Annotated in this window: 52 protein-coding genes and 2 pseudogenes (2 of these 54 cut by a window edge); 25 read left to right on the forward strand and 29 right to left on the reverse strand. The window is 65.7% G+C overall.

Annotation, left to right across the window (positions count from 1 at the left end):
- Nucleotides 1-626: the 5' end (the start) of a phosphoenolpyruvate--protein phosphotransferase gene (gene ptsP / locus DAD99_RS09465; RefSeq protein WP_193341318.1), read on the reverse strand. The gene continues 1060 nt to the left of window position 1, outside the view; only the first 626 of its 1686 coding nucleotides appear in the window; it begins with the start codon at nucleotides 624-626; its stop codon lies off the left edge, out of view.
- 160 nt (nucleotides 627-786) lie between these two features.
- Here ptsP and DAD99_RS09470 point away from each other — a divergent pair, with 160 nt between their 5' ends.
- The 3 genes from DAD99_RS09470 to DAD99_RS09480 are packed head-to-tail and all read left to right on the forward strand — an operon-like array spanning nucleotide 787 to nucleotide 4764.
- A complete protein-coding gene (locus tag DAD99_RS09470) occupies nucleotides 787-1515 on the forward strand; it encodes a TetR/AcrR family transcriptional regulator (RefSeq protein ID WP_193341319.1) in 729 nt (242 codons plus the stop codon).
- Nucleotides 1516-1564: 49 nt separating this feature from the next.
- Nucleotides 1565-3601 (forward strand): PTS mannitol transporter subunit IICBA, encoded by a 2037-nt coding sequence (locus DAD99_RS09475; protein ID WP_193341320.1) that lies wholly within the window; start codon nucleotides 1565-1567, stop codon nucleotides 3599-3601.
- Nucleotides 3601-4764 (forward strand): mannitol-1-phosphate 5-dehydrogenase, encoded by a 1164-nt coding sequence (locus tag DAD99_RS09480; RefSeq protein WP_193341321.1) that lies wholly within the window; start codon nucleotides 3601-3603, stop codon nucleotides 4762-4764. Before DAD99_RS09475 ends, DAD99_RS09480 begins: the two co-directional genes overlap by 1 nt.
- Before the next feature lie 109 nt (nucleotides 4765-4873).
- On the opposite strand, the gene DAD99_RS09485 is transcribed toward DAD99_RS09480, so the two are convergent.
- On the reverse strand, nucleotides 4874-5152 hold the full coding sequence (locus DAD99_RS09485) for a hypothetical protein (protein WP_185261938.1): 279 nt from the start codon (nucleotides 5150-5152) through the stop codon (nucleotides 4874-4876).
- 95 nt (nucleotides 5153-5247) lie between these two features.
- On the opposite strand from DAD99_RS09485, the gene DAD99_RS09490 reads away from it, so the two are divergent.
- The gene (locus tag DAD99_RS09490; protein WP_193341322.1) at nucleotides 5248-5769 is read left to right on the forward strand and encodes a GNAT family N-acetyltransferase; all 522 of its coding nucleotides are present in this window, start codon (nucleotides 5248-5250) and stop codon (nucleotides 5767-5769) included.
- A 10-nt stretch (nucleotides 5770-5779) separates the two neighbouring features.
- Here the strand turns inward: DAD99_RS09490 and DAD99_RS09495 are convergent, their stop codons facing one another.
- The 3 genes from DAD99_RS09495 to rraA form a co-directional block, all read right to left on the reverse strand.
- Entirely contained in the window at nucleotides 5780-7219 is a 1440-nt protein-coding gene (locus DAD99_RS09495; RefSeq protein ID WP_193341323.1) for a sugar porter family MFS transporter, read from the reverse strand.
- A 203-nt stretch (nucleotides 7220-7422) separates the two neighbouring features.
- Nucleotides 7423-9072: an MDR family MFS transporter gene (locus tag DAD99_RS09500; protein WP_193341324.1), complete on the reverse strand. Its 1650-nt coding sequence runs from the start codon at nucleotides 9070-9072 to the stop codon at nucleotides 7423-7425.
- A 130-nt stretch (nucleotides 9073-9202) separates the two neighbouring features.
- Nucleotides 9203-9700, reverse strand: coding sequence for a ribonuclease E activity regulator RraA (rraA, locus tag DAD99_RS09505; protein WP_185261934.1), 498 nt, complete (start codon nucleotides 9698-9700; stop codon nucleotides 9203-9205).
- A 140-nt stretch (nucleotides 9701-9840) separates the two neighbouring features.
- Here rraA and DAD99_RS09510 point away from each other — a divergent pair, with 140 nt between their 5' ends.
- The 5 genes from DAD99_RS09510 (at nucleotide 9841) to DAD99_RS09530 (ending at nucleotide 14968) form a co-directional block, all read left to right on the forward strand.
- Entirely contained in the window at nucleotides 9841-11145 is a 1305-nt protein-coding gene (locus DAD99_RS09510; protein WP_193341325.1) for an MFS transporter, read from the forward strand.
- Nucleotides 11146-11246: 101 nt separating this feature from the next.
- The gene (locus tag DAD99_RS09515; protein WP_193341326.1) at nucleotides 11247-11855 is read left to right on the forward strand and encodes a TetR/AcrR family transcriptional regulator; all 609 of its coding nucleotides are present in this window, start codon (nucleotides 11247-11249) and stop codon (nucleotides 11853-11855) included.
- 290 nt (nucleotides 11856-12145) lie between these two features.
- On the forward strand, nucleotides 12146-13345 hold the full coding sequence (locus DAD99_RS09520) for an NADP-dependent malic enzyme (protein WP_193341327.1): 1200 nt from the start codon (nucleotides 12146-12148) through the stop codon (nucleotides 13343-13345).
- A gap of 122 nt (nucleotides 13346-13467) precedes the next feature.
- Entirely contained in the window at nucleotides 13468-13968 is a 501-nt protein-coding gene (locus tag DAD99_RS09525; RefSeq protein WP_193341328.1) for a DUF456 domain-containing protein, read from the forward strand.
- Between the two features lie 34 nt (nucleotides 13969-14002).
- On the forward strand, nucleotides 14003-14968 hold the full coding sequence (locus tag DAD99_RS09530; RefSeq protein WP_193341329.1) for a hypothetical protein: 966 nt from the start codon (nucleotides 14003-14005) through the stop codon (nucleotides 14966-14968).
- Nucleotides 14969-14971: 3 nt separating this feature from the next.
- Here the strand turns inward: DAD99_RS09530 and DAD99_RS09535 are convergent, their stop codons facing one another.
- Nucleotides 14972-15625 carry a LysE family translocator gene (locus tag DAD99_RS09535; RefSeq protein WP_193341330.1) on the reverse strand — a complete coding sequence of 218 codons (654 nt, stop codon included), beginning with the start codon at nucleotides 15623-15625 and terminating at the stop codon, nucleotides 14972-14974.
- Nucleotides 15626-15730: 105 nt separating this feature from the next.
- Here DAD99_RS09535 and DAD99_RS09540 point away from each other — a divergent pair, with 105 nt between their 5' ends.
- Nucleotides 15731-16186 (forward strand): Lrp/AsnC family transcriptional regulator, encoded by a 456-nt coding sequence (locus tag DAD99_RS09540; protein WP_185261927.1) that lies wholly within the window; start codon nucleotides 15731-15733, stop codon nucleotides 16184-16186.
- 40 nt (nucleotides 16187-16226) lie between these two features.
- Here the strand turns inward: DAD99_RS09540 and DAD99_RS21665 are convergent.
- A pseudogene (locus DAD99_RS21665) lies at nucleotides 16227-16445 on the reverse strand (hypothetical protein); the annotation flags it as partial.
- 214 nt (nucleotides 16446-16659) lie between these two features.
- Nucleotides 16660-17118, reverse strand: coding sequence for an Lrp/AsnC family transcriptional regulator (locus DAD99_RS09545; protein ID WP_193341331.1), 459 nt, complete (start codon nucleotides 17116-17118; stop codon nucleotides 16660-16662).
- Between the two features lie 325 nt (nucleotides 17119-17443).
- Between DAD99_RS09545 and gluQRS the strand changes: the two genes are divergently transcribed.
- Nucleotides 17444-18328 carry a tRNA glutamyl-Q(34) synthetase GluQRS gene (gluQRS, locus tag DAD99_RS09550; protein ID WP_193341332.1) on the forward strand — a complete coding sequence of 295 codons (885 nt, stop codon included), beginning with the start codon at nucleotides 17444-17446 and terminating at the stop codon, nucleotides 18326-18328.
- A gap of 43 nt (nucleotides 18329-18371) precedes the next feature.
- Nucleotides 18372-19043, forward strand: a complete 672-nt coding sequence (locus DAD99_RS09555) for a bifunctional (p)ppGpp synthetase/guanosine-3',5'-bis(diphosphate) 3'-pyrophosphohydrolase (RefSeq protein WP_193341333.1) — start codon at nucleotides 18372-18374, stop codon at nucleotides 19041-19043.
- A 9-nt stretch (nucleotides 19044-19052) separates the two neighbouring features.
- Here the strand turns inward: DAD99_RS09555 and DAD99_RS09560 are convergent.
- From DAD99_RS09560 to DAD99_RS09595, 8 genes and pseudogenes are all read right to left on the reverse strand, one after another.
- Nucleotides 19053-20291: pseudogene (locus tag DAD99_RS09560) on the reverse strand (low temperature requirement protein A).
- 125 nt (nucleotides 20292-20416) lie between these two features.
- A complete protein-coding gene (locus DAD99_RS09565) occupies nucleotides 20417-22018 on the reverse strand; it encodes an HNH endonuclease signature motif containing protein (protein ID WP_193341334.1) in 1602 nt (533 codons plus the stop codon).
- Nucleotides 22019-22181: 163 nt separating this feature from the next.
- Nucleotides 22182-23498 carry an ATP-binding protein gene (locus DAD99_RS09570; protein ID WP_193341335.1) on the reverse strand — a complete coding sequence of 439 codons (1317 nt, stop codon included), beginning with the start codon at nucleotides 23496-23498 and terminating at the stop codon, nucleotides 22182-22184.
- Nucleotides 23499-23650: 152 nt separating this feature from the next.
- Complete coding sequence (locus DAD99_RS09575; protein WP_227007842.1) at nucleotides 23651-25222, reverse strand: amino acid permease; 1572 nt, start codon at nucleotides 25220-25222, stop codon at nucleotides 23651-23653.
- Between the two features lie 44 nt (nucleotides 25223-25266).
- Nucleotides 25267-26703, reverse strand: coding sequence for an aspartate ammonia-lyase (locus tag DAD99_RS09580; RefSeq protein ID WP_193341336.1), 1437 nt, complete (start codon nucleotides 26701-26703; stop codon nucleotides 25267-25269).
- Between the two features lie 8 nt (nucleotides 26704-26711).
- Nucleotides 26712-27782, reverse strand: coding sequence for an asparaginase (locus DAD99_RS09585; protein ID WP_193341337.1), 1071 nt, complete (start codon nucleotides 27780-27782; stop codon nucleotides 26712-26714).
- Between the two features lie 29 nt (nucleotides 27783-27811).
- On the reverse strand, nucleotides 27812-28546 hold the full coding sequence (locus DAD99_RS09590; protein WP_193341338.1) for a FadR/GntR family transcriptional regulator: 735 nt from the start codon (nucleotides 28544-28546) through the stop codon (nucleotides 27812-27814).
- A gap of 164 nt (nucleotides 28547-28710) precedes the next feature.
- Entirely contained in the window at nucleotides 28711-30252 is a 1542-nt protein-coding gene (locus tag DAD99_RS09595) for a sodium:alanine symporter family protein (RefSeq protein WP_227007843.1), read from the reverse strand.
- Nucleotides 30253-30557: 305 nt separating this feature from the next.
- Here DAD99_RS09595 and DAD99_RS09600 point away from each other — a divergent pair, with 305 nt between their 5' ends.
- Together DAD99_RS09600 and DAD99_RS09605 are read left to right on the forward strand one after the other, a co-directional pair.
- Nucleotides 30558-30824, forward strand: coding sequence for a type II toxin-antitoxin system Y4mF family antitoxin (locus DAD99_RS09600; protein ID WP_193341340.1), 267 nt, complete (start codon nucleotides 30558-30560; stop codon nucleotides 30822-30824).
- Nucleotides 30821-32065 carry a type II toxin-antitoxin system HipA family toxin gene (locus tag DAD99_RS09605; RefSeq protein ID WP_193341341.1) on the forward strand — a complete coding sequence of 415 codons (1245 nt, stop codon included), beginning with the start codon at nucleotides 30821-30823 and terminating at the stop codon, nucleotides 32063-32065. Before DAD99_RS09600 ends, DAD99_RS09605 begins: the two co-directional genes overlap by 4 nt.
- Before the next feature lie 32 nt (nucleotides 32066-32097).
- Here DAD99_RS09605 and DAD99_RS09610 read toward each other — a convergent pair whose 3' ends face one another.
- Nucleotides 32098-32715: a uracil-DNA glycosylase gene (locus DAD99_RS09610; protein WP_185261915.1), complete on the reverse strand. Its 618-nt coding sequence runs from the start codon at nucleotides 32713-32715 to the stop codon at nucleotides 32098-32100.
- Nucleotides 32716-32836: 121 nt separating this feature from the next.
- On the opposite strand from DAD99_RS09610, the gene DAD99_RS09615 reads away from it, so the two are divergent.
- Entirely contained in the window at nucleotides 32837-33340 is a 504-nt protein-coding gene (locus DAD99_RS09615; RefSeq protein WP_227007844.1) for a hypothetical protein, read from the forward strand.
- On the opposite strand, the gene DAD99_RS09620 is transcribed toward DAD99_RS09615, so the two are convergent.
- From DAD99_RS09620 to DAD99_RS09655, 8 genes are all read right to left on the reverse strand, one after another.
- Nucleotides 33337-34800 (reverse strand): amidohydrolase family protein, encoded by a 1464-nt coding sequence (locus DAD99_RS09620; protein WP_193341342.1) that lies wholly within the window; start codon nucleotides 34798-34800, stop codon nucleotides 33337-33339. The two genes, DAD99_RS09615 and DAD99_RS09620, sit on opposite strands and share 4 nt — an antisense overlap.
- Before the next feature lie 34 nt (nucleotides 34801-34834).
- Entirely contained in the window at nucleotides 34835-35221 is a 387-nt protein-coding gene (locus tag DAD99_RS09625) for an RNA-binding S4 domain-containing protein (protein WP_193341343.1), read from the reverse strand.
- Nucleotides 35222-35250: 29 nt separating this feature from the next.
- Nucleotides 35251-36204 (reverse strand): HAMP domain-containing sensor histidine kinase, encoded by a 954-nt coding sequence (locus DAD99_RS09630; protein WP_193341344.1) that lies wholly within the window; start codon nucleotides 36202-36204, stop codon nucleotides 35251-35253.
- Nucleotides 36197-36871, reverse strand: a complete 675-nt coding sequence (locus DAD99_RS09635) for a response regulator transcription factor (protein WP_193341345.1) — start codon at nucleotides 36869-36871, stop codon at nucleotides 36197-36199. The genes DAD99_RS09630 and DAD99_RS09635 overlap by 8 nt, the downstream gene beginning before the upstream one ends.
- Before the next feature lie 4 nt (nucleotides 36872-36875).
- Nucleotides 36876-37481: a DedA family protein gene (locus DAD99_RS09640; protein WP_193341346.1), complete on the reverse strand. Its 606-nt coding sequence runs from the start codon at nucleotides 37479-37481 to the stop codon at nucleotides 36876-36878.
- Nucleotides 37482-37491: 10 nt separating this feature from the next.
- Nucleotides 37492-38172, reverse strand: a complete 681-nt coding sequence (locus DAD99_RS09645; RefSeq protein ID WP_309233238.1) for a phosphatase PAP2 family protein — start codon at nucleotides 38170-38172, stop codon at nucleotides 37492-37494.
- Nucleotides 38173-38572: 400 nt separating this feature from the next.
- On the reverse strand, nucleotides 38573-39577 hold the full coding sequence (locus DAD99_RS09650) for an aldo/keto reductase family protein (protein ID WP_193341348.1): 1005 nt from the start codon (nucleotides 39575-39577) through the stop codon (nucleotides 38573-38575).
- Nucleotides 39578-39668: 91 nt separating this feature from the next.
- Nucleotides 39669-40433 (reverse strand): hypothetical protein, encoded by a 765-nt coding sequence (locus DAD99_RS09655; protein WP_193341349.1) that lies wholly within the window; start codon nucleotides 40431-40433, stop codon nucleotides 39669-39671.
- 230 nt (nucleotides 40434-40663) lie between these two features.
- Between DAD99_RS09655 and DAD99_RS09660 the strand changes: the two genes are divergently transcribed.
- Nucleotides 40664-41065 (forward strand): YchJ family protein, encoded by a 402-nt coding sequence (locus tag DAD99_RS09660; protein ID WP_193341350.1) that lies wholly within the window; start codon nucleotides 40664-40666, stop codon nucleotides 41063-41065.
- 71 nt (nucleotides 41066-41136) lie between these two features.
- Here the strand turns inward: DAD99_RS09660 and DAD99_RS09665 are convergent, their stop codons facing one another.
- The 4 genes from DAD99_RS09665 to DAD99_RS09680 all read right to left on the reverse strand — a co-directional run bounded on the left by DAD99_RS09665 (nucleotide 41137) and on the right by DAD99_RS09680 (nucleotide 44971).
- The gene (locus DAD99_RS09665) at nucleotides 41137-41946 is read right to left on the reverse strand and encodes a YIP1 family protein (RefSeq protein ID WP_193341351.1); all 810 of its coding nucleotides are present in this window, start codon (nucleotides 41944-41946) and stop codon (nucleotides 41137-41139) included.
- Between the two features lie 51 nt (nucleotides 41947-41997).
- Nucleotides 41998-44028, reverse strand: a complete 2031-nt coding sequence (locus DAD99_RS09670) for an acyl-CoA dehydrogenase family protein (protein WP_193341352.1) — start codon at nucleotides 44026-44028, stop codon at nucleotides 41998-42000.
- Nucleotides 44029-44091: 63 nt separating this feature from the next.
- Nucleotides 44092-44394 carry a hypothetical protein gene (locus DAD99_RS09675; protein WP_193341353.1) on the reverse strand — a complete coding sequence of 101 codons (303 nt, stop codon included), beginning with the start codon at nucleotides 44392-44394 and terminating at the stop codon, nucleotides 44092-44094.
- A gap of 172 nt (nucleotides 44395-44566) precedes the next feature.
- Nucleotides 44567-44971 (reverse strand): PepSY domain-containing protein, encoded by a 405-nt coding sequence (locus DAD99_RS09680; protein ID WP_058930787.1) that lies wholly within the window; start codon nucleotides 44969-44971, stop codon nucleotides 44567-44569.
- 138 nt (nucleotides 44972-45109) lie between these two features.
- Here DAD99_RS09680 and DAD99_RS09685 point away from each other — a divergent pair, with 138 nt between their 5' ends.
- The 9 genes from DAD99_RS09685 to DAD99_RS09725 form a co-directional block, all read left to right on the forward strand.
- The gene (locus DAD99_RS09685; protein WP_193341375.1) at nucleotides 45110-46585 is read left to right on the forward strand and encodes a DUF3375 family protein; all 1476 of its coding nucleotides are present in this window, start codon (nucleotides 45110-45112) and stop codon (nucleotides 46583-46585) included.
- Nucleotides 46586-46587: 2 nt separating this feature from the next.
- On the forward strand, nucleotides 46588-47406 hold the full coding sequence (locus tag DAD99_RS09690; protein WP_193341354.1) for a DUF4194 domain-containing protein: 819 nt from the start codon (nucleotides 46588-46590) through the stop codon (nucleotides 47404-47406).
- A complete protein-coding gene (locus DAD99_RS09695; RefSeq protein ID WP_193341355.1) occupies nucleotides 47403-50882 on the forward strand; it encodes an ATP-binding protein in 3480 nt (1159 codons plus the stop codon). Before DAD99_RS09690 ends, DAD99_RS09695 begins: the two co-directional genes overlap by 4 nt.
- Before the next feature lie 184 nt (nucleotides 50883-51066).
- On the forward strand, nucleotides 51067-52170 hold the full coding sequence (locus DAD99_RS09700; RefSeq protein WP_193341356.1) for an iron-siderophore ABC transporter substrate-binding protein: 1104 nt from the start codon (nucleotides 51067-51069) through the stop codon (nucleotides 52168-52170).
- 10 nt (nucleotides 52171-52180) lie between these two features.
- The gene (locus tag DAD99_RS09705; protein ID WP_193341357.1) at nucleotides 52181-53233 is read left to right on the forward strand and encodes an iron ABC transporter permease; all 1053 of its coding nucleotides are present in this window, start codon (nucleotides 52181-52183) and stop codon (nucleotides 53231-53233) included.
- 140 nt (nucleotides 53234-53373) lie between these two features.
- Nucleotides 53374-54357 (forward strand): iron chelate uptake ABC transporter family permease subunit, encoded by a 984-nt coding sequence (locus DAD99_RS09710; RefSeq protein WP_193341376.1) that lies wholly within the window; start codon nucleotides 53374-53376, stop codon nucleotides 54355-54357.
- A 1-nt stretch (nucleotide 54358) separates the two neighbouring features.
- Entirely contained in the window at nucleotides 54359-55186 is an 828-nt protein-coding gene (locus DAD99_RS09715) for an ABC transporter ATP-binding protein (RefSeq protein ID WP_193341377.1), read from the forward strand.
- Nucleotides 55183-56223, forward strand: a complete 1041-nt coding sequence (locus tag DAD99_RS09720; protein ID WP_193341358.1) for a siderophore-interacting protein — start codon at nucleotides 55183-55185, stop codon at nucleotides 56221-56223. Before DAD99_RS09715 ends, DAD99_RS09720 begins: the two co-directional genes overlap by 4 nt.
- A gap of 123 nt (nucleotides 56224-56346) precedes the next feature.
- Nucleotides 56347-56485: the 5' end (the start) of an SGNH/GDSL hydrolase family protein gene (locus DAD99_RS09725; RefSeq protein WP_375372204.1), read on the forward strand. 692 nt of this gene lie beyond the right edge of the window; the window shows 139 of its 831 coding nt (coding positions 1-139); it begins with the start codon at nucleotides 56347-56349; the stop codon falls past the right edge of the window.

Genomic DNA, 56485 nt, shown 5'->3' on the forward strand with positions numbered 1-56485 from the left:
AGTTCGTCCACGCCTACGGCTGCCACCACGGCTGGCAGGCCAAGGGAACGGGCGATGATGGCGGTGTGGGACTGGGGGCCGCCGCCCGCTGTAACGAGTGCCAGCACTTTATTCGGGTCCAGGGTGGCGGTGTCCGCCGGTGCCAGGTCTTCGGCGACGAGGATGAATGGCGTGCTGGAGGTAGGGATGCCGGGCGCGGGCACCCCGCGCAGCTCGGCGACGATCCGTGCGCGCACATCCAGGACGTCGGTGGCGCGTTCGGCCATGTAACCGCCCAGGTTGTGAAGCATTTCAGCAACGGACGAACCGGATTCCCAGATGGCGCGCTCGCTTGAGAGGCCGCGGGCAACGAGCTTGGCCGCACCCTTTATCAGCATGGTGTCCTTGGCCATCAGCGCCGTGGCTTCCAGGACGGCTTTGCCGTCTCCGGATGCGTGCGCGGCCCTGGCCTTAAGTTCGTCATGGACGGCCTGCGAGGCTGCCTTGAGCGCGGCGGTGGCTTCCTCGGCGGACGTACCGCCGGCCAGCTGCTCGCCTGCGGGGGGTTCGCTGATCGGTTTGGGCATCTGCCGGATTGTCCCGATGATGCGGCCGGGGCTGACGCCAACTCCTGGGAAGTTCTGCACTGAAGGTCCTCATTCTCTGCCGGTAGCCAGGCCCGCCTAGGTTCTCCCGGCGCCATGCCGGGGCCGCCGCGACCACTATGTGCGAGGGCGGAAACGTGCCTGAAAAAATTATATGTGATTCAGTTCATATAGCAATGCTATAGGTGATAGGGTAGCGGCTATGAGTTTGGATGGCCAGCTTCCCCCCAAAATGCGGCTGTTGCATGCAGCCGCCGAGTTGCTTTCAAAATCCGCCGGAGCATCCGTGTCCACCCGCCAGATCACGCAGCTGGCAGGGGTAACGGCGCCCACCCTGTACCACCACTTCGGTGACAAGGAAGGTCTTTTCGACGCCGTCGTCACCGCAGGTTTTGAGGAATATGTCGCGGGCGAAAGAGACTTCGCCCCGTCCGGAAATCCGTTGGAGGATATCCGGAGGATGTGGGACAACCACGTTCAGTTCGGAGTTAAGCAGCCGGAACTGTACCTGGTGATGTTCGGCAATATCCGCCCCGAAAGCCGCCCCGCCATCGTCGCCGATGCCGAGGCGCTGATGGAGGAGATGCTGAACAAGGCTGCGGCAGCGGGCCAGCTGAATGTCCAGCCACGGGAAGCGGCCAGGTCTATCCTGGCCGCCAATGTGGGTGTGACGCTCATGCTGATTGCGGAGCCCGCCGCCGAACGTAACCTCGAACTGTCCACCATGACCCGGGACGCCATGATCTTTGCGGTGTCCGCGGCACAAGCCGAAGGGGCGGCCACGGAAGACTCCGCAAGGTCCTCTGTGGTGGTGGCAGCGATTGCCCTGAATGCCGCGCTTCAGGCATCGCACTCCGACCAGCTCTCCAGCTCGGAACTCAAACTTTTCCTCGAATGGCTTCACCGAATCTCCACCAGCACGTCGTCGTAAGTATCGGATCCATCCTGCATAGCCGCAGGAATGACGGTTAGGAAAGCACATGGCAACACAGACAGTTGCAAAACCCCGCACCAGCCTGCGGGTCGGCGTCCAGAAGTTCGGGACGTTCCTGTCCGGAATGATCATGCCCAACATCGGCGCGTTCATCGCCTGGGGCCTTATTACCGCCCTCTTCATTGAGAAGGGCTGGATTCCCGTACCTGCCCTTGGCGGTTTCGGCACCAATGCCGAGGGAGTTCCCTATGTAGGCCTGGTTGGTCCTATGATCACCTACCTGCTGCCGCTCCTGATCGGCTACACCGGCGGCAAAATGGTCTATGACGTCCGCGGCGGCGTGGTGGGCGCCATCGGTACCATGGGCGTCATTGTGGGCGCCGGCATCCCGATGTTCATCGGCGCCATGATCATGGGTCCCCTCGGCGGCTGGACGATGAAGAAGATCGACCTCCTGTGGGAGGGCAAGATCCGCCCGGGCTTCGAAATGCTCGTGAACAACTTCTCCGCCGGTATCTGGGGCGCGCTGCTGGCGATGCTGGGCTTCTATGGCATCTCGCCGCTGGTCCAGGCTTTCAGCACCGGGGCCGGGAACGTGGTCCAGTTCCTGGTCAACAACGGCCTCCTGCCGCTTACCAGCATTTTCATTGAACCTGCCAAGGTGCTGTTCCTGAACAACGCCATCAACCACGGCGTGCTGACTCCGCTGGGCATCCAGCAATCACTTGAACAGGGCAAGTCCATCCTCTTCCTGCTCGAGGCGAACCCCGGCCCGGGCCTCGGCATCCTGCTGGCGTACATGTTCTTCGGCCGCGGCCTCGCCAAGGGCTCCGCCCCCGGTGCCGCCATCATCCACTTCTTCGGCGGCATCCACGAAATCTACTTCCCGTACGTCCTGATGCGCCCGCTGCTGATCCTGGCCGCCATCGCCGGCGGCATGACGGGTATTGCCACCTTGGCCGTCACCGGCTCCGGGCTGGTAGCGCCGGCTGCGCCTGGCTCGATCATCGCAGTACTCGCCCAGACCTCCCGTGACAGCTACGTCGGAGTGATCCTCGCGGTTCTGCTTGCTACCGCGGTGTCCTTCCTGGTGGCCTCGGTGATCCTGAAGACCACCAAGCACAGCGACGAGACGGACCTGACCGACGCCACATCCAAGATGGAAGCCATGAAGGGCAAAAAGAGCTCCATCTCCTCGGTCCTGACCGGCGCTGGTTCAGGGGTGGGGACGGCCGTCCTGGCCGGCCCGATCAAGAACATCGTCTTCGCGTGCGACGCCGGTATGGGCTCCAGTGCCATGGGAGCATCCGTGCTGCGGAACAAGATCAAGGCGGCCGGGTTCCCGGACGTCAAGGTCACCAACGCCGCTATCGCCAACCTCAGCGACACCTATGACGTTGTGATCACCCACCAGGACCTGACCGAGCGCGCCAAGCCCGTCACCTCCAGTGCTGCGCACTTCTCCGTGGATAACTTCATGAACAGCCCGCGGTATGACGAGATTGTGGAGCTGGTCAAGGAGCACAACACCGAAGGAGCAACGCCCGACGCCGGTGCTGCTGCCGGCCACGGCGCCCACGTCGCCAATGCCCCGTTGGATGGAGAATCCGCCGCTGGCAGCGGTATGGCACCAGCGGAGACGGCGCTGCCGTCGGACATCCTGATGGCCGACAGCGTCATCCTCAACGGCACCGCCACCACCCGCGATGCCGCCATCGACGAAGCCGGCCAGCTCCTCCTGGCCCGAGGCGCCGTGGACGAGGGGTACCTCGCCGCCATGCACGAACGCGAGGAATCCGTATCCACCTACATGGGGAGCTTCCTGGCTATCCCGCATGGCACCAATGCCGCTAAGGACCACATCCTGAAGTCAGCGGTGTCAGTCATCCGCTACCCGAACGGCATCGACTGGGACGGCAAGCAGGTCAAGTTCGTGGTTGGCGTGGCGGGCATCAACAACGAACACCTCCACATCCTGTCCTCCATCGCCAAGGTCTTCACCGACAAGGCGCAGGTGGCGCAGCTGGAAGCAGCCACGTCCGTTGAGGAAGTCCTGGAGCTGTTTGGAAAGGTGAACTCATAGTGAAGGCAGTACATTTCGGGGCCGGGAACATCGGCCGCGGCTTTGTGGGGCTGCTGCTGCACCAGGCCGGTTATGAAGTGGTGTTCGCGGATGTCGCGGACGCGCTCATCGACCAGCTGGCGGCCGCCGACAGCTACAACGTCCACGAGGTGGGGGAGAACCCAACCCTCCGGACGGTGGACAACTTCCGTGCGCTCAACTCCGGCACGCAGGAAGCGGAGCTGGTACGGGAGATCGCGACGGCGGACATCGTCACCACCGCCGTGGGGCCACACATCCTGAAGTTCGTGGCGCCCGCCATTACCAAGGGCATCGCGGCGCGCGCTGCCGGGCTGGCGCCGCTGCAGGTCATGGCCTGCGAGAACGCCATCAACGCCACGGACATCCTGCGGGCCGATGTCGGCGCGCTCTGGGACGACGCCGCAGGCTCCCTGGACGCCGCCGCGGTGTTTGCGAACACCGCGGTCGACCGGATCGTGCCCAACCAGGCGCCGGGCCAGGGCCTGGACGTCACCGTGGAGACGTTCTACGAGTGGGTCATCGACCGGACGGCATTTGGCGATGCTGCACCGGTCATCCCGGGTGCGACGTTTGTGGACGAGCTTTCGCCCTACATCGAGCGGAAGCTCTTCACCGTGAACACCGGCCACGCCTCCGCCGCGTACTTCGGGTTCGAGGCAGGCCTGGAGAAACTTTCCGATGCCATGGCCGACCAGGACGTGGCGGAAGACGTCCGCGCGGTCCTGGCGGAAACCAAGCAGCTTCTCGTGGCCAAGCACGGCTTCAACAATGACGAGCAGGAAGCCTATGTCCAGAAGATCCTGGTCCGGTTCTCCAACCCGCACCTGCCGGACACGGTGAACCGGGTGGGGCGCGCCCCGATGCGGAAGCTCAGCCGGCATGAACGGTTCATCGGACCCGCAGCCGAACTCGCCGAACGGGGGATCGTGCCCGAGGCGCTCCTGGGTGCCATTGCTGCGGCCCTGCGCTTCACCGACCCCGCCGACGCCGAGGCCACCGAGCTTGCGCAGATCCTGGCGTCCTCATCGCCGGCAGACGCCACGGCCAGGATCACGGGGCTCGCCCCGGAGCACCCGCTGTTCGCGGCAGTGTCCGTGCTGGTGGAAGAACGCCAAGCAGAAGGGGCCAAGGCCCCCGCCTAAACGCTCTCTCACTTCCTGCGGGTTTTTCCGAAACCCTCTCGCAATCACGACGCCGGCACTCACCTGAGTGCCGGCGTCGTGCATTACCTGTTTTGGTGACCCGCGCGCATCAGGAGTCCGTCTTCGTCGTCAGGGCAAGCACACCGTCCAGATAGCGCATGACCAGTGAGGCGGCTATCAAGGCGGCGGAAAACGGCAGGAAAAACAGCGTCACCAGCTGGAAGACTATTTGCAGGACCATGCTTAGCGCCTGTGAGTAGGCCGGCCCGAACAGCAGGGTCTGCATGATCTGCGGTGCAAGGATGATCGAGACGGCGCCGACGGCGCCCACAATAATTCCTGTCCGCAGAGTTATCGCCGGTAAGCGTGAGACCGTGTGCTGATCCATTCCAGACCCTCCCCATATGACTGTTGTTCCGTGTTGGCCAGCCAAGCACGGGCCCGCGTGGATCACAAGGAACGTGGCTGTGGAATGCTGGGGAGATGACCACAAACCCCGGCGCTCTGACCCCCTTGCTGACTGCCGACGTCGACGGCGGGACCTTCCGCCTCAGGCACGCCGTATCCGCGGACCTGCCCGGGATCGTTGCACTGCTGGCCGACGGTTCCCTGGGCGCCGTCCGCGAAGGAGGCCACGAAATGGCGCCCTACGAGCGGGCTTTTGAAGCGATCGACGCCGACCCTTGCCACTTGCTCGTGGTGGGGGAGTACGTACCGGTTGGGGCAGCGAACCGCCCCGTGGCAGCCACCTTCCAGCTGAGTTTCCTGCCCGGCATCTCGCGGCAGGGCTCCTGGCGCTCGCAGATTGAAGCGGTCCGCGTGGCGGGCAGCCTCCGTGGCCAGGGCCTGGGAAACCTGATGGTGGGGTGGGCGATTGACGAATCCAGGCGCCGCGGTTGCACGCTGATGCAGCTGACCACCCACAAGACGCGGACGGCCGCCCACCGCTTCTACGAGCGGCTTGGCTTTGATGCCAGCCATGAGGGCATGAAGCTCACTCTCTGACCCCCGGGCGTTATGCCTTCTTTGAACCCTTGGGCACAAACAGCGTCTCGGCCTGTTCCAGGGACATGCCGTTGGTCTCCGGCACCTTGAACATGACAAAGAAGAACGACGCCGCCGCGAACAGCGCGTACATGGCGTAGGTCAGCGGCAGGGACGCAGCGGCCATCACCGGGAAGCTGAGCGTGATGGCAAAGTTGGCCACCCACTGCGCGGCCGCGGCCAGGCCCAGGGCGCGGGCACGGATCCGGGACGGGAAGATCTCGCCAAGGAGGACCCAGACCAGCGGGCCCCAGGAGGCGCCGAAACTGACCACAAAGATGTTGGCCGCCACGAGGGCCACCGGACCCCAGGCGCCCGGCAGGGAGATCCCGGACCCTGAACCCACGGCGGCGGAGAACGCCAGCGCCATGGTGCCCAGTGAAATGGCCATGCCTATGGACCCGGCCAGGAGAATGGGCCGGCGTCCGATCCTGTCCACCAGGGCGATGGCCACCAGCGTGACCAGGATGTTGGTGATGGAGGTTGCCACCGAGATGGTGAGCGAGTCCTTCTCCTGGAAACCGACGGCCTTCCACAGCGTGGTGGAGTAGTAGAAGATCACGTTGATGCCAACGAACTGCTGCAGGACGGAGAGGACGATGCCCACCCAGACCACTGCCTGCAGGCCGAACGTCTTCCCGCGGAGCGAACCCTTCTGACCGGACAGCTTGTCCTCTTCGATGGCGTCCTGGATTTCGCGGATGTGCCGGTCGGTGTCCTCGGACGGGGCGATGGAGTCGAAGACCTTCCGGGCTTCGTCTTCCTTGCCCTGGAACACGAGGAACCGCGGGGATTCCGGGAGCGTGTAGGCGATCCAGCCGTAGACGACGGCGGGAACCGCTGCGGCGAGGAACATCCAGCGCCAGGCTTCCAGGCCCAGCCAGAACGGCTGGTCCGCGCCGCCGGCGGTGGTGGCGAAGAGTGCGTCGGACAGGAGCGCGGCGAAAATACCGGTGGTGATGGCCAGCTGCTGCAGCGATGCCAGCCGGCCACGGACCTGGCGAGGGGAAATCTCGGAAATGTACGCCGGCGCGATCACCGATGCCAGGCCGATGCCCAGGCCACCCACCAGGCGCCAGAAAATCAGGTCCCAGACGCCGAAGGCGAAGCCGGTTCCGATGGCGCTGACCAGGAACAGCAGCGCACCGAGCTTCATGGCGGGAATGCGGCCGTAGCGGTCGGCGACCTTGCCGGCGAGGAACGCACCTGCCGCGCAGCCCAGCAGGGCGATGGCCACGGCGAAGCCGGTCACAGCCTCGGAGAGCGCGAACTCGTCCTTGATGGCATCCACCGCGCCGTTCACCACGGAGGAGTCGAAGCCGAACAGGAAGCCGCCTACCGCGCCTGCGAGTGCCAGCCAGATCACCCGCTGCGGGATCTTGGCGGTTGTCTGCTCCTTGGCGGTGGGCATGCTGCTCCCTGGGTGTGGGGGTCGGGTGGATGCGCGTGCGGACGTCGTCGGCTGCGGTACCGGCTCAGAGGCCGGGGCACACGCGCTACACAGTGTGGCACGTCACCGCCCGCCGTTCCACTTGGTGGACTCCTCACGGGAAAGGCACGATGACGACGGCGGGCCGCCCCGCCGTCGTCGTTTTCAGTTCCGGAACAGGGGAGTCAGTGCGCCGGGACGGACTCCTTGGCCACCTTCGGGTCCGTCAGTTTCTTGTTCGGCAGGGCGAAGCTGATCAGGAACGCGATCCCGGTGAGAACGGCCGCGGTGATCATCACGGTGTCGATCGCGTACGCGAAGCCTTCCGTAATGGGCCGCGTGAGCACGCTGTTGGCCGAGTGCAGCCAGCTGGTGTCATTGAGTGATTCGTTCGATGCCCCGTTCTGGAAGAACTCGTAGAGCTTGGCGTTGGCCGGGTCCGCCGCGACGGCCGGGTCGCGCAGCACGGCCTGGTAGTCGGAGCTGGCCACGGCTGACTTCATGGTCTCGGCGATCCGGCTTGCGGCCAGGCTGAACAGCATGGAGATGAACACGGCCGTTCCCACCGCACCGCCCATGGAGCGGAAGAACGCGGCGGAGGACGTGCCCACGCCCATGTCTTTCGGGGGGACGGAGACCTGCATGGCCAGGGTGAGCGGCTGCATGCAGAAACCCAGGCCCATGCCGAAGAACACGGCGATCACGCCGGGAACCCACAAGCCCGTGTCCACGCCCAGGGACAGGCCCATGGTCAGGGCGGCGGCGGTGAGGATGCCCGTACCCACGATCGGGAAGATCCGGTACGTGCCCGACGCCGAAATGGTGCGGCCAGCCGTGATGGAACCGGTCAGGATGCCCAGGGTGAAGGTGATCATCATCAGGCCGGCTTCGGTGGGTGTGAGCCCCTTGACCAGCTGCAGGTACATGGGCAGCATGGCGATGGCGCCGAACATGCCGATGCCGATGATGAAGTTCAGCAGCGAGGACAGGCCGAAGGTAGCGTTCCTGAAGAGCCGGAGGGGGATCAGGGCGTAGTCCCCGGCGCGCTTTTCAGCCAGCAGGAACCAGATGATGCCCACAGCGCCGAGGCCGTAGCAGAGGAAGGAGTTCAGCGACATAAAGCCCCAGCTGCGGCCCTGTTCCGCCACCAGCAGCAGCGGGACGATGGCGAGCGTGATGGCGGCTGCACCGAAGTAGTCGATCTTCTGCTTCACGTGCTTGGCCGGCAGGTGCAGGAACAAAAACACCACTGTTAGGGCTGCCAGGCCGATGGGCAGGTTGATGAAGAACACCCAGCGCCAGCCGTCAAAGCCCAGGATGTTGGCGGACCCTGCGAACGCGCCGCCCACTACCGGGCCGAGCACGGACGAGATGCCGAACACCGACATAAAGTAGCCCTGGTACTTGGCCCGGTCCTTGAGGGACACGATGTCCCCGATGATGGTCAGCGCGAGGGCCAGCAGGCCGCCGGCGCCCAGGCCCTGGACGCCGCGGGCGATGGCCAGTTCCGTCATGGAATGCACTGAACCGGCGTAGAGCGAGCCGGCCAGGAAAATGACGATGGCGATCAGGTACAGCGGACGGCGGCCGAAAATATCGCTCAGCTTGCCGTACAGCGGCGTGCTGACGGTAGACGTGATGAGGTAGGCGGTGGTGGCCCACGCCTGCAGGGACAGCCCGTCGAGGTCGTTGGCGATGGTGTAGATGGAAGTGGACACAATGGTCTGGTCCAGCGATGCCAGGAACATGCCCAGCATCAGCCCCACCATCACGGTGACGATCTGACGCTGTGTCAGGGTTTCGCCGGCGGCACGCACAGCGGTTGTTTTGGACATGGCTTCTCCAGGAAAGAATAAGGGATCACGCTTGATAGTTGCTTCCAGTAACTATATAAGTTCCCGCTTCATTCCCGCTGCCAGATATTTTTTTCAAGCCCGCCCCACCCCCGCAGCCGGGGGACCCCAATCAGCGCTCCACGAGGATGCCGTCCGGATCGCACCAGACGGTGACGCCGGGACGGAAGGTCACGCCGTCGAGCACTACATCCACGTCAACCTCACCGGCGCCGGCCTTCGCGCTCTTGCGCGGGTTGCTGCCCAGCGCCTTGACGCCAAGATCCAGTTGGGCGATCGCCTCGCGATCGCGGATGGCGCCGTTGATCACGACGCCGGCCCAGCCATTCGCGACGGCGCTCTCGGCGATCATGTCCCCCATCAGTGCGGTGCCCAGCGAACCGCTGCCGTCCACCACCAGCACGGCGCCGTTGCCGGGGGTGGCCAGTGTGGACTTGACCAGGGCGTTGTCCTGGAAGCAGCGGATGGTCCGCACCGGGCCGCTGAAGTGTGAACGGCCGCCGCAGGACTGGAACTGGAGTGATACGGACGCCAGTTCCTCGCCGCGTTCGTCGTACAGGTCTGCGGTGTTGACGGGGCTGGTGGTGTTGCCTGCAGCAGATGCGGTCATTGGATCTCCAGATGTTCAATGTCGTGGTGGACTGCCCGCTGTGCATAGCCGCACAAGGCAGGCGCCGTATAACAAGCGGGGCGATGCAGCCCACGATAGTCTGATTTTCAGAATCACCAACCGTTCCAGGGGGAACCAGCATGAGCCTGTCCGACACACCCGCAGCGCCGGATCCCAGCGCTTCGTCGGTTCCCGGGACGGTCCCGGAAAGCTCGACGGCGGCGCTCGCCGAGCCGACGCAGAAGGTCACCGCGCGCTGGGTGACCGGGCTGGTGCTGGTCAACGTGGGCATTAACGCCGCCTTCTTTGGTCCCATTAACATTTTTATCGGCCAGCAGGCCATCGGCATCGACGAAGCCAACAAGGAAGCCATCCTGTCCCTCGTGACAGGGTGCGGCGCCGCCGTGTCGCTGGTGGCGAATCCGCTGTTCGGTGCACTGTCGGACCGGACGGTCTCAGGCTTCGGCCGGCGTGCGCCCTGGGTCCTGGCGGGCGCCATCCTGGCCACCGCCGCCCTACTGGCGATGTCCGGCGCCACTGCTGTAGCCCTGATGGTCCTGTTCTGGTGCCTGGTCCAGCTGGGCGCCAACGCTGCGTACGCCGCCATCACCGCCGCCGTCCCGGACCGGGTGCCGGTGCTGCAGCGCGGTGGCGTGGGCGGCCTGGCGGCGATGGGCCAGACCGTGGGCATCCTCCTCGGCGCGGTCTTCGGTGCGGTGGTCTCGGGAAACTACATGGTGGGGTACACCATGTGTGCTGCCGCCCTGCTGTTCTCCGTGCTGCCCTACTTGTTCCACCGGAATGACCCGCCACTGCCCAGGGAGCTCCGGCCGCCGTTCTCGTGGGGCAGTTTCCTGCGCGGCTTCTGGATCAGCCCGGCCCGCTACCCGGACTTCGCCTGGGCCTGGCTCACCCGCTTCCTGGTCAACGTCTGCAACCAGATGACCATCGTCTACCTGCTCTTTTTTCTCCGGGACGTCCTCAAGCACGAGGACCCGGCCCTGGGGGTCCTGACACTGACCGGCATTTACGCGGTGATGGTGATGATCACTGCGGTAATAGCGGGGCCGTGGAGCGACCGGCTGGGCCGGCGGAAACCGTTTGTGATCGGGTCCTCCGCCATCATTGCCGTCGCGGGCCTGACAATGGCCTTCTTCCCCGTGTGGACCGGCGCCCTTATTGGAGCCGGGATCCTGGGCGTGGGGTTCGGCGCCTACCTTGCCGTCGACTTTGCGCTGCTGACGCAGGTGCTGCCGCAGGCTGCCGATCGTGGCAAGGATATGGGCGTCATCAACGTCGCCAACTCGCTGCCCCAGGTGTTCGCGCCCGTCCTCGCATTCCTTGCCGTGACGTACTTCGGAGGGTACCTCACGCTGTTTATCACGGCGGCCGTCATCGGCCTGCTGGGAGCCGTATTCGTGGTCAAAATCAAGGGGGTCGCCTGATTTCGGCATTGGCCCGTGCCGTATAGTTGAGGCGGACTGCAGTCCGGGGGATGAGGACTCTCCCTGCCGCTGCACCATAAGAACACAACCCCGGAATCCTGATGCCCGAGACACTTTCAGCCCATCCGTCCATGGCCGCCCGGCCCTCCACGCCGCGCCAGCGGCTGCGCTATACGCGCGTCCTGGAATCAGCCGCAGGGTTTGCCCGCAAGGGGCTGGAGTCCGTGGACCTCGCGGAAATTTCGGAAAAGTCCGGCGTGCCGCTGGGAACCGTCTACCGGTATTTCCCCACCGCCAACCACCTGATGCTGTCCCTATACCGCCAGCAGCTGGACGAGCTTCAGGGCCGGGCCCGCACATCAGCGGCCAGCTTCGGTGGCAAGGCCCTCGCCGGTGTGGTCATGGAAATTTTCCATATGCGGGTGATGCAGCCCGCAGTCGAGCAGTGCCTGAGCCGCTGCGTCTACCTTAAGGACAAGGACACCACGGCACTCCTGCATGAAATCGATGCGTTGAGCGAAACGGCGGTGGCCATCGCCTCAGACGACGCCGTAGCGGCCCGGGTGCTCCTGCTGACCGTCACTGGTCTGGTCCAGTCCGTCCGAAACCGCCGGCTTTCGCTTTTTGAGGCCGAAGAGGACCTCAAAAAGGCCTGCACGCTGCTTGCTCCGGTGGCTGCCGGGGCCAGGGCTGCCCACCGATCGGCGTAACTGGTCTAGACCAATAGGCCAATAAATACGTCTTTATGCGGTGTCGTGGGTCACAAAAGTGCCTGATTAAACGATTTGGCATGCCTTGGCAACGCCGAATGCGCTTTCCGGGGCGTGAGCGCTGTTTAGTATTGCAGGACCGGAGTGGCTGGCAACCCGCATCTGCAAGGGCTTCACACCGGGCCCGCCACCATTGGGTCCACGAAGCGCCGAACATGACCACCTTGAGCCTCCCTGCGCTTGAGCCCTTCCGCGCCGTGCGCCCACGGCTAGCACCAGGAGACAACGACGTGTCCATTGACGTAATCGCACCTACAGACAATTCCGCTGCAACTGCCCTCACCGAGGCCGAGATCTTCGAGGCCCACCAGGGCGGCAAACTCTCGGTGACCAGCACGGTCCCGCTGTCCAACAAGCGCGACCTGTCTATCGCCTACACCCCCGGTGTGGCCGAGGTCAGCCGAGCCATCCACAACAACCCGGAACTCGCCAAGACCCTCACTTGGGCGCAGCGCCTGGTGGTTGTGGTCAGCGACGGCACCGCGGTGCTGGGCCTGGGCAACATCGGCGCCGCCGCCTCACTGCCCGTGATGGAAGGCAAGTCCGCCCTGTTCAAGACCTTCGGCGAGCTGGATTCCATTCCCCTGGTCCTGAACACCACGGACGTTGACGAGATCGTGGAAACCCTGGTCCGTCTGCGCCCCAGCTTCGGCGCGGTCAACCTCGAGGACATCTCGGCCCCGCGATGCTTCGAACTCGAAGAAAAGCTCATCGAAGCCCTGGACTGCCCGGTCATGCACGATGACCAGCACGGCACCGCCGTAGTGGCCCTCGCCGCCCTGACAAACGCCGCCAAGGTCACCGGCCGCGAACTCGCAGACCTCCGCGTAGTGGTTTCCGGCGCCGGAGCCGCCGGCATCGCCGTCGCCGAAATCCTGCTCGCTGCCGGCATCACGGATGTTGTCCTGCTCGATTCCAAGGGCGTCATCAACCGGGAGCGGGCCGACATCGCCGCCGAGCCGCAGAGCAAGAAGTCCCAGATGGCAGAGCGCAGCAACCCCCGCAGTGTCACGGGCGGCCCCCGCGAAGCGCTGCTCGGTGCTGATGTGTTCATCGGGGTTTCCTCCTCGAAGCTGGACGAGGCGCACCTTAAGCTGATGAACGCCGATTCCATCGTGTTCGCCCTCTCCAACCCGGACCCCGAAGTCCTGCCCGAGGTGGCCGCCAAGTACGCTGCCGTGGTGGCCACCGGCCGTAGCGACTTCCCCAACCAGATCAACAACGTCCTGGCCTTCCCCGGAATCTTCCGCGGTGCGCTGGACGCCGGTGCCCGCCGGATCACGCCCGCCATGAAGCTTGCCGCAGCCCGCGCCATTGCCGAGCTCGCGGAAGCTGACCTCTCGGTGGACTACATCGTGCCCAGCCCGCTGGATCCGCGCGTTGCCCCGGCAGTGACGGCGGCCGTCGCCGCTGCCGTGAAAGCCGAGTAACCATCGCAGTATCACGCTGACACAACGCCCGACGGCGGTGCCTCCCGCGCAAGGGGGACGCGCCGCCGCCGTCGGGCCTTAAGCGGCGAAGCTGACCGCCGTGCCGCCCTAAACTGGGGCTCATGAACTCCGAAACCGTGGTGAGCATCCTGTGCGGCCTGGCGATCCTGGTCGGGGTGGCGGGCACCATCATCCCCGTCCTGCCCGGCAGCTTCCTGATCGGGCTCAGCCTGCTGGCGTGGGCCATCTGGGGCGGCGCCGGGACCACGGGCTGGGTGGTCTTCGCGGTGGGAATGGTGTTTGTGCTGGCTGGCATGGCAGCCAGCGCCGTACTGACCGGACGGAAGCTCAGACAGCACAGCATCCCAAACCGCAGCGTGGCAGTCGGCCTGGCCGCGGGTGTGGCCGGCATGTTCATCATCCCGGTGGTGGGGCTCTTTGTGGGCTTCGCCGCCGGCCTGCTGCTCAGTGAATTCCTCCGCACCCGGAACCTCGGCACGGCAACGTCCACCAGCTGGGCCGCCCTCAAAGCGACCGGGCTGGGCATGCTGGTGGAGTTCGGGCTGGCGTGCCTTGCGGCCAGCACCTGGGTGATCGGGCTCTGGGTCGCCGCGGCCACATAGCTCGGGCACATAGTCTGCCACGTAGCATGGAGAGATGACCGCGGGGGATACCAGAGGACCGATCTACCGGGACACCCGTGACCTGACGCCCTTCGGGAATGTTCACATGCAGACCCCCGTCCGGGACCTCGCCGGCAGCGTGGGCGGGCTGATCCACGGAGTGCTGGGCGGCCGGGACGCCGCGCTGATCGCCGTGGACGGCGAGGTCCCCAGACTCAAGCTGATGCCCGGAAAAGCGGCCAAGGCCGTGCACGATGCCATCTTCAGCAGTAAGGAACCGGAGCGGCTCATCGCCGTGGGCCGCGCCTATCCGGGCTGGGCCGGACTATGCTCCGTGATGGCCGGCCTCCTGGCGTACCAGCACGGCGGCTACCTGCGCGCGTCCGAACTCCTCCAGCGGGGCCTGTCGATCAGGAACGACGACGACGCCAACCAGTATGCGGCCACCTACCTCACGCGGGTGGTCACCCGGGTGGAAGTTGCCGAGCGCATCGAGGTCCCCGTGCTGTTCAGCCAGGAATCGGTCTTCCTGGCCCTGTCGCACTCCCTGCGGGAGACGGGGCAGCTGGAAGCGGCGCTGCAGACGGTGGCCGGGCTGCCGCCGTCGTTGCCTACAGCGCTGGCGCGCTGCGCGCTGGCGTTCGCGCTGGGACGCGACAAGGAAGTGGTGATCTGGACCGAGGGGCTGCTGAACTCCGACGACCTCTCGGCGGCCCTGCTGTTGCTCCGCGGGCGCGCGTTGCGGCGGCTCGGCGCCCACGCACAAGCGCACGACGCCCTGAAGGAGGTCCTTCGCCGCCGGAAAACGGACGCGGTGCTCCGCAACGACGCCCTCACCGACCGCGCCCTGCTGGTGCTGGACAACGGCCGCAAGTCACTCAATCCGCGGGACTGGCTCCGCGGCCGGCCAGCAGCGCTGGAGACGTTCGAAGTCATCCGCAAGGACGTTGACGAGCGCCGGTTGTGGGAGCAGGAATGGGACAACCTGGACGGGAAATAGGCGTTACGCCTGAGCGGTGAGCCCGGCAACCAGCGGAACCAGCTGCTCTGAGAGGAGCACGACCCCCAGCGCAACCATGATGATACCGCTGGCAAGAGTGACTGTCCGCGCGGCACCGGGCCGGGACTGCAGGAGTTTGCGGGCCAACAGTGCCACAAAGGTGTAGACGGTTCCGGCCAGCAGGACAAAGGTCAGGCCCAGCAGGCCGGACTGGACAGGGACCGGGAGGGAGGCCTCCGGGCTGACGAACTGCGGCACCAGCGCCACATAGAACAGCAGCCCCTTGGGGTTGATGCCACTGGTGCCCATGCCCTGAAGGAAAGTGCGGAGCTGGTTGGCGGGCTTCCCGGCGGCGTCTGCTGCACTGAAGGAGGCACCTCGCCAGGAGCGAAGGGTGCTGATGCCCAGCCACAGCAGGTAGCACGCGCCGGCCACCGTAAGCCAGCCCAGAACGCCCGGCAGGCCGGACAGCAGGGCCGCGAGACCTGCCACCATCAGCAGCGTATGCAGGACGTAGCCGCCGCAAAGTCCGGCTACGGCCGGGATAAAGCTGCGCTGCCGCAGACCGGCCGTGATGGAGTACGCCCAGTCCACGCCGGGGGTACAGGCGAGGGCGACCGCCACCAGTATGAAGGCGAAAAACAACTGGGGATTCATGGCGGGCTCCTGTCCGATTTAGGTACAGGACAAACCTATGAAGTTTTCGGCCATAAGTGCTTACCCTTTTCGCTCGACTCGAGCCTGAATTGGTAAGATATTTGCGTGATTGACCATATAGATAGGAATATTTTGCGCCACCTCAAGGAGGATGGCCGAATGACTGCCACGGCACTGGCCGCGAAGGTCGGGCTCACGGTGGCGCCGTGCCACCGGAGGCTCCGGGACCTCGAGACGTCGGGGGTGATCCGCGGCTACAAAGCGGACATCGACCCCGCCGCCGTCGGGCTGGGTTTCGAGGCCATTGTGTTTGTCACTTTGCGCCAGGTGGACCGCTCCACCATGGAGATCTTTGAGAACCGCGTGGCGGAGAATCCGAACATCGTGGAGGCGCAGCGGCTGTTCGGCTCCCCGGACTACCTGCTGAAGGTCATCGCCGAGGACCTGCCCGGCTACCAGCGCTTCTACGACGCAGAGCTCACGTCACTGCCCGGGGTTGAGCGACTGACATCCACGCTGGTGATGAAGAACCTGAAGTCCAACGCAGGTCCGCCGGTGTAGCGCGCGTGCTCATCGCGCCGGCCGTCCCACGCCATCCCGCCTACGCCGCCGGACTGACATGGACAATGATCACTTGGGTGTCCTTGGTGCCGTCGTAGCGGAGGTCGTAGTTCACTTCCAGCCCCGTGGAGGTGCCGGAGGTTATGGAAAAGTCGCTCTTTCGTTCCGGGTCCCGCTCGGCACCGGCGATCCAGCGTTCTGCGGAGTCGGCGTCGACCCCGTACCCCTCCCCGCCGTCCCGGATGAGCTCAAAATACTCGTGCTGAGCTGCTGGCTGAGCAGGCTTAGCCCGTTGGCGCCGCCTGCAAGTTCTTTGGCGAGCTGCCGCAACTGGGCCACGTCGCGGCCGTAAAAGTTCCCCGCCATGTCTCTCCCTGAATGGATTCCCGTGCCAGCCTAGCTGCGATGCGTCCTCGCGGGCGATGGGGAGAGCTCCCCGTGCGGGGTTGAATGCGGGCTCGGAATGACGGAATTCAGTCCTGCAGCAGCCCGGTGGTCCGGTACGGGATGACTTCGCGCAGGAACATGCTGGTGGAGGTGCGGACGATTCCGGGGCAGAGCCGGATCTCCTCGGACACGCGGTAGAGGTCGTCCGGGCTGGTGGCCACTACGCGGATCAGCAGGTCGGTGTCGCCGGCAGGCGCATGGCATTCCAGGACTTCGGGGATTTTGCGGAGCGCGGCGATCGCTTCGTTGAGGTGGCTCTGATCCAGTTCGGCGCTGACGGCCGCCGCCACACCCCGGCCCAAGGCGGAGGGGAGTACGCGGCTGCTGTTGGGACGAAGGGCACCCGACGCCGTCATCCGCTCCAGGCGCGACTGGACGGTCCCGCGCGCCAGGCCCAGCCGCTGGGCCAGCACCATGATGGGGACGCGTGGGTCCTCGTCCAGGGCGTGGAGGATGCGTTTGTCCGTGGCGTCCAATTGCTGCAAACTGATCAGTTCCTGTCGTGGTTTGCGGATATTATTGGTCAGACTGACCAACAAAATGCATCCCCATTGTGCCAACTGTATGTCGTCTGCTCAAATTGTGGCAACAAGGGCTAAGGCTACCGCCGACTCCCGCAGGCTACAGGAATACCGGCACACCCCCCGGCAACTGGACACCGCCTCCCGCAAGGAGGACGCCGCTGATTGACACTTGTTCACACCACGGTCATTCTGCACATACGGCAAGAGCCCCTGAGCCACCGACGTCGGATCCCCGAAGTCATCGGTAGCTGAGGGGCTCTTGTGCTGTCCGGACTAGGGTTGACACATGACCCCAGCCGGCCGCTTTGCCCCCAGCCCGTCCGGTGAACTCCACGTGGGGAACCTCCGCACCGCGATGCTCGCCTGGTTGTTTGCCCGGTCCACTGGCCGCGACTTCCTGCTGCGCGTCGAGGACCTTGACCGGGCGCGGGCGGGCGCGGAGGCAGTGCAGCTCCGCGATCTGGAGGCCGTGGGCGTGACGTGGGACGGCGCCGTCGTGCGCCAGGCGGACCGGGCTGCCATCTACGCCGAGGCGATCGGTCGGCTGACTGCTGCAGGACTCACCTATGAATGCTTCTGCACGCGCCGTGAAATCCAGGAGGCGCCGTCAGCGCCGCACGCGCCGCAGGGCGCCTATCCGGGCACCTGCCGTGACCTCGATCCTGCCGAGCTGGACTTCAAGCGGTCCACGCGGCCGGCCGCCATCCGGCTTCGCGCCGGAACAACGGAGTACTCCGTGCAGGATCTGCTGCATGGGGAGTTCACTGGCGTGGTGGATGATTTTGTCCTCCGCCGCAACGACGGTGTTACCGCCTACAACCTGGCTGTCGTGGTGGACGACGCCGCGCAGGGTATCGACCAGGTGGTGCGGGGCGATGACCTGCTGCCGTCCACGCCCAGGCAGGCGTATCTAGCAATGCTGTTGAATATTCCTATTCCGGAATATGCGCACGTGCCCTTGGTGGTGAATTCCGACGGCGCCCGGCTGGCCAAGCGCGACGGCGCCGTGACGTTGGGCGACCTCGCCCGCGCGGGCGTTTCCGCCGCTGACGTGCGGAAGCTCATCCTGCAGTCCCTGGGGCTTGCGGGCGGGACGCTGGAGCAAGCCCTCGCAACGTTCAGGCCGTCAGGGCTGCCGCGGGAACCGTGGGTCTGGAGCGGCCCCCAGTAGGCCCGCGGACAGACACTCGCAGCCCGGCGCGTAGGCTTAAGCCATGTCGGAACCCGAATTCACTGAAGCCAAACTCCCTCAACCGGGATTCACTGTCGAGACCGCGAAGGTCCTGGCCGAGGTGGCCCACAACCGGCAGAAGGACAAGCTCAAGCGCCCTTACCGTGACCATGTGATAGCGGTAGGGGACGCCCTGGCAGATTTCGACGACGATATCCGGATCGCCGGTTACCTTCATGACATTGCCGAGGACACTCCCATCACGCGGCAAGCGCTGCTGGACATGGGCGTTTCCGAGCGGGCAGCGGACATCATCGAGCGGGTCACCAACCGGCTGCATGATAATCCCGATGATTACCAGGCCGGAATGCACTTCATCGCCGAGGACCACGACGCGGCCCTGGTGAAGATCGCGGACAACGCCCACAATTCCCTGCCCGAACGCGTCAGGGCTCTCGCCGCGAAGTGGCCGGACAAGCCGCCGGTCACCAAGTACCGGGATGCCCGTCCGGTGCTGTATGCCGCCGTCGACGTCGAGGAAGTCCGGAAGATACTTGCACGGGTTAATCCCTGGCTGCTGAAGGAGCTGGACGACAGGCTCGACGACGAAGACGACACGGATTACGAGAACCTGACGTACGACGACGCTCCGGCCGCGGAGCCGGCCTCGGTGGTCGAGCCTCGAGACCTTGGAAACGGCCCACAGCCGGCCTGACGGAGCTTCTTAGGCTCCTGCTTTCATCTGCTCCAGGGCTGCGTTCATTCCTTCGGTACCGCGCTTCTCATCAATGACAATCGACGCGCCCAGTGCCAGCACAACCACCAGCAGGCAGACCGGAACCGAGCCCCCGGCGGCGGCAAGTCCCACGCCGCCCGCCAGCGCGACCACGACGCCGGCCGCCACGGCAAGGACGGTCCGGTCCACGCAGATCATGACGCTGAAGAGCCAGGTCAAAGAGAGTTTGAACAACGCTACAGGTACCGCGATGCAGGCCACGGCCACGGCGGCGCTGATGTGGGCCTCATGGCCGACATAGTAGGCCGCCATATGCAACCCGGCGCCAGTTGCCGCGATGGCAGCGAAGATGAGCATGTGCGCGTAGCCGAAGAAGAATGAGCGGTGGCGCTGGAGATGTAAGGCTGGGCCGGCAGGCAGGATGAAATAGATTCACCACATGCTGAACGCTAGTGTCGTTCCGCCGAATCCCACCAGCGCCGCGTCCACGCTCCGGCCATGGTTCCACAATCGCACGGAGGGTTTCGATCGCCCCGATCAGGCATTCGCCAAGGGCAATGATGGCGAGTAGCCCGTAGCGCTCGGCGATGTGGTGCGCGTGCCACGGCGTCCGCATGCCGCGCTCCGCGGCGTAGGGTGTGGCCATTTCCAGGATGAACAGCGGCGCAGCCACGAGGAACGTGGTCAGGATATCCGCCTCAATGACGAGCACGGCGATCCAGCCGACTGAACCACGCCAAGGTACGTGGCGTACCGCAGGCAGGTCTGCCGCCGTGCTGGATCCTGCCGTGCCGCGCGCAGCCACTGGAAGACCAGGGCCAGGCGCATGATCACGTAGCCGCCCACCATCACGGCGTTGTCCACGTGGTCGCCCTCCACGAGCGAGTGGAACATCGGCTCAATGCCCATGGCCAGAATCAGGACCCCGAGAAGCTGGACCATCGTGACCACGCGGAACACCCAGTCGTCGGTGTCATAGGCGCTGGCAAACCACGTGAAGTTGATCCAGGCCCAGATCACGGCGAACATCGCGAAGGAGAATCCCAGCAGTCCGGCGCCGAAGTGGGCTTCGGCGATTTCGTGTGCGAACTGGCTCCCGGCCACACCGAAGGCAATGACAAACGTCAGGTCGAAGAACAGCTCCAGCGGTGTGGCCGCTCGATGCTTCTCATGCGGATCCCGGCCACCCATGCGGGCCATGGCATGCCTGAGGGGGTTTGTGGACATGGGACAAAGAGTACCGCCAGGGCCAAGGCCAGCTGCAGAGCAGTGACGGCTGTGTGACACGGTGCCGCCCGAGAGGGACTAACTACGTTGTCAAAAAGCTGCCTAACCGACGCTCCATGACGGGGTCAAGGTGCGGCGCCGTTGCGGAGCGGCTGCGCAGTAAACCAGAGAAAGTCAGCTACGGACAAGGAAGGCTGCGGCTCTTCAAGGACTGACCACAGCTCGGCCCACCCCGGCGACGGGTTTGCAGGGTGCTGGCATCCGGGCAGAGTGCTTGAGGACAGCGCGTGTGAGGGCAGGATGCCTTTGGGCAAGGCGTCCTCGGACGGCGGACAATCAGGTTCTTGGTGACCTGGCACTTCAAGCATCCCGGATGGCCAGGCTGGTGGTTCCCAGTCGGGGTGTTCGCTGGTGTAGTGGCGTCCGGTGGGTGATGTCCAGCCGGGTGGTTCGTTCTTGGTGGCCGGGGTGGGGGTCCATCCGGTGATGTGTCTGAGTCTGTGGTGTTTGTGGCAGGGCTGGCTGAGGTTTGAGATGCCGGTGGTGCCGCCGTGGGCCCAGGCGAGGAGGTGGTCTGCTTCGTTGTCGAGGGAGTGGTTGCTGCAGCCGGGGAACGGGCATTTGCCGTCGCGCAGTCGGAGCCATTGGCGTTGGGCTTTGGTGACCCGGTAGCTGCTCCGCCCGATTTCCAGTGGTGCACCGTCGCGGGGGTCGGTGAGGACGCGGTGGAAGGAGTCCGCACCGTCGGCGACGAGCTGCCGGGCCATCGACGGCGGGATCGGCCCGTATCCGTTGAGCATGGCGGGTTCATCGGTGAGGCCCAGCAGCGAGAAGACGGGGACCGTGATGAGGACCTGTGCCCGCGGCGAGGGAACACCACCATTCCCCTCCACCGCCCCAGCCGAATCGCCGATTCGGTCAAGGAGCCAGGTGGCAACGGTGTCGGCGCGGAGCTGGGTGAGGGTCCGGGATTCGTCCGGTCCTTGGAGGGCCCTCGCGGCGGCTGTGGTGCGGTCCCAGATCCCGGCTGCCTGGTCGGCGGGGAGGTAGGCCGAAAGCCAGGCCATGCCGTCCCGGTCCGGGGCGTACTCCACCCGCCGATCCTGGAGACCGCGTGCGTGGCGTTTTTCGATGCTGACCGGGTGATGGCGTTCCCGCCAGGTCCGGGCTTTGTGCCGGAACCGGCCCGGGATCAGTTCCCCGGCCGGGCCACGTGCCGGATTCACGACCTCGGGGTCCAGGAAATGCGCCTCCAGCGCCTGCGCCCCGGCGGGATCCAGGTTCATGGTTTCCTCGACCATGATCCTCGCGTGCTGCCACAAAATCGTCCCCGCCTGCAACGCCGAGAACGTCAGCGGCAGGTCCGTCGTCAGGACGTGGGCTTCGCCGAGCAGCGCACCGGCACTGCGTTCACTGACCGTCATGGCGCAGGCGACCTCGGCAACCACTGCCATCTCCTGACCCCTATGGTCCTGCGGCGACTCAGCAGGGCCCGCCAGAGCCACGGCAGCGGCGCTGTAACCGGCAGCCAACCAGACCTTCAGGGCGGCACTTTTCGCGTCCAGCCGCGAAATCGCGGCCAGCCCGTCCAGGAAATCATCCGCCGCCCGCCGCAGCGGATCAGCCCCGGAACCCTCGCGGTCTGCCCCGCCGCGGAGCCGTGCAGCAAGCTCAGCGAAAGAAACCGAAAGGGCCTCCGCCGTCACCACAGCTCCTCTGCTATCCATACTCAAATCATCCCGTGGGGGTCTGACAAAAAGCATGAGGGTGAACGCCTATGTGCATATCTTTCCTGCCTTCACGGGCGTCGCGGCAGGCCAGGGCCCCAAGTGTACGTTCGCGCCAACGGCCAGGGCCCCAAGTGTACGTTCGCGCCGTGGGCGCGGAGGTTTAGACCCGCCCCAACGCGTCGATGTCCTCAAGGAACAGTTCGTGGACTTCCTGGCTCACAGTGGTCCGGGTATCGCCGATCGCGTCGAGGTAGTCCTGGGTGCAGGGCCCCTTTCGGACCGCCTCGCGGACTGAAACGTTGCCGCCCGAAGCCGCGCCGCCGTCGTCGTACACGGCCTTTTCCAGCGCACGCTGGGAGGCGCTGCGTGCGGCATACTCAATGTCCGCGGGGGAGAAGCCCTCGGTCCGTTCCACCAGGAGCTCCACGTCCACATCGTCCACCACGGTGGCCGGGATGAAGCGCTGCCACATGGCTTCGCGGGCCTGGCGGTCCGGGAGGCCGATGGGGATGACATAGTCGAACCGGCCGTGCCGCAGGAAGGCGGTGTCCAGTGCGCGGATGAAATTGGTGGCGCACACCAGCAGGCGGCCGGGCTGTTCGCGGAACGCCGGGATGATCTTCAGGAGCTCGTTCGTGACGCCCTGCAGGGGAGACGGCGGTTCACCGGAACGCTGGGACGCGATCTCTTCCACCTCGTCGATGAACACCACACAGTGTTCCAGCTCCGCGATCTCTAGGAACGTTTCGCGCAGGGCCCCGGCGAGGCCCTTGGGATCGGAGGCCAGCCGGGACGGGAAAACCTCCACGAACGGCCACTCGAGCCGGGACGCGATGGCCTTCGCAAACGTGGTTTTACCGGTCCCGGGAGGACCAAACAGCACCACGGCGCGCGGCGGCACCACGCCGTATTCATCGGCGAGGTCGGCCTCCGCGAGGGGCAGGACCAGTCGGCGCTCCAGGAGCTCCTTTTCCTTCCGCATGCCGGCCACGTTCTCCCACAGGTCCCGGGCCAGGATCCGGCCGCCCAGCTGGCCCAGCGCCCCCAGTTCCTGCCGCTGGACGGGGATGGTCCGCTCGAAGTAGCGCAGGTTCTTCTTGAGCGCGAATCCGCGGCTGAGGAACGCCTCCACACGGGTTTCCGCTTCCGGCATCAGCGCGGAGAGTTTGTTAAGGCCGTGCGGGGCCATCCGGTTTTCGACGGCGGCGAGCAGCGAGGTGCCGATCCCGCGCCCGCGGTATTCCGGCAGTGTAGCCAGGAAGACGATCCAGCCCTGGTCATGCGCGGCGCGGCCGACGGCGGCGCCCACAACCTGATCACCCTGCACCGCAACCACCGCGTGGTCCTTCTCGCAGGATGCCAGCACCTCGGAGAGGGCATAGACGGGTTCCACATTTGAGTCCTTGAGCGACTCCCAGAGGTGCAGGATCCCGTCCAGGTCTGCTGAATGGAAATCCCTGATGCGCCAGTTGGTCATGCCATGTCTCCCGGGTGGTTCGTCGTTGAGCCAGATTGAGCCAAGATAAGGTTGTCTGCTCGAGCATATGCGAACCACCGCGGCCAGGGGTTGCGGGGACGTTGCGTTACGCCCCCGCAACCCGCACCCCGCCCCGCGGACCCTGCGGGACCTCAGTCCCGGTCTGCCGGGGCGCCCGGTGACGGACGGTTGGCCACCAGCGGGAACGGGCCGGTGTAGCCGTCGCGGATGGCGGCGATCTCCAGGACGCGCTCCCGGCACAGGCGCCAGCCGAGCATCAGGGCAGGGATGACAATTACCAGGGAAGCGATGGTCCAGGTGCCGACGGGGGAGTCGAAGGCCATCAGGATCAGGACCGCCAGCAGGAATGCGAGCGTGACCCAGCCGGTGACCGGGGAACCGGGCATCCGGAAGGCCGGGCGGAGCAGTTCGCCGCGGGCTGCCAGCTGGGCCAGCCTCATCTGGCAGAGCACAATCATGGCCCAGCTGCTGATGATGCCGAGCGAGGCGATGTTCAGCACGATCTCGAACGCTTCGGCCGGAACCAGCGCGTTGAGGATCACGCCCAGGACGGCCACGGCGGCAGTCATGGCGATGCCGCCGTAAGGGACGCCGGCTTTGTTCATGAGACCGGCGAACTTCGGAGCGGAGCCTGACAAGGACATGGAGCGCATGATGCGGCCGGTGGAGTAGAGGCCGGCGTTGAGCGAGGACAAGGCTGCGGTGAGGACCACAAGGTTCATGATGGCGTCCACGCCCTCCACACCGATGGAGCCGAAGAAGGTGACAAACGGACTTTCGCCGGCCTTGTAGGACGTGAAGGGCAGCAGGAGGGACAGCAGGATCAGGGATCCGACGTAGAACACCGCGATGCGGACGATGACCGTGTTGATGGCCTTTGGCATGATCTTTTCCGGGTTTTCGGTTTCGCCGGCGGCGGTGCCAATGAGCTCGATCGAGGCGTAGGCGAACACCACGCCCTGCATCACCACGACCGCGGGCAGCAGGCCGTTGGGGAACATGCCGCCGTTGTCGGCGATCAGGGTAAAACCGACCTCCTGGCCGTCCACCGGGGTGCCGAAGATAACGAAGTAGATGCCCACAACCAGGAAGGTCACCAGTGCCACCACCTTGATGAGCGCAAACCAGAACTCCATCTCACCGAAGACCTTGACGGAAACCAGGTTCAGGCCGAGGACCAGGACCAGGGCACCCAAAGCCCAGGTCCACTGCGGCACCTCCGCGATCGGCGCCCAGTACTTCTTGAAGAAGTTCATGTAGAGCGCGACGGCGGTAATGTCCACGATTGCCGTCATCGCCCAGTTGAGCCAGTAGAGCCAGCCGGTGACGAACGCGGCCTTCTCTCCGAAAAACTCCCGGGCGTAGGACACGAAGGAGCCGGAGGACGGGCGGTGCATCACGAGTTCCCCGAGCGCACGCAGGATCAGGAAGGCGAAGAAGCCGCAGACGGCGTAGCTGAGGATGAGGGCCGGTCCGGCGGCGGCCAGCCGCCCTCCGGCACCCATAAAGAGCCCGGTGCCGATAGCACCGCCGATTGCGATCATCTGGACCTGGCGGGGTTTCAGTCCTTTGTGGTAGCCCGCGTCCTCGATATGGAGTGCGGCCTCGGAGGCCCTGGCGTGCGCCGGAATGGTGTGGTCGCTGATGGCCGCTGGCTGGCTGCCGGCAGGTTTTTGGGCAGACGTTTGCTGGGACGGTGTCATGGGGGTCCTTTGGGTTCCTGGAGAGCGCGGGGGTGAAGCAGGGGTTACTTGCTGAGGTTGGCCAGGCGTTGCGGGCTGAGGAGGTCCGTGAGCTGCTCGGCGGTGAGCAGCCCGTGTTCCAATACGAGCTCGGCAACGCCCTTGCCGGTGGCGAGTGCCTCCCGGGCGATTGCGGTGGCCGTGGCGTAGCCAAGGTGGGGGTTAAGCGCGGTGACCAGGCCGATTGACTGTTCCACGGTGAGCCGCAGGTGCTCGGTGTTTGCGGTGATGCCCCGGACGCAGCGTGCCGTGAGGGTGCGGCAGGCTGCCTCCAGGTGGGAGATGCTCTTGTGGAGGCTGTGGACAATGATGGGTTCGAACGCGTTGAGCTGGAGCTGCCCGGCTTCGGCGGCCATAGTGATGGTGACGTCGTTGCCGATGACTTCGTAGGCCACCTGGCTGACCACTTCCGGGATCACCGGGTTGATCTTGCCGGGCATGATGGATGAGCCGGACTGGACGGCCGGCAGGTTGATCTCGCCGAAGCCGGCGCGCGGGCCGGAGGAGAGCAGGCGGAGGTCGTTGCAGATCTTCGAGAGTTTCACGGCCACGCGCTTGAGCACGCCGGACAGGTGCACAAAGGCGCCCACATCCTGGGTAGCTTCGATGAGGTCGACGGCGGTGACCAGAGGGAGCCCGGTGACCTCGGCCAGGTGCCTGCAGGCGGCCTCGGTGTAACCGGCAGGGGCGTTCAGTCCGGTGCCGATTGCTGTGGCGCCGAGGTTGATTTCGTGGATGAGCAGTTCCGCCTCGGCCAGGCGCAGCCGATCCTCGCCGATGGTGATGGCATAGGTGCCGAACTCCTGGCCCAGCGTCATGGGGACGGCGTCCTGCAGTTGCGTGCGGCCCATCTTCACCACGGTACGGAATTCGAGTGCCTTGGCGGCGAAAGCCTCTTCGAGTTCGGCCAGTGCGTCCAGCAGTTCCCGGCCGGCGAAGATGGTGCCCAGTTTCACGGCGGTGGGGTAGACGTCGTTGGTGGACTGGCTGAGGTTTACATGGTCGTTGGGGTGCAGGCGGGCGTAGTCGCCTTTGGGGTGGCCGAGGATTTCGAGGGCGCGGTTCGCGATGACCTCGTTCGTGTTCATGTTCGACGACGTCCCGGCGCAGCCCTGGATGACGTCCACCACAAACTGGTCGCTGAGCCGGCCGTTCATCACGTCAGCGCACGCCTGCTCGATCGCCTGGCCGCGTTCGGCGTCCAGCAGTCCCAGTTCGCGGTTGGTGCGGGCGGCGGCAAGCTTCACGGCGGCGAGTCCCCGCACCAGGTGCATGTTGGAGGACAGCGGTTGTCCGGTGATGGGGAAGTTTTCCACGGCGCGGAGTGTGTGGACGCCCCAGTACGCGTCGAACGGTACGTCCCGGTCACCTAGGAGGTCGTGTTCGGACCGGCTTTCCGGGACGGTGCCCACGGTGCTTAGGCTGGTGGTCAGGTTGGTCATGGAGGTCCTCACAGGGCTTCGTGGACGGGCGTGAACAGGAAGTTCGTGGGCTGCAGCAGGCCCACCTTGTGGCCGCCACCCAGGACAGCGGCGGTGCCGATGCCGGCGAGCGGTGCGGTGTCCACGCCGAGGGATCCAAGCACGTGGACGGTGGCCGGCATCCGGGCGCGGTCGCCGCCGTCGGAAATCTTCACGGCAACTGCGCGGCCATCCGGCAGGCCTACCAGCTGCACACCTTCAAAGCCGTCCTTCGCCACGGCCCCCGGCAGTAGGCGCATCAGCTCTGTGACGTCCCGGCGCTCGCCCGCTACCATGTCAGGGTGTTGCCGCATGGCGAGTCCGACGGCGGCTTCCGCAAGCAGCGGGGCGGTGCCCCTGTTGTCGGAGGTGCTGGCTGCGGCAAGCGCTGTGGCAGCCGCTGCGGCGGCCGCGATGGTGCCGAAAGCGCGGGCCATGCCGCGGAGGGTGAGCGCGAAGAGCGGCGTCCCACAGCCGTCCGTGCTGCGGGACAAGGGCGTCTCGCCGGTCAGTTCGGTGACGGTGGCAGCGATCAGCTGCTGCAGCGGGTGGGCCGGGTTGAGATAACCCTCGACGGGCCAGCCGTTGATGACGCACGTGGCGGCCATCGCAGCGTGCTTGCCGGAGCAGTTCTGGGTCAGGCGCGTGGCGAGGAAGCCGTTGCGCAGCCAGTCCTCGCGCTCGCTGGCGCCATAGGGCAGGTCAGTGCTGTTCTCGAGGTCGCCTACGGCAAGCCCGTGCATGGCGAGAACCCGCTGGGTGCCGCCGCGGTGTTTGGCTCCGCCGGAGTGGCTCGCCGCGGTCAGGGCCAGGAGGTCGGCCGGGAGCTCCAGGCCCGCACGGACCATGGCCACCGCCTGCAGCGGCTTGAGCGCGGAGCGCGGGTAGAACGGTGCCAGGGGGTCGCCTGCCGCCGCCAGGATCGAGCCGTCAGGTGCGGTGGCGATGGCCGAGCCGTAGTGGACGCTTTCCACCAGTCCGTCACGGGTGGCCACCACCAGCGGGGCGTGCTGCGGGAGCAGTGGAGCAGTGTGGGCGTCAGAAAGCACAGGGGAGAGCATGGGTTCCTTGGCGGGTTACTTGGGCGGAGCTATTTGTTCAGGATGGAATCGAGCGCGGCACCCACGGCGTGCAGGTGCTCTGCCATGGCATGGCTGGCGCCGTCCGCGGAGCCTGCCTCGATGGCTGCCAGTATCTTTTCGTGTTCGGCATCTGAGGCGTGTTGCCGGTCGGCCACCATGTTGAGGGTTTCGGACTGGTGGGCCAAAGCTCCGCGGATCTCTCCGACGACGCTGGCGAACACCTTGTTGCCGCTGGCGCGTGCGATGAGGGCATGGAAACTGGAGTCGAGGGCAACCCAGGATTCAGGGTCCGTTTCCGTGCTCATGGCTGCGACGATGTGGCGGAGCGTCTCCAGTTCTTCACCGGTCCGGCGCTGGGCGGCGAGGCCGGCCGCGGGGACTTCGATATGGGGGCGCGCCTCGGTGAGGTCACGGGCGGAGTACTGTCCGAGCGTGAGGTCGCTGGCAACCTTGTCGGCCACCACGAAGGTGCCTTTGCCTGTCTTTGTCACGGTGAGCCCCAGGGCAGTACAGGACCGGAGGGCTTCCCGGATCACCGAACGGCTGACCCCGTACTGCTGCGCGAGGGACGCTTCGGAGCTAAGCTTCCCGCCCACGGCTGCAGTGCCGGACTCGATGTCGGAGCGGATGGCGTTAAAGACCGCCTCGGCAGCGCTGAGCCGGGCAAGCGGCTGGGCTCCGGGGAGCGATGCGCTGGCAGGAGGTGCAGGCTGTCCTGCTGTCGGGCTGTCTGACAGGTTCACACTTAAAATATGGCACGGGTCACACAGGGTGTCAATTCCCGCCGGTTCGGACAAAACGCGGCAGGCCCCGAAGCTCTGTAGAGAGCTTCAGGGCCTGCCGGGCATTCCGGTGTAGGTGCATTCAGTTCGTGCCGGCGTCTGAACTCAGCTGCCCGGCCGCGGATTCAGCCGCGGGGCGCAGAGGTGTCGTCCAGCTCCACCCCGAGCTTATGGAGGTCTCCGCTCTTGCGTTCCGCGAGGTATGCCTTCATTTCGCGCTTGATCACCGGCAGCAGCATGTATACGCCAAGCAGGTTGATGAACGCGCAGATGAACAGGGCGGCATCGGCGAAGTTCAGCACCTGGGTGAAGGTCAGCACAGTACCAACGACGGTGAAGAACAGGAAGACGCACTTATAAATGACTTCTGAGGCCTTGCTGCGCCCGAAGAGGTACTCCCAGGCTTTCAACCCGTAGTAAGACCAGGTGATGAGCGTGGAAAACGCGAACAAGGACACTGCGACGGCCAGGACCAGCGGGAACCAGGGGAGGACCGTGGCGAACGCATCGGAGGTGAGGATGACGCCGTCGGGCGCGCCGTCCCCGGCCTGCACCTGATCAATGCCTGCCTGGAGGCTCGGTGCTCCGGCAATGACAATGGCGAGGGCGGTCATGGTGCAGATGATGACGGTGTCCACGAGTGGCTCGAACATCGCAACGAACCCTTCGCTCACGGGACGGCGCGTCTTGACGGTGGAGTGGGCGATCGCCGCCGATCCCAGGCCGGCTTCATTGGAGAATGCCGCGCGCTGGAAGCCGACGATCATGACACCCACCAGGCCGCCTGCCATTCCGGAGGGGTTGAAGGCGCCCGTTATAATGGCGCTGAAGGCCGCCGGAACCTGGCCCAAATTCACGAAGATGACGAACAGGCAGGCCAGTACGTAAATAAATGCCATGGCCGGAACCAGCTTGCTGGTGGTGGCCCCGATGGACTTCATGCCACCCAGGATCACCGCGGCAACGAGGGATGCGAGGATGACTCCGAAGATGAGGGCAGCTCCGGCACCCCCAAGGAAGCCTTCATCGCCACCGGTGACGTTTCGCATCTGGGCGAACGTCTGGTTGGCCTGGAACATGTTTCCGCCGGCGATGCCGAAGATCAGGATGGAGACCGCAAAAATTCCGGTGAGGATCTTCCCGGGAACGGTGCCAAACTTTTGGAAAGCGACGGGGAGGTATTTGAACGGGCCGCCCGTTACGGTGCCGTCCTCATGCACTTGGCGGTACTTGACGCCGAGGGTGCACTCCGCGAATTTCGTTGCCATGCCCAGCAGGCCGGCCAGGATCATCCAGAACGTGGCGCCGGGACCGCCGAGTGCCATGGCCGCACCCACTCCGGCAATGTTTCCGAGGCCCACGGTCCCGGAGAGTGCAGAGGTAAGAGCCTGGAAATGGGGCACTTCTCCGGGATCGTGCTTGGACGAATAGCGGCCGCGGACCACTTCGTAGGAGACTTTCAGGCCGCGGAACTGGACGAGCCCCAGGTAGATGCTGATGATGATGCCGGCGGCGATCAGCCAGGCTACCACCGCCGGAAAGCTGATCTCGCCAATGGTGATCGGGAAGAAAACGATGGTGGAAAAAACCTCAGCCGCCGGGCGGAACACTGCATCTGTGGTTTCTTCAATGGAGGCCAGCCAGCCGGCCTCATCGGTAACGGTCATGGGCGCTGCTTGCATTAATTCAAGACTTCCTGGTTGGGGCTGGATTCTTGCCCGTTTCCCCTTGCGGCAGTTCTGCTGCCTAAGTCCCCGTGGGTTTGAGCAACAACTTGTGCGAACCAATCTATGTTAAGTACGTCACATTCTCGAATTCGGGCCCGCTCTAGAGCCTGCGCATAAGCTCCTCCCGCCCAGCTCCCTGAACCGGGCGGTACGATCGTGCCGGTGGATGCCTGTTCAGGGAGGCGAAGACGACGTAAGCTGCAGTTCCGGCAAGAAAACGGCACGATCGTACCTATTGGAGCGCCATGACTGAATCAATCACCGACAGATTGGCCAGGGAAGTCCGGGCCCGGCGCGCTGCTCTGGGCCTTTCCCAGCAGGACCTCTCGGCACTGGCCGGTGTCTCGGAACGCTTCGTCAGGTTTGTTGAGCAGGGCAAGCCAAGCATCCAGCTCAATTCCCTGCTTGCCGTACTGGACACGCTGGGCCTGGAGCTCCGGATTACCACCAGAACCGGTAAATCCGCCGGCTCGCTGGCAGGCCACGCCAGCGGCGAGGAAACACAACGATGAAGCACCGTATCGCCGATATCTACAAGGCGGGCGCCCTGGCCGCGCGGCTTGAAAGGCACGACGGCGGCACCCGGTTCAGCTACCTTCCGGCCTACCTCGCATCCGGGGGACCCGCCGTCGCCAGTTCCCTGCCGCTCACCGGGGCACCCGTCGATTCAGCGGCGGGGGCGGCGCCCCCCTATTTCACCGGCCTCCTGCCGGAAGGCCGACGGCTCAACGCACTGCGGCGGTCCATCAAGACCAGCGCCGACGACGACCTGTCCCTGCTGATCGCCGCCGGCGGGAACCCGGTGGGCGACGTCCAGATCGTAGGCCACGGCGAGGTGCTGGATCCAGACGAGCACGCTGTCCAGCTGGATCCCAAACTGCCGGTTGACTTCGACAAGTTGCTCGGCGACCCGGACCTGATCGACCCCGTGGCGCTGGCCGGGGTGCAGGACAAGTTGTCTGCCGGCATGATCTCGCTCCCTGTGGCAAGCGCCGGCAGGCGGTTCATCCTTAAACTCAACGCCCCCGAATTCCCGCATGTAGTGGAGAACGAGCTGGTGATGTTCCGCTACGCGGCCAGGCTGCGGATTCCGCTGAGCAGGGTCCGGCTGATCCGGGATATCGCGGGCAGGCCCGGGCTTCTGGTGGAACGCTTCGACAGGGTGCCCGTCTCCGGGGGCGGCCCCGACGACGTCCGGCGGCTGGCGGTGGAGGACGGGGCCCAGGTCCTGAAGCTTTACCCGGCGGACAAGTACAACGTGGCTTATGCGCAGGTTTGCCATGCACTCGCCGGCTACTGCTCGGCGCCTCTCCCGGCACTCCGGAACCTCGCCATCCAGGGGGCGTTTGCCTGGCTGAGCGGCAACGGGGACCTGCATGCCAAGAACGTTTCCATGGTCCAGCAGCCGCACGGGGAGTGGACCATCGCCCCGGTGTACGACATCCCCTCCACGGTGGTCTACGGGGACAAGACCCTTGCGCTGACCCTGAACGGGAAGCGGAGCGGGATCTCCCGACGCCACTTTCTGGGCTGGGCCACGGACTTGGGACTCACAGACCGTACGGCTGCGCAGGTGCTCGAGCTCGCCCTGAAAGCGTCAGGGCCCTTGATCACCGATCTGGAGGCCAGCACAGCGTTCGCGAGGCTCGGTGGGCCGGAGAGGAACGACGGCGGCGGACCACCGTTCCCTGACATGGTCACCAGGGCGTGGGTGAAGGAGCTCAAGCACCGCAGGCGCTTACTGGAAGGCTGAGGCACCGCGGTGACTGCCGCCCGCGTACGTGGCTAAAGGTGCTGGATGCCCGCCCGCTGCATGGCGTCCTTATAGACGTCGACGCTCTTCGCGAGGAGATCATCCTGTTTTGCTTCGGATACAGCAAAGGCCCGCCCGCCGAGCGCGCTGGCCTTGTAGATCTTGATGCCGCTGTTCTTCAGGGAAGAATGGTAGGTCTTCTCGAAGAGGGTGAGGAACGTGGAGGCGTCCGTGCCGTGTGCGATGACTGCGGAGACCCGGCGGTTGATCTTGAGGAACTGCCGGAAGGGTCGCAGGCCGTCAGTCTTCTCCTGGACGTTCAGCGCCGACGGAAGCTCCGGATCCCGCACCCAGGGGTACGCATTCCACGGCATCACGTAACGCGGATCAAGCTCGGCAAGTTCGTAAATCTGGGTGGCCCGGCGGGCGGCTTCGTCGTCATTGAAATGGGAGACGAACCCCGATTCGGTGCCCTTGCCCGGACTGACGTGCAGGCTGACGATCCGGCATTCGTCCTCGTCATGCACGGGGTCGATGTAGGGGACGACGGACCCTGGCTTCTTTTCCATCAGTTCATCGCAGAGTTGCGTTACCGCCGCGATGTTTGGTTCCTGTAGCAGGGCCTTTTTTTCGTCCCAGTCAATCGTCACGATCTCTCCCTCAGCAGCACGGCGTCCAGAAACAGGCGTCTGAACCCACTCTACGCTTTTGGACGTATAGGTGCGCAGTGCAAGTTTTCCTCGGACCGGCGCCGGTCCGGGTAACGTCATCATGATGAACAGGAAAACGCTCAAGTCCGACGGCTTTGCCGGCTTCCGGGCCTTCGACAGCCTCGAGATCATAAGGATTCCGCAGGGCACCGGGGTGTTCGCCGTTCTTCGGCCGAATGAGTTCGAGCCTCACTTCCTCAAGATCAGCACCGCCGGGACCTTCAAGAAAAAGAATCCCACCCTGCCTGCGGCAGCCATTCTGGCGGAATGGGTGGACGGCGCGGACATTCTCTACGTTGGCAAAGCCGGGCCGGGAAGCAAGGGCAACCGCGGCCTCCGGAACCAGATCAAGGAGTTCCTGGATTTTGGGCGGGGAAGGCCGCCGGGCCATTGGGACGGCCGGCTCATCTGGCAACTGACCCACACGGATGAACTCATCATGGCGTGGAAAGAGGTGCCCGCCGAAGAAGTCAACCAAGCCGAGGCCGCGTATCACGCAGCTTTTGTTGCGGACCATGGCCGGCTGCCGTTCGCGAATCTCGTGCAGGCCAAGGTGCGGAACTAGGCCAGGCCGCCGTCGTGCGTGAAGCGGCCAGCCAAGAGTGTTGCCGCAACCGGCATGGCGGCGAATTCGGCGTCCGGCGAGGCCAGCGGATCGGCGTCGAGCACCACCAGGTCCGCCCGGTCCCCAACCCCGATCCGGCTCCGGCCCCTTGCTGAAGCGGCAAGTGCTTGCCCCCGGCTGATGCATTCCTGGGGATGCCACGGCCCGCGGCCGTCCTGCCGGGACCTGGTACTGGCCGCCGACATCCCAGCCCACGGATCCAATGGCGCAACCGGGGCATCCGAACCCAGCGCCAGCGTGGCTCCGGCGTCGAGGAGCGATCTCAGCGGAAACGCCCGCCGGGTGCGGCCGCCCCAGTTGGACTCCGCGGCGTCGCGGTCATCCAGTGCATGCACCGGCTGCACGCTGGCCGTAACGCCCAGAGGCCCAAAACGGGCCAAATCCTCCGTCCGGACAAACTGCGCGTGTTCAATCCGGCCGCCGATCCCTGTGTGTTCGAAAGCATCCAGCGCCATCTGGTTGGCGCCATCCCCAATCGCATGGACCGCCGGGACAAAGCCGTATTCGTGTGCCCGCCGAAGCAGGGACACCAAGTCGTCAAAGCTGACAGTCAGGAGCCCGTGGCCGCCGTCGGGATACGGGTCCACGCAGAACGCCGTCCGGGTGTTCAGCGAACCGTCAATGAGCACCTTCAGCGGGCCGGCGCGCAGGCGCCCCAGGCCGCCGTCGAGCTCCATGCCTGTACGCATGCCGTCGCGGTGGGCCCGCTCCAGGTCCTCGGGGTAAACGCCGACGTCCACCCTCAGTGCGTTGAATCCATCGGCGATGCGTCGCAGCCAGACGTCGCGGTTCCAGGTCATCTCGAAATCAACGATGCCCACTATGCCCCGGGCTGCAGCCGCCCGAGCGGCATCGCGGACCCAGCCGTCCACCACTGAGTCCGGGAGCTTGCCCAACTCACGGGTCAGCGCAAAGGCAGGTTCCTCCCGGAGCAGGCCGCCGGTGTCAACCGCTACCCCATACCGCCGGGAGGCAGCGCTGTTCAGCCAGACACAATGAAGGTCGTGGCTGATCAGGGCGGTGGGCTGGTTGCCGGTGGCGGCGTCGAGCATTTCCAGAGTGGGGACGTCCGGCCACAAAGCGTCGCGGAAGCCCACCCCCACGGTGGTGACCGAAAGATCGGCGTCGTGAACATGAAGTCCGACGGCGGCCGCCGCTTCTTGCGCGGACGCGGCGGCGGAAAGGTCCGGCCTGTTTGAGTGCAGCGCCCACTGGGTCATGTGGACGTGTTCGTCCCAGAGCCCTGGAATGACGTAGCGCCCGTCCAGGCTGACCACGCGGGCGTCGCCCGGGATCCTGCCGCCGGCACTGATCCGGGATACGACACCATCAACGATGTGCAGGTCCGAGACGGTATCCTCGCCGGGCTGTCGGACGGAGGCCAGGATGAAGTTGTTCACGGTTCCAATTCTGATGGCTCGGCGGGCGGACAGCCTAAGTTGTGGAGCCCTTGAGCCGTTCCATCTCGCGGCGGTCCTTCTTGGTGGGACGCCCGGCACCGCGGTCCCGCTGCGGGAGGCCCAGCGCAGGTGCCACCGGCCGTGGCGGCGTGTGGTCGGTAAAACAATGCGACGCGGCCTCTGCCCCCACGCGTTTTGCGATCAGGCGGCGGACTTCGAGGGTGCGTTCGAAGCCGGACATCCGCACCGTGACGGTGTCTCCCGTGACCAGGGTGGCCGAGGCTTTGGCCGGGCTTCCGTTCAGCCGCACGTGCCCGGCCCGGCACGAAGCGGTGGCGGATGAGCGTGTCTTGTAGGCGCGGATGGCCCACAGCCACGCATCAATGCGGACGCTGGCGGGGGAGGACGGAAGGATGGTCATGGCTGGCACCGAGTATACGGCTTCGCGGGTCAGTCGCTGGTCAGCGGAAGGCTGATTTTCATGGTGGTTCCCTGGGGGCCCGTGCCGGCGATCTCAACGGTCCCACCTGCACGGGTCACCACATCGCGTACCAGGGCCAGTCCGATGCCGAAACTCCTGTGCCCAGGGGCCCCGTCCAGGCGGGGCGTCCGCACAAACCGTTCAAAGATTCTGTCCCGCTCGACGCCGGTGATCCCGTTCCCGGTATCGGTCACGGTGATCACGGCGCTGCGTGGGGTCCGTGCCGTAACAAGGGCGATCGTCCCTCCCGGCGGCGTATGTGCGAGGGCGTTATCCACCAGGGCAAGGATGGCCCGGCGGAGGCTGTTCGGATCGATTCGGGCCAGCGCCCGGTCCCCGCTGGTGACTTTCAGGCCGACGCCCGCTTCGTGGGCGATTTGGCGGAGGCTATCGGCAACCGATGCCGTAACCTCGGCGACGTCCACGGGTTCTGTGGGACTCTCGGCCGCGCTGCCCGTTGCGGCCAGGAGCAACTCGTTGACGATCGCTGTCAACGTTGAGGTGTCGTCCCGGATCCGTGCCAAGGCCTGGCCCGGTTTCGAATCAGGTGGCGCATCACGCTGGGCAAGCTGGATGCGTGCGTCCAGTATTGCCAATGGCGTGCGCAGTTCGTGGCTCGCGTCCTGCACGAACCGGCGCTGCAGGGCCATTGCCTCGCCTAAGGGGCGGATGGCGCTGCGGGCACTGAGCCAGCCGATCACGCCGGCAAGGACGATGCCCGCTGCCCCGACGATGACAAGGGCCTTGAGGAGATCTTTGTAGTCGAGGTAGGCGAGCTGGTTCATCAGGTATACAGCAGCGCCTGCAAGGAGGCAGAGGACCATCACCGCACAGGCCAGGGTGATCCGCACCGCGATCCTGAGCGACGCCTTGCGCAGAGTGGCCCGGTCCGGATCCGCGGCAACCGCAGTTTTCTCATTCATGGCCGTCCCCGATCTGGTAGCCCACGCCGTGGACCGTGCGGATCACGTTCTTTGAAATCTTGCGTCGAAGGTGGTGGACGTATGTATCGATAACGCTTGGCTGGTCGCTGGGAGGGAAAACGGCCCGGATGAGGTCGTCGCGGCTGAACACCCGGTCCGGCTCCGTAGCCAGGGCGGCCAGCAGGTCACACTCCTTCGTGGTCAGCGTTACCAGCGGTCCGTAGACGGATCGGACTGAGCGGGCGACGGCGTTCAGTTCCCAGTCGCCGATACCGACCGTTTGCGGCGCAGGGGTGTAGGTCCGGGTCAGGGCACGCAGGCGTGCGGCAAGCTCCCCGGCGTCGAAGGGTTTGGTCATGTAGTCGTTGGCGCCGGCGTCGAGGCCGCGGACTTTCTCATCCGTTCCCCCGAGTGCTGTAAGGATCAGGACCGGCGTCGAAATTCCCTTGTCCCGCAGCGCGGCAATGAGGGCAATGCCATCGAGGTCCGGCAGGCCGCGGTCGATCACGAGCACGTCCCAGGGTTCTCCGAGGCCTACGCTCAGGCCGGATTTCCCGTTGGTAACCAGCCTGATTCGGTAGTCGCCTTCCAGGAGCTCGGCGATAAGCGGCCCCAGGACCGGATCATCCTCGACCAGGAGCACGGACGGCCGGGCATCTGTTGTCATGGGGCTATTCTTCCGTGGCCAGCTCTTTCACGGGGTCTTCGCCCGCGCGTTCGCCGTCGGCGCTCCCCCGGTTCCGTCGGCGCTTGAGGAACTCGATGCCCCAGGGGATGACCGAGACCAGGACCATGGTGACGGCGATGAGGTCGATGTTGTTGGCGATGATGTCAAAGTGCCCCAGCCAAGACCCCAACAGGATCACGGACACAGACCAGGCCAGCACCACCGCGGAGCCGCCGTGCCGACGGAAGAACTCCTCCGTTTGGGCCAGGTGCGAGGACTTGAAGATCCGGGCGTCGTCTTTGAACCACCGGCACCCAAACTTCCGGCCAAGCGTGTACCCCACCTGGTCCCCGGCCACCGAGGCTGCTGCGACGACGCCGATCAGCACAGGAAGCGACACGTTCAGCTGCTGGTGGAGGAGGAGGCCGGCCGTGAACAGCAGCGAGTCTCCAGGCAGGAACGGGAACAGGACGCCGGATTCGATGAAGACCATCCCGGCGATGACGGCCAGGGCGGCCGGTCCGAGGCCGTGGAGCAGTCCCGCAGGATCGAGCGGTGAGGAAGCCGCGGCCGACGCCGCAACTGTGGCCAGTGCATGAAATGTCTGCATGACGCCCTTCTTAGGTCAGGAACCGCCGGGTTGCCGCGCTGCCTTGCAGCCGCCGCCAGGCGATGGGTGCGAGCCTGTTCCACAGCCCCGCCGTAAGGATCACGGCCATGCTGCCGGCAAGCAGCGAACCCACGACATCGGAGGGGTAGTGGACGCCGATGTACAGCCTGGACCACGCCACGACCACGGTCACCACAACACCACCAACGGCGGCGAATTTTGACCAGCGCGTCCCCCTGGCCAGGAAATACACTGCAAAGGCAAGAGTCACGGCGAAAGTAACGTGGCCGCTGGGGAAACTGTCGGGACCGATTTCCGGGGCCAACGGGTCGAACAGCAGGGTGGGATCGGGACGTTGTCTCTCGATCAGAAGCTTGAAAAGTTCGCTCGCCACCCACCCTGAGGACGCCATCAGACTGAACGCGACTGCGTTCACGGGCGCCCCGCGGGCCACCAACAGGAACAACGCGACGGCGCCGATCGCCAGCACCCCGGCCGCGGGACCGAAGAGCAGGTTCAGGGCCATGGCCGCACCGGTGAGCAGGGCCACGTGGTGCCGGCTGATGTCCTGATCTACGCCCAATTCGCCGGTGCTGGCACCGGGAATGAGCTGCACCGTCAGGCCAAGTGCGACGACGGCGGTGGCCAGGAGCAGCGCCGTCGCCAACCAATGCGGTGCTTGGGGCAGCACCAGGAGCCGGGTTTGGCGCTCCCGCCGACTGGCGTTTCCCTGATCCGCTGAAGGAGGACCCGCTGCTAACGCTCGGGTATGGATGGCGTCTGGCATCAAGGACTCCCGTTAGGCATCTGCAGGTGGCCAGTTAGCCGCCCGCAGACAACTCTGCCCCGCCTTCTTTAAGGAATCCTTAAGAACCCAGGACAGCGGGTGACTTCCGTGCAGTGTGGCGTCGCCGGCTTCGATCGCGGTGAGGGCGTCGTAGTGCCGGTGCACGCGAGAGGGCCTGCGGAGCTACAGCTGCCGAGGTTGCCGCAGCTCACCCCGCCCAGCCCGGAGTTTTTGTCCAGATAATGGGGCCGTTCGTGTGTTCTCCGGCCATTATCTGGACAAAAACTCCAGGGGAGCGGCGCTCCTAGGCTTCGCGGGTGGCGGGGGACTTGGTGTGCGCCGGATCGCGTTCGGCGAGTGAGCCGATGGCGTCGTCGATCTTCTTCATGGTCTCGGGCTCCAGGACCACACCCGCGGCGGCAACGCTGTCAGCGATCTGCTCAGGGCGGGACGCGCCCACAATGGCCGAGGCAACGTTCGGGTTCTGCAGCACCCAGGCCACCGCGAGCTGGGGCATGGAGAGGCCGGCTTCGGCGGCGATCGGCTTGAGGTCCTGGACACCGGCCAGGACGTCGTCACGCATCCAGCGCTCGATCATCCTGGCGCCGCCCTTGTCATCCGTGGCACGGCTGCCCGCCGGTGCAGGCTGGCCTGGCAGGTATTTGCCGCTCAGCACGCCCTGCCCCATCGGGGACCAGACAATCTGGGAGACACCTAACTCTTCGGATGCCGGCACCACCTCCGCCTCGATGACGCGCCACAGCATGTTGTACTGCGGCTGGTTGGAGATCAGCTGGAAGCCCAGTTCCTTGGACAGTGCGTGGCCGGCGCGGAGCTGCTCCGCCGTCCACTCGCTGACGCCGATGTACAACGCTTTGCCCTGCCGCACGATGTCTGCGAACGCCTGCATGGTCTCTTCCAGCGGCGTCTCGAAGTCGTACCGGTGGGCCTGGTAGAGGTCCACGTAGTCCGTCTGCAGCCTGCTGAGCGAGCCGTTGATGGACTCCATGATGTGCTTACGGGACAGGCCCAGATCATTTTTGCCCTTGGGCCCGGTGGGGCCGAAGACCTTCGTGAAGATCTCCAGGGACTCCCGGCGCTCGCCCTTCAGCGCCTCGCCGAGGACGGTTTCTGCGGCGGTATTGGCGTAGACGTCCGCGGTGTCAAAGGTGCTGATGCCGGCGTCGAGCGCGGCCCGCACGCACTGGGTGGCGACATCATTCTCCACCTGTGAGCCGTGCGTCAGCCAGTTGCCGAACGTGATTTCCGAGACTTTGAAGCCGCTGTTTCCGAGGTATCTGAATTCCATGGTTTCCACGTTAGCCGAGATAGTTGCTCAGGGTAAGGGCTTTCCGGATTGTGAGCAGTGACGGTTCGTGACGCCTTGGCTCCGCGCGGTCCTAGCGTCGGTCGGCAGGCAGTTTGGCCTTGAGGACCTTCGCATGGCCGGACAGCGACACCAGCGATCCGGTATCCAGCAGGGACAGCGGTGCGGGGACGGGCGGCTTCGTGAACGAGCGGGCGGCCCCAATGACGGCGGCCTCACGGGTGAGGTGGTCGCGGTTGGCGTTGTCGGGTCCAGGGTTGTCCTGATGCAGCGCCGACTCCACCAGCGGAGCCACCGCCTCCACCTTCGCTGCGGGAACGGAGGGGCCGGGAAGATCACGCACCGAGATCTTGATTTCGGGGACGGCCGCACGGGCGCGCGCCATGGCCCGGGCATCCGCCTCGGCCACCGCCGCGGCCCAGTCCTCGGCAAGAACCGGCGGCTCCTTGCGGGCCGCGGTAAGCATCGGGTGGTGCACCACCGCATGGTGGAAGCGGGGCCGGAATTCGGAGGGTTTCAGCAAATTGCGCCCGTCCCGAAGGGCCTTGCGCCACTCGCGCGGTGTGCTCGCTACGGCCACGGCAGCGCCGTCGTCGTGCGTTGCAAGAGGGGTGTCCGACGGCGGCCCGGGCTCGCCGGTCAGCCGGACCAGGGGGAGGGTTTCGTTATTCGGGAGCCTCCCGAAAAAGGCCATCGCGGTCAGGACAAACAGCCGCCCGACGCCGGCAAGCAGCAAGGTGATGACAACCAGCAGGAACAGGCCCAGGAACATCAGGAACGCCAGGCCGAGCGTGCCGAAAAAAGTCAGGTTGAGAGCGATCGTCGTTGAATCTCCCATGTCATCTCTCCTCTCTGCCGGCGGCGGAGTCCGTCCCGGCACTCATCACCACGGGCAACAGCCCCCTACCACCTTACGGACTATTTTTCCGTCCTGCGGGCTCCGGGCGGGGTTCGTCCGAGGTTGTTTCGAAGCTGTTACCGGAAATGACAACACCGGCTGAGCCCTATAGTCGAAAGGAATCCACGAGGCCGCCGGAAAGCGGTCCGGACACCCGAGACAGGAGCGTCATGCCCGAGAACCCGATCAACGACGGCCCGTGCGTTTGCCTGTCCGGCGAGTCTTACGCGGACTGCTGCGGGCGGTTCCATGGTGGCGGGGCCTACGCGGCCACGGCGGAGCAGTTGATGCGCTCCCGCTACAGCGCGTTTGTCCTGCTGGACACCGAATACCTCCGAAAAACCTGGCACCCGGATACCGCGCCTTCGGATCTGGAGCTGGACCCGGCCATGGAGTGGCGCCGCCTGGACATCCTGTCCACAAGCCGCGGCGGCCCGTTGGATACTGAGGGAACCGTGGAGTTCAAGGCTCACTACCGGCACGACGGCGAACGTGGAGTCCACCACGAAACCAGCCGTTTTGTCCGGCAAAACCGCCACTGGTACTACGTCGACGCCGTGATGCTCGCCTGACTGCCCTGTAGCGTCGCGCCAGGGGAGAACCCCCCATGCTCACCACCCGCGAGCGGTCGGCCTCCTAAGGCTCAGTCGCTGTACGTTTCGTCCGGGGTAAAGCCGGCCCGGTCCACCTTGCGGTGGAAGTGCATGCCCGCCAGACCGCCGAGCACGGCACCCACCAGCGCGACCAGCGCCACCACGACGGCGGCAATGATGCTGGTGAGGGTCAGTTCGCCTTCGTTGATGGGGATTCGCGGGAAGCTGTTCAGGTTGGCCAGGACATTGAACTGCTGGCCCGCGATGATGCCCAGCAGCGCAATCACAACCGCAGCAATCAGTGCCCAGATCCACACCATAAAACCCTGCCGGGCGCCGTTAAACCGGGCCATCCGGCCGGCCACGTAGCCGCCGGAGTAATAGGAGACGAACAGGATCACCAGCAGGACAATGATGCCCGCCAGCCCGACGGCGCCGTTCGTCGTTACCTGGTTAACGGCGTCGTTTACGTCGGTGTTGTTCGCCAGTCCTACGGCCGTTCCGGCTGCGGCCACAAATGCTGTGAGCAGGACAGCCATGCCGGTGGCTGCAAGCCAGCCAAAAAAGGCCGAGCCCACCTTGATGCCGCCGAACTGTTCCTTTTCCCTGGCCACGGCCGTCTGCTGATCGGTCAGGCGCGGGTCAGTCAGGCGCGGATCCAGCACTGAAGAGTCGGTCACCGGCGCTTGGGCTTCAGGGGCAGGGGCGGGGTCCGGCTCGGCATAGGGCGCCGGCGACTGATCGAAGGCGCGCGTGGGCTCACCACCGGCGAAGGCTTGGTCACGAGCAGTTTCATTCCGTAGATTCTCGTTCCGCGTCGTCGGCAGAAATCTGTCCTCTGGGTCCGTTTGGTTGCTCATGCGTCAACTCAACCACTGGTGACCAGCGATAACAAGGATGCTTATGAGTTGCTAGCGGTACTTCCGGTGCAGGTTTTCCTTGGTTGACGCACCCGGCGTGGCATCGGCGATCCACGGACCGGTGCCTTCCGACGGATCCAGTACTCCCGCCTCAAGCCAGGTGTAATCCCCGGCCAGGACCTTGCGCGAAAGGATATGGTCGCCGTCGTCGGTGTTCCGCCAGAGCTGGTCAAAGTACTCGTCAACCCGGACTCGGGCCTGCTCGCAGTATGCCTCGGCCAGTTCGTAGGCAGCGGCGGCATGGTCCGGCGTGGTGCGAAGGATCATCTCGGCCCGTGAACAGCAGGCGGCCATGGCGAACAACTCGGCGCCGATGTCCACCACCCGGCCCAGGAATGCCTGCTTGTACTCCAGCTTCGCCTGCCAGCGACCCATGCCGTAGAACGTCTGGCGGGCCAGCCGGCGCGAGGACCGCTCCACAAAGCGCAGCTGCTTGGCCAGCCTGCCGAAGTCGCTGTAGGACCGGGGGTCCATTCCGGCGCCGGCAACGAGTTTGGGCAGCCACCGGGCATAAAAGCCTGAAGCCCCGACGGCGGCCCTCGCTTTGTCCTGGAGGCTGGCATCCACGGCCGCAAGGTCGCCGGCGGCGGCAAGGTGGGCGTCCACGGCTTCCCGGGCGATGAGGAGTTTCATGATCTCCGAGGAGCCCTCAAAGATCCGGTTGATCCGGAGGTCGCGCAGCTGCTGCTCGGCCGGAACCGCGCGTTCGCCCCGGGCTTCCAGGGAGTCCGCCGTCTCGAAGCCACGGCCGCCGCGGATCTGGACCAGTTCATCGGCGATCCGGTAGCTGATCTCGGAGGACCACAGCTTGGCCAGGGCAGCCTCGATCCGCACGTCCTTCTGCCCGGCGTCGGCGAGTTCCGCGGACAGCTCGAAGACGGCGTCCAGGGCGAAGGCGGAAGCGGCGATGAAGGCGATTTTCTTGCCGACGGCCTCGTGCTTGCCCACCGGCTGGCCCCACTGGGTGCGGGCGTTGGACCATTCACGGGCGATCTTCAGGCTCCAGCGGCCGGACGCCACGCACAACGCAGGCAGGGAAAGCCGGCCCGTGTTCAGCGTGGTGAGCGCGATCTTCAGGCCCTGGCCCTCGCGGCCCAGCCTGTTGGCCGCGGGCACCCGCACCTGGTGGAACCGGGTGACGCCGTTTTCGATCCCGCGCAGTCCCATAAAGGTGTTGCGGTTCTCCACGGTGATGCCGGGGGCGTCCATTTCCACCACAAAGGCGCTGATGCCGCCCTTGTGTTCGGTGCCCTCCGCATCGGTGTGGGCCGGCACCACGGCCATCACCACCACCAGCTCGGCGATCACGCCGTTGGTGGTCCAAAGCTTCACGCCGTCCAGGACATAACTCCCGCCGTCGTCCGTGGGAACGGCGGTGCTGCCCATCCGGGCGGGATCGCTGCCAACGTCCGGTTCGGTCAGGAGGAATGCGGTGATGGCCCCGGCGGCGCAGCGCGGCAGGTACTCGCGTTTCTGGTCCGGCGTGCCGAAGACTTTCACGGGCTCGGGGACACCGATGGACTGGTGCGCGGAGATCAGGGCGCCGATGCTCGGGTGGACACTTCCGAGCAGCGCCAGGGCCCTGCCGTAGTAGACCAGGGACAGGCCGAGCCCGCCGTACTCCTGCGGGATCTTCATGCCAAAGACGCCTAGGCCCGCCAGGCCCTGGAGGTACTCGTCCGGGATCCTGGCCTCGCGTTCAATCATGCGGCCGGACATGGTGCGGGCGTATGCGGTGAGGCGTTCCATAAAGGCTTCGCCGCGTTCCACGTCATCGGCATTTGCCTTCGGCCAGGGGTGGATGAGGCTGAGGTCGAAATTCCCCAGGTACAGTCCCTTGGCGAAGCTGGGCCGGTCCCAGTCGAGCTCGCGGGAGGCTTCAGCAAGGGCGCGGGCATCCGCCGCGGTGGCTTCGGACCCGATATTGGCCGCCGCGACGGGGACGTCGTCGTCCGGGGCGTCGGTGGCAGGAATATGGGTGGCGGGCGGGTTCGTGGCGGGACTGTCAGTGGCGGAGCTCATGGGGTATCTCCTCTGCCCGGGATGGCCGGTTCAAGCCATGGATCCGCCGGGTTGGAGAACCCCTCAGCTGTCTCTCAACATTACCCGCGGGTAGCTTCCAGTGCTAGGGGCTGGCTGGCCCTGAAAGTCCCCGGGGACCTCCACGGAGGAGGCGTGGTGGACCAGCCTGTCCCAGCCATGGTTGATCCCGTGGACCACCGTCAGCAGCGTGGTGGAGGCGAGGAACCAGGCGAACTTGCCCACCCCCACAAGGACCAGGGCCAGGAAGCCTGCTGTCAGGACGAAGCCCACCAGGACCAGGCCAAACACCAGGGTTCCAATGAACACCATGGTGGCCGTCTCCACTGCACTTAAGTCGAACTGCATTGTTCCCCCTGCTGCGCCGTTGCTTCGGTTGAGATCAGTAGCATGAGCGTAGGGGGTGCTTGGGCGCCCGAGCCAGAGTTGCCCCGCCGTCAGGCCCGGTTGATACGGGATCGCAATGCTACCGGGACGTAGGTCACGGAGCGGTCGCGGAAGTCACTGTCCGCGCTTGCCTTTAATCGTCGTCGAACTCCGGGGCGGCCTGGTTCAGGACCGCGAAGTCGGCGCCGAGCCCCACTTCAACCTGGGAACCGTTGTCCAGCCTGACTTCAACCTCGTACGCGACGTTCCCGTCATTTTCCCGTTCCACCTCGATGACACTGCCCTGGCCCACCCTGGCCAATGCGGCGTTCGCGGCCTGGTCATGGTCCGCAGTGTTAAGTGGTGCCAGATTGGAATCGTCGTCCCGCTCGGGCCCCGGGACGGTGGACACCGGCACTGACCGGTCGACGTTGACCCCGATCTTGCTCAAGGGCTGATCTCCGCTGGTCCGGGTGCTCGCGGCGACCGCCACTGTCGCGCCACCCAGAATGACAGCCGCAGCCGCCAGCCCGGTGATCAGTACAGCTTTTTCACGCATGACAAACTCCTCTCAGGTGATCTAAATAGTGTGCTCCCGCGGCCAGCAAGGTACAACGATTATTCGGTCGCGGGGCCTGCGTTAACCTTGTAGTTGGCAGTTTTCGCGATCCGCGCTGCCCAAACCATTCCCCAGCAGCTGAAGGAGAGCGCGTGCCCCCCCTCCGCCAGGTCATCCGCTGACGCGATCAGTGCCCGGCTCCGGGACCTCGAACTCCTTACCAAGGGACCCGCCTGGGCCCTGACACGCTCGGCGCCCTGGGTGATTGCGGTGCTCCAGGCATCCTTTACCCGCACACGTCCGCAGCTTCCGCTCGAGGAGTTCCACGCCGACGTCGACTCCTTCCTTGAGCAGCTCCGGCGCCAGGAGCCCGGGCCGGGTGGTATCGCCATCGGCACGTCGTCCGGCAGGAACTATGCGGACGAGTGGACGCGCAAGCATTTCCTGACCCGCCGCAACCAGTCGGGGCAGATCGTTTATGAGGTCACGGAACCGGCCGCCCGCGTGCTCGCTTTCCTGGACAGCCTCTCCAGCGAGCGTTCCACGCTGAACGGTTCCCGGCTGGGTACGCTCCTGGGTGACGTGGAGAAGCTGGCCAATGAGACCAACCCGGACCAGAGTGCCCGGCTGGAATCCCTCGAGGACGAGATCGGGGAACGGCAGCAGCTGATCCAGGACATCAGCTCCGGCGACTTTGACGGCTTGCTGGACGACGACGACGCCGTGGAAGCCGCCGGGAACATCCTGGACCTCGCCGCCAGCCTGCCCGCCGACTACAAAAAGATGCGCGACCGCATCGAGGAACTCGTGGGCGAGCTGCGCAACCAGATCATCGAGGAGTCTCTCAGCAAGGGTGCCACCATGGCGCAGGTGCTCGACGCGGATAAGCGGCTGCGGCAGAGCCCCGAGGGCAGGACCTTCCGCTCCTTCACCGCGTTCCTGGAAGACCCGCAACAGCAGGTCCGGTTCCGTTCGGCCATCGGCGAAGTCCTCAGCCGGCAGTTCGCCGACGACCTTTCGCCGGAGGACCGCGAGACGCTGAAGAACCTGGTGGCCGAGCTCCGCCACCAGCACAGCCAGATCCAGCGGATCTACGGCAAGCTCAGCGAAAGCCTGAACACCTATGTCCAGAGTGACGACTTCCGCCAGTCCGTCCGTCTCCGCAAGGTGCTGCGCGAGGCCGAGCAGGCCATCAGGTCCCTGCCGTATGAACGCGAACGGCCGGGCCTGGTCCGCGGTCCGGTGCTGTTCAACGCAGGGTTCGAATCGCTGGCCATGGTCAAGCTGTACGACCCGGACGAGTTCGCCGTCCCGCCCAGGCTGGCCGACCCCATCGCCTTCAGCGACTCCGACCGCGTGCGCTCGCCGAGAACAGGCAAAGCCCGTCCGGAGGCCATCCGGGCCGCCGTGGCCGGCGCGTCCACCCTGGCCGAGGCCTGGGGACAGCTCCCGCCGGAGGAACGGCACATCAACTCCATCCGGGAACTCCTCTCGCACGCCCTCCAAGAAGGCGCGGCCTTTGACCGCGACGGCTGGGATGGCCTGGACTACGAACAGATCGACGGCACCACCCGCACGGCGTACCTGCCGGTGGTCACCCTCAAGAAGGATTGACGATGACTGAAGAAATTACGACGGCGGCACCCCCCGTTGAGGAGGCTGCACCCCTCGCCGAGGCACCGGCGCACGCTACATCACCCTTCAGCGTCACGCCCCGGGACACGTTTGTGGACGGCGCGGCACTGTTTGCCGGCGATACCGGCGTTCTCTCGATGAAGGTGCGCCAGGCGCTGGTCAAGCTGCTCAAGGGTCCGTACGTTGACGGCGGCCGCGACGAGAAGCTGTGGACCACGCTGCTGGACAACCAGATCATTCTGCGCAGCCGCCTGTCCGAGCTGTTCCTGAGCCTGCAGCTGGACCACGAACGCAAGATCGCCGTCCTGCGCCCGGTGGATCCCGAGGCCATCGGCGGCAGCAGCCGCTCCAGCATCCTGCGCCAACAGCGTGCCCTGAGCCGCGTGGAGACCATCGTGCTGCTCCGCCTGCGGATGCTGTTGGACCGCCACGTCACGGCCCAGACCGACGCCACCATCACCCGCGAGGAAATCGCTGACCTTGTGGCCCACTATCAGCCCGCCGGACAGCAGGACGCGCTGCGGGATTCGGACGTGGTCACCCGCGCTATCACCAAGCTCCTGGCCCGCCAACTGCTCCTCACCACCGGCCTGGACGACGTCTACACCATCTCCAACGCCCTCCCGCTTGCCCTCCCCTTCGAAAACATCGGCGACATCCCCGCCCAAATCGAAGCCCTGGTAGCAGCCACCACAGACCCCACAGGCACAGAAGCGCTGATAGAGCTCGACAACGACCCGGGTGCCGAGGACGATGATGCCGCGACTGCCTCGACCCCCGAAGGGGAGGAAGCCAAGTGAGCATCGCAACCATGCTGCCGATGGGCGACCTCACGAACCCCGGCCAGATGCGCCTGGCGTTGGTGCAGGTGGTCAACTGGGGTACGTTCCATGGGGCTCACACGATGCATGTGGACCGCAACGGAACCCTGCTGACGGGCAACTCGGGCGTGGGCAAGTCCACGCTGTTTGACGCCATGCTGCGGGTGTTTGACGCCCGGCCGCGCTCCAACGAGGCCGCGGCCCAGCGTGCCGGCGGTGCTGTGGAGGACAAGCGGACCACGTTCACCTACATGCGCGGCAAGGTGGGCGACAAGGCCGTGGGCGAAGGTTCGGCCAGTGCGTTCCAGCGCCCCGGCGCCACCTGGTCCGCCGTCGCCCTGACGTTCGATAACGCCGCGGGCACGCGCCTCACCGTGTCCGCCCTGTTCGACCTGCCCAAAAACGGCACGGAGTCCAGCGTCGGGCGTTTCTACGTGATCGACAGCAAGCCGCTGGACCTGCCGGCCATCGAGGACATCGCGGAAAAGCGATTCACCAAAGCTGCGCTGGAGACCATCTTCCCGGACGCCCAGATCTTCGATGTACACAAGGCCTTCGCCGAGCGTTTCCGCCGCCTCCTGGGCATCAGTTCGGACCAGGCGTTGCCCCTGCTGCGGGTAATCCAGGCCGGCAAGGGCCTGGGCGGCAGCGTCAATACGTTCTTCCGCGACCAGGTCCTGGACGCCCCGGCCACGCTGGCCGCGGCGGACGACGTGGTGGAGGAGTTCAGCAACCTGATGTCCATCCGGCAGCGGCTGGAGGATGTGCGGCAGCAGCGGGACCAGCTGGCCCCCGTCCCCGGGCTGAACAAGGAATATGCGCAGTCGCTCCTGGACGCAAACCGGCTCCGCGAGCTGTCGGGCGAGGAGTTCGAAGCCTATAAGCAGCAGCTCGCGGTCACGGTGCACCAGAAGACCCTGGCCCGGTTCAAGGACCTGGCCCAGGTGAAGGCCAAGGAGCTCGGCGGGGAACGTTCCATCCGCGACGGGCTGGCCAAGGAACTGCGCCAGCTGGAGACCGATTACAACAACCAGGGCGGCAACGCGATCTCCGCGATAGAGCAGTCGCTGGACAACGCCAAGGTTGGCCTGCGGCTCCGCGAGCAGGTGGAGGAAGCGGCCCGCAAGGCACTGTCCGACGCCGGCCTGCAGCTGGAGTGGACCGATGAGGGTTGGGAACAGGCCCACGAGCAGGCTGCCGCCAGATCGGCCGAGCTCAAGGATGACTCGCAGGCCCTGCAAGAGCTCCGCTTCGAAGCCTTCGACGGCCACGCCACCAAAAAGCGTGAGCTGGCAGCAGCCCAGCAGGAGCTGCTGTCGCTGAAGACGCGCAAGTCCCTGCTGCCGCCGTCGAGCATTGAAAACCGGGCGGCAATCGCGGCGGCCACCGGCGTTCCTGAGGACCGGATGCCGTTCGGCGGCGAGCTGATGGACCTCGCCGAAGGGGAGGAACACTGGCGGCCCGCCGCGGAGCGCGCGCTCCGGAACCTCGCCACCACGTTGCTGGTCCCCGGCGAACATTTCGCCGCGGTGACCCGCTACCTGAACGACAACAAAGTCCGTGGCGCCTTGCGTGCGGTGGACGTGTCCAAGCCGCTCGCGGGAGGCGCCCTCGCCGTGGAGGACGCGCGCGACGGCGACCTGCTCACCAAGCTGGACATCCTCGCCAGCGGCGCGGTGGCGGACGCCGGGGAATGGATCCGGGAGCGGATCGCCCTCGATTTCGCCTACCCGTGCGTGGAGGACCCCAACGAACTGGCCACCCTGGACAAGGGCCTGAGCCTGGGCGGTGTGGTCAAACGCAACCGGCACACGGTGGAGAAGGACGACCGTTTCACCAGCCGCCAGGACTACGTGCTCGGGTTCGACAACGCCGCCAAGCTGGAACTCGTGGCCACCCAGGTGGAGGACCTGCAGCAGGAACTCGCCAAGGCCGCCGAGCTTGCCCAGAGCCGTGAAGAGTCGCACCAGGGCATGAGCCGGCAGCTCGACGCCCTCCGCCGGATCGCGGAGGACCACCGGCCCTGGGAACAGGTCTCCGCTGCCGTGGCCGCCGATGAACTCGCCAGGATTGAACAGCGGCTCAAGGATGCCCTCGCGGCCCAGGCCGACCTGGAGCCGCTGCGGGCCAACATCGAAACCGCGCGGCAGAAGCACCAGGCCAGCACCGAAGCCGCAGCCGTCCTGCAAAGCGAATACAAGGCACTGGACCGGCAAATGAGCGCCGCCGATTCGCTGCTGGAAGCCGCGCGTGGCCGCCTGGAGCAAGTGCCGCCGTCGGACGCCACCGTCACGGCGCTGGAACCGTACTTCACCGATTTCGGTGACGTCAGCGAGATGCATGAGCTGGACAACCTGGCCAACCGCGTCCGGACGGCGCTGCTCGGGGAGCTGCACGCCGCCGAGACGCGCGGGCAGGCAGCCTCCGAACGGCTGACCCGAATCTTCGAGGGTTTTGTGCGCGAGTGGGGCTCCGCGATCTCCGCGGACCACGGCACATCCATCGGTGCTGCGGGGGAGTTCGAGGGCCGCTACCACGCCATCATCAGCGACGGCCTGCCCGCCCAGGAGTCCGAGTTCCGGCAGTTCTTCAACCAGCGCACGCACGAATCGTTCAGCACGCTGCTGCACCTGCTGGACGAGGAGCGGCGGTCCATCACCAGCCGTATCCTGCCGCTCAACGGCATCCTGTCCGAGGTCAACTTCCACGAGGGCAGCTTCCTGGAGCTGGACATCAAGCAGACCCTGCCGGCCACGGCCAAGCAGTTCAAGGACGCCATCCAGAACGCGCTGAAGGCCCGGCACACGCGGCCCACCCGTGCGGGTTCCGGCCCGGAAGCCGGGGGAGGCGACGACGCCGAGCTCACCGCCCGGTACAAGACCCTCGAAACGCTCGTGAAGCGGCTCGGCTCACCCACTCCGGAGGACCGGCGCTGGCGTGCCGAAGTGCTGGATGTCCGCGGGCACCTGTTTATCCAGTGCAAGGAGCACCGGGAGGTGACCGGTTCGCCGCCAGGCGGCAAGATCGCCAAGAATGGCGGCGGCAAGCGGACCGACGTTTACATGCACGCGGACACCGGCTCCATGTCCGGCGGCGAGCGGCAGCGCTTCACAGCGTTCATCATGGCCGCCGCGCTGAGCTACCAGCTGGGCATCGCCGAGCAGGGATTCACCACCTACGGCACCGTGATGATGGATGAGGCGTTTGTGCTGGCCTCGGAGGAGTTTGCCGGCGCCGGGATCAAGGCGCTGCACGAGTTCGGATTCCAGCTGCTGCTGGCCGCCCCGGAGAACGTGATCGACCTGTCCCGGCACCTGGGCTCGGTGACCGAGATCCTGCGGGACAAGCGCACCAACCGCTCCGGAGTTCTCACCGCCCCGGTGATCCGGCCCAAGCCCGGCGCGGAAGGTCAGTGGCGGTCCGAGGCGAACCCCGTGGACATCGTGCTCCGCTGACCCGTCTCCAATACCCCAGCGCGGGGTCACATTACGCCCAAAGTTCCCGTCGGGAAGGGCCATAGGTGACCCCGCGTTGCTATTCGATACGTCAAAGTATTAATTACACAACAGAAAGCTTTTCTAATTCTGGACAGGCTAGGCTACCCTTACTTAGGTTCCCATAATTCACCTAAGGAGTTCCGTGATTCCCCCCCTCTTCTCCGGCCCGGGCGCAACCCGCCGCGCGCTGTTCAAATCAGCCGGCAGGGCAACGGCCGTCCTCGCCGCCGCGGCACTCACGCTGTCCGACTGCTCCACCGGCCTGGCGTCCTCCACCTCGGACGCCGGCGGTTCCAGCTCCAGCAGCTCGCAGTTCCCGGTCACCATCAAGCACGTCTTCGGTAAGACCACCGTCAAGGCACAGCCGAAGCGCGTAGTCACCGTTTCCTGGGTCAACGACGACGTTGCCCTTGCCCTCGGCGTTGTCCCGGTGGGCGTCCCGAAGAACGAATGGGGCGGCAACGAGCAAGGCTCCACTCCGTGGAAGGACGCCGCGCTGAAGGAACTCGGCGCGGGCTTCGGTTCCGACAAGGCCCCGGTCCAGTTCTCCGAGGCCGACGGCATCAACTTCACCGAGATCGCCAAGCTCACCCCGGACGTCATCCTGGCCGCCTACTCCGGCCTGACCGAAGAGGACTACAAGAAGCTCAGCGAGATCGCGCCGGTGGTGGCCCACCCCGAGGTCGCCTACGGCACCTCATGGCAGGATTCGACGTCCATCATCGGCAAGGCGCTGGGCAAGCAGGCTGAGGCTACCAAGCTCATCGCCGACACTGAGGCCACGGTCAAGGCCGAGGCTGCCAAGTACCCGCAGATCGCCGGGAAGAGCTTCATCTACGGCTACGCCGATCCCGCAGACCTCACGTCCACGGGCTTCTACACCGCCAATGACAACCGTCCGAAGTTCCTCTCCGCCATTGGGATGAAGCTGGCCCCGGCCGCCCAGAAGGCCTCCGCCGGCTCCAAGGACTTCTTCGTGCCGTGGTCCGCCGAGAAGGCCAACGAACTTAAGGCGGACATCTTCCTGAGCTCGGTTGAAGATGCCGCCACCGCCGCGGCCGTCAAGGCTGACCCCCTGCTGGGTCAGATTCCGGCAGTCAAGAACGGCGCCTTCGTTGCCGACGCGGACAAGAGCCTGGTCCTGGCCATCTCCGCCTCCTCGCCGCTGAGCCTGCCGTGGGCGCTGGATACGTTCCTCCCGCAGCTCGCCACCGCAGCGGACAACGTCACCGATGCAGTGAAGTAGGCACCGTTTCATGACGGAAAGTACGACGACGGCACCCGCCGGTCGATTGGCTGGCGCCGGCGGGAAGGCCAGAACGAGGCAGGCTGCCTGGCTGCTGGCCGCCGTCGTTGTACTTTCTTTGTTGGCCGCAGCTTCCTTGGCCATCGGCGCCCGGGCCCTTTCCCTGGCCACTGTGTGGCAGGCGCTCACCCAGTTCGACGCCGCCAACGGGGACCACGCCGTGGTCCACGCGCGCATCCCCCGCACAGCCCTCGGAATCCTCGTTGGCGGTGCCCTGGGCCTGGCCGGCGCCGCCATGCAGGGCGTCGCCCGCAACCCGCTGGCCGATCCGGGCATCATGGGCGTCAACGCCGGAGCCGCGCTGGCCGTGGTAGCCGGCATTTACATTTTCGGCGTCACCTCCCTGAGCGGCTACATCTGGTTCGCGTTCATCGGCGCCGGAGCCGCCGCCGTCGTGGTTTACCTCGTCGCGTCCATGGGCAGGGAAGGTCCGACGCCGGTCAAGCTCGCCCTCGCCGGCGCCGCGCTCAGCGCCGGGCTCTATTCCCTGATGAGCGTCATTCTCGTCTCCAGCCAGGACACCCTGGACCGTTTCCGTTTCTGGCAGGTAGGCGGAATCTCCGGCCGTGACTGGGCAGTAGTGCTTCCGGGCCTCCCGTTCCTGGCCGTCGGGGCACTTATTATGCTTGGCACCGGCCGCATCCTCAACAGCCTCGCGCTGGGTGATGACGTTGCCCGCGGCCTCGGCCAGCGAGTGGGCCTGACGCGTGGTGTGACAGCCCTGGGCATCGTGCTCCTGTGCGGCTCCGCGACGGCTTTGGCGGGGCCCATCGGCTTTGTTGGCCTCGTCATTCCGCACGCGGTCCGCTCACTCACCGGCCCGGACTACCGCTGGATACTGCCGTTCTCCCTGGTGCTGGCCCCGGCGCTGTTGCTTGGCGCGGACATTATCGGCCGCGTTGTGCTGCTTCCCGGCGAGGTTCCCGCAGGGATCATGACGGCACTCGTGGGTGCACCGGTCTTCGTCTGGCTCATCCGCCGCGGCAAGGGGGCCGGACTGTGAACCTCGTCGAAACCAAACCCCCCGTTGACCTATCACTTCCGGTTGCCAAAACCGGGTTTTGGCGAGCAAAACTGATAGAGCAAACCGTGCGCCGGACCTTCCTGAACCGGACCGCCGCCCTTGCCTTCGCCGTTGTGGCTATGTTCGCCGTCTATGTGCTCCTGGGCAGCTACACCGTGACTGTCCCGGACTTTTTCAAGATCCTCATCGGGCACTTGACCGGCGGCGAGAAAATCCCCGGCGCAAGCTTCATCGTCATGGAGAACAAGCTGCCCCGGGCCGTCACCGGCGTAATGATCGGCGCCGCGTTCGGCCTCTCCGGCGGCCTGTTCCAGACCATGCTCCGCAACCCGCTGGCGAGCCCGGACGTGATCGGCATCAGCTATGGAGCCAGCGCGGCCGCGGTCACCGCCATCGTGATCTTCGGCGCCACCGGTCCTGCCGTGTCCGGGGCGGCGCTTGGTGGTGCGCTGGGCATCGCAGCTCTGATTTATGCCATCTCCCGCGGTCCGTCACCGGGCTCCGGCGGCGGCAACCGGGGGAACGCCGCGGGCAACCGGCTGATTCTGGCCGGTGTGGGCATCGCCGCCGCCCTGCACGCAGTAGTCAACTTCATGATGACCCGTGCGGACATCCGCACCGCGGCTGACGCACTCGTCTGGCTCAACGGCTCCCTCAACTCCGCCAACTGGGACCGGGCCGGCATGCTGGCACTCGCGCTCCTGCTCCTGGTCCCCGCCGTCATTGCCCTCGCCGGGCCGCTGCGCATCCTCGAACTCGGCGACGACGCCGCGGCCGGGCTGGGCATCCGTGTCGGGTTCACCCGCCTCGCCGTGGTGGTCACCGCCGTGGCACTCGCCGCGGTGGCGACGGCGGCTACCGGGCCCGTCTCGTTCGTCGCCTTCCTGGCCGGGCCCATCGCCCAGCGCTTCACCCTAAAAGCCAGCCTCCCGGCGTCGGCCCTGGTGGGTGCGCTGATTGTCCTCACCGCCGATTACATCGCGGCCAACCTCGCCCCCTTGGTGCTGGACGGCACCGTGCTGCCCGTTGGCGTTATCACCGGCGCGCTCGGCGCCCCGTTCCTGCTGTGGCTTCTGGTCACAGCCAACCGAAAGGAGGCCTGACATCGCCGTTCTTAGCGCCCAGGACCTCACTCTCAAATACGACCAGCGCTGCGTGGTGGACGGCCTCACGGCGGAAATCCCCGAAGGCAAGGTGACCATGATCGTGGGCGCCAACGCCTGCGGTAAATCCACGCTCCTCCGCGGCCTGTCCCGCCTTCTCAAACCGGCTGCCGGCGTGGTCACGCTGGACGGCAAGGACATCCACGCCCGCCCGGCCCGTGAAGTGGCGCGCACCCTGGGCCTCCTCCCGCAACACCCCACCGCGCCGGACGGCATCGCCGTCCGGGACCTCGTGGGCCGCGGCCGGTATCCGCACCAGGGCTTCTTCCGCAGCTGGAGCACGGGTGACTTGTCGCACCATGATCTCGCTGTGCAGCGCGCGCTCGTGGCGACGGAAACGCTGGAACTCGCTGAGCGGAACGTCGATGAACTCTCCGGCGGGCAGCGCCAGCGGGTCTGGATCGCCATGGCGCTGGCACAGGAAACCGACGTGCTCCTGCTGGACGAACCCACCACCTACCTGGACCTGGCGCACCAGGTGGAAGTCCTGGACCTGGTCACGGACCTGAACCGCAAGCGCGGCACCACCGTGGCTATCGTCCTGCACGACCTGAACCTGGCAGCACGCTACGCGGACCACGTCATCGCCATGAAGGGCGGCGGGATTGTGGCCCTGGGCGACCCCATTGACGTTGTCACCGAAAAGATGGTCCGGGACGTCTTCGGCCTGGCGTCCCGGGTCATTCCCGATCCAGTCTCGGGCACGCCCCTGATTATCCCCATCGGCCGCCACCACAGCACCGCAACCGAACTGGAGCTCGTTTCATGAAGACCAGCGACATCGCCGCCACCCAGCCCATGACCCTGGCTTTCGAGGTGACCGTTTCCTCGGTGCAGGAACTGAGCCCCAACTTCCGCCGGATCACCTTCGGGGGGTACTCGCTGCGGGACTTCGGCGTTAACGGCGACACCCTTGACCTGAGGATCAAACTGATGATCCCTTCCCTGGCAGCGGACGGCACGCAACTGCCTCTGCCGGTCTTCGAAATGGAGCAGGCCGGCTGGTACCGGGAATGGCTTGCCATGGACCCCGCCGTACGCGGCTCCATGCGCACGTACACGGTCCGCCAGTCCCGGCTTGATGCCGTGTATCCGGAAATTGACGTTGACTTCGTGATGCATTTTGACGCGGACGGCCACGGCGGTCCGGCCGCGAACTGGGCCCTGAATGCCAAGCCGGGCGATGCGATCACCATCATAGGCCCCAACAACCGTGCCGCCCAGTGCTACACCGCCGAGGTCTACGGCGGCATCGAGTGGCGGCCCGGAATGGCCCAGCGTGTCCTGCTCGCCGGCGACGAAACCGCCATTCCCGCCATCTCCGCCATTCTCGAAAGCCTGCCGTCCTACATGACCGGCCACGCCCTCCTCGAAGTACCGGAGGCAGGCGACTTCCTCGACCTCAAGACAGACGCCGACATCGACATCACCTGGCTTGCCCGCGGCGCCGCCATCGGCCGCGCGCGCCCGCACGGCGAGCTGCTGCAGCAGGCAGTGCGGGCGGCGGTCCCCGTTCCCGGCTGGGTGGGCATCAAAACGTCCGACGCCGGCGCGGGCCCGGAGCCCGAAGACGTCAACGTGGACGTGGACATCCTCTGGGAGACGCCCGCGCGGATGGAGACAGCCGAAATCGAGGCCACCAAGAACCCCGCCGTGCCCGCCGGCGCCATGCCCTTCTACGCCTGGATCGCCGGCGAGGCCGCCGTTATCAAGGGCATGCGGCGGTACCTTGTGCGCGACGTCGGGATCGACCGCAAGCAGGTCGCCTTCATGGGGTACTGGCGGCAGGGTAAGGCCGAGCTCTAAGACCTCCGGCCCTACGACAACGCTCTCTCACGTCCTGTGGGTTTTCGGTGGACGCTCTCTCACGTCCTGTTGTTTGGCGTTAACCCTGTCGTTGTCTTGGGTGGCTAGGGTGGTCGCGTGGATATCTCTCCCTTACTGCCTGCGCGGGACGGGCTGCGTGTCTTTGTTGCCCTTGGGGACTCGTTTACCGAGGGCGTGGGGGACCGGGATGAGCGGCTGCCAAACGGCGTGCGGGGTTGGGCTGACCGGGTGGCGGAGAAGC

Source organism: Pseudarthrobacter sp. AB1 (assembly GCF_014926485.1).
In the GTDB taxonomy this organism is placed as follows: domain Bacteria; phylum Actinomycetota; class Actinomycetes; order Actinomycetales; family Micrococcaceae; genus Arthrobacter.

Excerpts from the sequence above, each read along its gene's own strand:
- DAD99_RS09650 (WP_193341348.1), bottom strand. The coding sequence starts at position 39,577 with ATGGAATTCAGATACCTCGGAAACAGCGGCTTCAAAGTCTCGGAAATC.
- DAD99_RS09470 (WP_193341319.1), top strand. The coding sequence starts at position 787 with ATGAGTTTGGATGGCCAGCTTCCCCCCAAAATGCGGCTGTTGCATGCA.
- DAD99_RS09515 (WP_193341326.1), top strand. The coding sequence starts at position 11,247 with ATGCCCGAGACACTTTCAGCCCATCCGTCCATGGCCGCCCGGCCCTCC.
- DAD99_RS09485 (WP_185261938.1), bottom strand. The coding sequence starts at position 5,152 with ATGGATCAGCACACGGTCTCACGCTTACCGGCGATAACTCTGCGGACA.
- DAD99_RS09690 (WP_193341354.1), top strand. The coding sequence starts at position 46,588 with ATGACTGAAGAAATTACGACGGCGGCACCCCCCGTTGAGGAGGCTGCA.
- DAD99_RS09665 (WP_193341351.1), bottom strand. The coding sequence starts at position 41,946 with ATGAGCAACCAAACGGACCCAGAGGACAGATTTCTGCCGACGACGCGG.
- DAD99_RS09530 (WP_193341329.1), top strand. The coding sequence starts at position 14,003 with ATGACCGCGGGGGATACCAGAGGACCGATCTACCGGGACACCCGTGAC.
- DAD99_RS09705 (WP_193341357.1), top strand. The coding sequence starts at position 52,181 with ATGACGGAAAGTACGACGACGGCACCCGCCGGTCGATTGGCTGGCGCC.
- DAD99_RS09605 (WP_193341341.1), top strand. The coding sequence starts at position 30,821 with ATGAAGCACCGTATCGCCGATATCTACAAGGCGGGCGCCCTGGCCGCG.
- DAD99_RS09720 (WP_193341358.1), top strand. The coding sequence starts at position 55,183 with ATGAAGACCAGCGACATCGCCGCCACCCAGCCCATGACCCTGGCTTTC.
- DAD99_RS09660 (WP_193341350.1), top strand. The coding sequence starts at position 40,664 with ATGCCCGAGAACCCGATCAACGACGGCCCGTGCGTTTGCCTGTCCGGC.
- DAD99_RS09565 (WP_193341334.1), bottom strand. The coding sequence starts at position 22,018 with ATGGATAGCAGAGGAGCTGTGGTGACGGCGGAGGCCCTTTCGGTTTCT.
- DAD99_RS09555 (WP_193341333.1), top strand. The coding sequence starts at position 18,372 with ATGTCGGAACCCGAATTCACTGAAGCCAAACTCCCTCAACCGGGATTC.
- DAD99_RS09495 (WP_193341323.1), bottom strand. The coding sequence starts at position 7,219 with ATGCCCACCGCCAAGGAGCAGACAACCGCCAAGATCCCGCAGCGGGTG.
- DAD99_RS09580 (WP_193341336.1), bottom strand. The coding sequence starts at position 26,703 with ATGACCAACCTGACCACCAGCCTAAGCACCGTGGGCACCGTCCCGGAA.
- DAD99_RS09625 (WP_193341343.1), bottom strand. The coding sequence starts at position 35,221 with ATGACCATCCTTCCGTCCTCCCCCGCCAGCGTCCGCATTGATGCGTGG.
- DAD99_RS09600 (WP_193341340.1), top strand. The coding sequence starts at position 30,558 with ATGACTGAATCAATCACCGACAGATTGGCCAGGGAAGTCCGGGCCCGG.
- DAD99_RS09535 (WP_193341330.1), bottom strand. The coding sequence starts at position 15,625 with ATGAATCCCCAGTTGTTTTTCGCCTTCATACTGGTGGCGGTCGCCCTC.
- DAD99_RS09595 (WP_227007843.1), bottom strand. The coding sequence starts at position 30,252 with ATGACCGTTACCGATGAGGCCGGCTGGCTGGCCTCCATTGAAGAAACC.
- DAD99_RS09670 (WP_193341352.1), bottom strand. The coding sequence starts at position 44,028 with ATGAGCTCCGCCACTGACAGTCCCGCCACGAACCCGCCCGCCACCCAT.
- DAD99_RS09575 (WP_227007842.1), bottom strand. The coding sequence starts at position 25,222 with ATGACACCGTCCCAGCAAACGTCTGCCCAAAAACCTGCCGGCAGCCAG.
- DAD99_RS09630 (WP_193341344.1), bottom strand. The coding sequence starts at position 36,204 with ATGAATGAGAAAACTGCGGTTGCCGCGGATCCGGACCGGGCCACTCTG.
- DAD99_RS09675 (WP_193341353.1), bottom strand. The coding sequence starts at position 44,394 with ATGCAGTTCGACTTAAGTGCAGTGGAGACGGCCACCATGGTGTTCATT.
- DAD99_RS09615 (WP_227007844.1), top strand. The coding sequence starts at position 32,837 with ATGATGAACAGGAAAACGCTCAAGTCCGACGGCTTTGCCGGCTTCCGG.
- rraA (WP_185261934.1), bottom strand. The coding sequence starts at position 9,700 with ATGACCGCATCTGCTGCAGGCAACACCACCAGCCCCGTCAACACCGCA.
- DAD99_RS09710 (WP_193341376.1), top strand. The coding sequence starts at position 53,374 with ATGTTCGCCGTCTATGTGCTCCTGGGCAGCTACACCGTGACTGTCCCG.
- DAD99_RS09640 (WP_193341346.1), bottom strand. The coding sequence starts at position 37,481 with ATGCAGACATTTCATGCACTGGCCACAGTTGCGGCGTCGGCCGCGGCT.
- DAD99_RS09570 (WP_193341335.1), bottom strand. The coding sequence starts at position 23,498 with ATGACCAACTGGCGCATCAGGGATTTCCATTCAGCAGACCTGGACGGG.
- DAD99_RS09635 (WP_193341345.1), bottom strand. The coding sequence starts at position 36,871 with ATGACAACAGATGCCCGGCCGTCCGTGCTCCTGGTCGAGGATGATCCG.
- gluQRS (WP_193341332.1), top strand. The coding sequence starts at position 17,444 with ATGACCCCAGCCGGCCGCTTTGCCCCCAGCCCGTCCGGTGAACTCCAC.
- DAD99_RS09510 (WP_193341325.1), top strand. The coding sequence starts at position 9,841 with ATGAGCCTGTCCGACACACCCGCAGCGCCGGATCCCAGCGCTTCGTCG.
- DAD99_RS09490 (WP_193341322.1), top strand. The coding sequence starts at position 5,248 with ATGACCACAAACCCCGGCGCTCTGACCCCCTTGCTGACTGCCGACGTC.
- DAD99_RS09680 (WP_058930787.1), bottom strand. The coding sequence starts at position 44,971 with ATGCGTGAAAAAGCTGTACTGATCACCGGGCTGGCGGCTGCGGCTGTC.
- DAD99_RS09585 (WP_193341337.1), bottom strand. The coding sequence starts at position 27,782 with ATGCTCTCCCCTGTGCTTTCTGACGCCCACACTGCTCCACTGCTCCCG.
- DAD99_RS09655 (WP_193341349.1), bottom strand. The coding sequence starts at position 40,433 with ATGGGAGATTCAACGACGATCGCTCTCAACCTGACTTTTTTCGGCACG.
- DAD99_RS09525 (WP_193341328.1), top strand. The coding sequence starts at position 13,468 with ATGAACTCCGAAACCGTGGTGAGCATCCTGTGCGGCCTGGCGATCCTG.
- DAD99_RS09500 (WP_193341324.1), bottom strand. The coding sequence starts at position 9,072 with ATGTCCAAAACAACCGCTGTGCGTGCCGCCGGCGAAACCCTGACACAG.
- DAD99_RS09475 (WP_193341320.1), top strand. The coding sequence starts at position 1,565 with ATGGCAACACAGACAGTTGCAAAACCCCGCACCAGCCTGCGGGTCGGC.